The following is a 57,671-nucleotide window of genomic DNA, read 5'->3' on the forward strand; positions in this document are numbered from 1 at the left end:
CGAGGAGATCGCCGCCATCTGCTGAACACCGTTGATCAACCCGGCGACTTCATCACCAAATTCCTTGCGAATTTCTTCGAGCCCGACCCGCTCTTCCCGAACAGCACGGTACAACACCGCAGCCACAAGACTGGCCTGATCAAGATGCAGCTCGGCCAGAACCTGAGCCATCTCTAGGCCGGTGTGAAAACTGTTGGCACCCGGAGCCCACAACCGGTCTTCCCGAAAAGCCTCCAGAGCAATCCTGTCAGCCTTTTCACAGGCTAGGCGGAGCTGTTCCGGGTTCTCCAGAGGGGTCTGCTCCGCAATGCGATGAACCCAACGGCCAATATCCACTTCGCCGTCGCCGGTTACTCCGTAATCTTCCCTAACTTTTACCATAGCAAGGACTTACCTGGTGCTGGCCCGGCGTTTCTGGATCTACCCTGACCTCAGAAAACCGGGCTCTACGAACTTATTTGCGCTTATCGCGCACGAATAAGGCGATCGACTCTACATGCGTAGTGTGCGGGAACATGTCCATCACACCGGCACGCACGAGGCGGTAGCCGTTATTCACCATAACGCCGGCATCTCTGGCCAAGGTTGCCGGATTACAGGAAACATACACAATCTGGTCCGCTCCGAAAGCCGTCAGGTACTTACAAATGTCTTCAGCACCGGACCGGGGCGGATCAATCAAGATTTTATCAAAACCTTCTTTGGCCCAGCTTTGGTCGGTGAAGTCGCCGTGCAAATCCGCCCCGAAAAACTCCACGTTATCCAGGCCATTTAGCTTGGCGTTCTCACGGCCACGCACCACCATAGCATCGTCGCCTTCTACACCCACGACCTGCCCGCCCTTCCGGGCCAAGGGCAAGGTGAAGTTGCCAAGGCCACAGAACAGATCCAGTACCCGCTCACCCGGCTGTATATCGAGCCACTCAACCGCACGATGTACCATTTTGGTGTTGATACCGGCATTCACCTGAGTGAAGTCCATCGGATGGAACTGCATGGTCAGGTCGAACTCATCCATGCGGTAACTCAAGCGCTCATCGTCGCGACCGGAAGACTCCGGCCAAATGCGGTGAACCGTATCCGGGCCTTTCGGCTGCAGGTAAATATGCAGGTCATGCGCCTGACCAAATGCAACCAGCTTTTCCTGATCTTCAGGCACCAGCGCGTCCATATTCCGGAACACCATGGCCGCGTGATCATCACCACAAGCCACTTCGACTTGCGCAATCCGATCAAAGGCCGCCATGCCGTGTAGCAATTCCCGCAACGCCATGATTCGCTCGCCAATGCGAGGATCCAGCACCACACACTCGTCAATATCGGTCAGGAAGCTGTTACGCTTCTCCCGGAAGCCAACCAGAACGGACTCGCGAGCTTTCACGTAACGAACACCCAAACGGGCTTTACGGCGGTAACCAAGCGACTCCGGAGAGCGCATGGGCTCCACCCACTCTTCCGGTTCAATGCCGCCAAAGTGCGCAAAATGCTCGCGCAGGGTATTTTCCTTAAACCGAATCTGAGCGTCGGCGCTCATGTGCTGTAGGCTGCATCCGCCACACAAGTCGGCAAATTTACACGGTGGCTGTTGGCGATCCGGTGCGGCTTCCAACACTTCCAAAGTGCGGAGCTCATCAAACTTGCTGCGACTGCCTACTACTTTTGCCATCACAGTTTCGCCCGGCAAACCGCCATCAACGAACTGAACTTTACCATCGGCACGGGCAATGCCCCGGCCATCGTGGCCCAGGCTTTCAATCTCACAGCGCACGGGTTCTTGCGGCAGAACCTTACGGCGGCGTCTACTCATATTAGATAGTCTCTTGTCAGTTTCCGGCTCAGGCGCTCGGGAATACGCCGGTGGATAAGTAACGGTCTCCGCGATCACAAATAATGGCAACGATTACGGCATTTTCAACCTCTCGAGAGAGCCTGAGCGCGGCCGCAATGGCACCACCGGATGACACCCCACAAAAAATCCCTTCTTCTCTGGCCAGGGCTCGCATGGTGTCTTCCGCTTCCTGCTGGCCGATGTCCAGCACGGAATCCACTCTTGCGGCATCGTAAATTTTTGGCAGATACGCTTCGGGCCAGCGCCGGATACCCGGAATAGAAGCACCTTCTTCCGGCTGCAACCCGACAATCTGAACGTCCGAATTACGCTCTTTCAAGTAACGAGAAACGCCCATGATGGTGCCAGTGGTACCCATGGAACTAACAAAATGAGTCACTCGCCCCTCGGTCTGCTTCCAAATCTCCGGCCCGGTGGTGCGGTAATGAGCCAGCGGGTTGTCCTGATTACTGAACTGATCCAGCACCTTGCCCTTACCTTCGGCTTCCATACGGATAGCCAGATCCCGGGCGCCTTCCATGCCTTCTTCCCGAGTGACATTAATCACCTCGGCCCCGTAGGCCCGCATGGATGCCCGGCGCTCCTCGCTCAGGTTATCGGGCATAATCAATATCATTCGATAGCCCTTGATGGCAGCGGCCATAGCAAGGGCAATTCCGGTATTGCCCGAGGTTGCTTCAATCAAGGTATCACCGGGGCTGATGTCACCACGGCGCTCTGCTTCCTGAATCATGCTAACAGCCGGTCGGTCTTTCACCGAGCCAGCAGGATTGTTGCCCTCCAGTTTCGCCAAAATGACGTTACTGGTATCACCCGGCAAGCGTTGCAAACGCACCAGTGGGGTGTGGCCGACATAATCTTCAATAGTGGGGAAAGTCATATTGAAACCCTGTGATACACTTTCGGGGTCGAATCATACTCGCTATAGCCGTTATGTCCCAATACAGCTTATCGCTATATCCATGACCACTGGCTATAAATGAGTAACGTGCCTTCCCCGGCATCGCCGGGAACTTATGAGAATAACAGGAACAACATATGCGACGGTGGGGCATTCGCAAAAAAGTCTTGGTGGTAACACTCGTTCCCACCCTCGTTACAACCATATTGCTGGGTCTGTTCTTTACCCACAGCTGGATAAACAACATTGAAAGCCTGCTCCATGACCGCGGTGAATCGCTATCACGCCAACTGGCAGCCGGTTCTGAGTATGGCCTGTTTACGGCCAACCGGAGTCTGCTCAGCAACCTCTCCAACGCGTTGCTGGAAGAGCAGGACGTCCGCTCCATTTCATTTTTCACGCCCGAGGGCAAACGTCTATTGCATACCGGCCCAGGCAGTTCCGATGTTATTTCTCCGGACGCCTTTAAACCCGATCAAGAGGTTAAGTTAACGCTCAACCACACCACTCGATTCATCAATCCCGTCCACCTTCAGGATCTGAGCATCGAGACCATGATCGTGCCAGAGGCTCGTTTGACCGCTGCCCGGGCTCAGAACCCACTGGGCTGGGTGATGGTCGAGATGTCCCACACTCGCACCGAAAAAGAAACCTACAAAGCCCTCCTCATCTCTCTCCTGATGATCATCGGTGGCGTCTTCCTCAGTATGGGTATCGCCATGCGCCTCAGCCGGGCCTTCACCGACCCGGTGTTTCAATTAAACGAAGCCGTCGCGCTGCTCAAGGAAGGCAAGCTGGAAACCCGGGTGTATACCGGTGCAGGCCCGGAGTTCGAACAATTGGAATCTGGCCTGAACGACATGGCATCGGAGCTCGGTAAAGCTCAAGCTGAAATGCAACAGAACATTGATCAGGCCACTGAAGACCTGCGCGAAACACTGGAAACCATTGAAATCCAGAACATCGAGCTGGACTTTGCCCGAAAGGAAGCCCTTGAAGCCAGCCGGATAAAATCCGAGTTTCTGGCCAATATGTCCCATGAAATCCGTACGCCGCTGAACGGCATCATCGGCTTCACCGAACTGTTGCTGAAAACCCCGTTGCCAAGACAGCAACGCGATCACCTGAACACCATTCGTAAGTCTTCAGAGATTCTTCTGACCATCATCAACGACATTCTGGACTTCTCGAAGATCGAGGCCGGAAAGTTGTTGCTCGACCGAGTACCCTTCCCGCTCCGGGATATCGTCGAAGAAGTGATGACCATGCTGGCACCGGCGGCACACGCCAAAAACCTCGACCTCGTGCCCTTGGTTTACAACGATGTGCCCGATCACATTGTTGGCGACCCTCTGCGAGTCAAGCAGGTCATTACCAACCTGGTCAACAACGCCATCAAGTTCACCCAAACCGGTGAAGTTGTGTTGCGCGCCAGCCTCGAAGAAGAAGACGCCGAGAACAATCGTGTCACTTTGCGCCTGAGCATTACCGATTCCGGTGTGGGCCTTTCCCGCGCCCAGCAGCAATCTTTATTCAATGCATTCAGTCAGGCGGACGCCTCGACAGCCCGACAATACGGTGGCACTGGCTTGGGACTTGCTATTTCCAAGCGACTCGTAGAAGAAATGGGCGGAGAAATCGGGCTGAAAAGCGAGCTGGGCAAAGGCTCAACCTTCTGGTTCACGCTCACCCCCGAGCTCTCGTCGGCCGCTGACAGCGGGCCATCCAGAGAAGCACTGCGCGGTGAACGAGTCATTTATCTTGAACAGCAGAAAACCACAGGGCTTGCTGTCGAGCACTTGTTACGGGACTGGGGCATGATCGTGGATCGCGTCTCTTCGCCGGCAGCACTTCAGGAGCACGTTGAAGAGGCTCAACTGCATCAGGAAGGGTACGCAGCCGCGATTATCGGCATCACTCGCCACTTACTGAATTCCAACCAGTACGGCAACTTGCTTCGCACACTGGAAGTGGAAAGGGACTGCCGTACCTTGCTTCTAACCCCCACACTGGAAACCCTCGACACGCCGCTTTCCGGCTTATCCAGCGGCCATCTGACCAAGCCGATTTGCCGGGATTCGCTCTACGACGAACTGCTGGCACTCATACACGGCATTCGTTCCGGCCATCGCGAAGACGCTCCAGTGCCGGTAAGGGAGTGTAATCAAGTCAAAGCCCCCCGAATTCTTGCGGTTGACGATAACGACGCCAACTTGAAGCTGGTCATGACGCTGCTGAAAGACTGTAAAATCAACGCCGAAGGCGCTTCAAGCGGCTTTGAGGCTCTGACTAAGGCCCGCAAGCAGCCGTTTGACCTGATCTTCATGGATCTGCAAATGCCGGGAATGGACGGCGTCGAGGCGACCGCGAGAATCCGTGATCTGGACTCCGATTCCCACTACACCCCGATCATCGCTCTCACGGCTCACGCCCTGGCCGATGAACAAGAACGGCTCTCACAGCAAGGTTTCGACGGCTACATGCCCAAGCCGATCAATAGCCGACAGCTCAACGAACTGGTCTGCGAATACACCGGCTACGACTGCAAATCCACCGGCCCATTCTTCAAAATCGCGGAGGTCCGGGATACCCGAAAAGTCCTTCGCCCGTCTAACCGGCGGATACAGCAGGATTGCATGAGCATCGGCGAGAGCATCCAGTTGGCCGCAGGCAAGGCCGATCTGGCAGAAGAGTTGTTCAGCATGTTGCTTGAACAGCTCCATACCGATGCACCCCGGATTCAGAAGCTGTGGGACGAGGGTAATCTAGACGATTTGCTTGAATGTATACACAAGCTGCACGGTGCCACCCGATATTGCGGCGTGCCCGAGCTTCGGGCCGCCGCCAACCGACTTGAAACCGCCATGAAGCGCGAAGCGGCTGATCGTGAAATTATTAAAGATCAGCTGTTGTCTGCGATCGACCGATTGCAGAACTGGAGCGAACAAACCGACTGGCAATCGCTATTTCGTGAACAGCGACGACAGCCGGAAACCTACTAAACGAGTTAGGCCCGCGCGCGATCCAAAATCGCGCGCATATCTTTCACTGCATCTTTCAAACCGGTGAACACAGCGCGAGCAACAATGGCGTGACCAATGTTCAACTCATTGATGCCCGGAATGGCAGCCACTCTTTCAGTGTTGTGGTAATGCAAGCCGTGCCCGGCGTTAACAATCAAGCCTTTCTTGCGGGCATATGCAACAGCGTCTTCCAGAATTTTTATTGAAGCTTCTGCCTGCACTGGCGTTGCCGCTTCGGCATACTCGCCGGTGTGCAGTTCAATGACCGGCGCGCCACAACGGACAGCAGCATCAATCTGGACGGGGTCCGGATCAATAAACAGAGATACCTCGGCTCCAATTTTTGCTAATCGCTCACAGGCGTTTGCCACACGCTCTTCCTGGCCATCGACATCGAGGCCACCTTCGGTGGTCAGCTCCTCGCGCTTTTCCGGCACCAGGCAGACACACTCAGGTTTAACCTGTTCGGCAAACGCCAGCATGGCATCGGTGACGGCCATTTCCAGGTTCATTTTGGTCTGTAAAACGTCCTTAAGCAGCAACACATCGCGATCCTGAATGTGTCGTCGATCTTCCCGAGGATGCACCGTGATGCCATCGGCTCCCGCCTCTTCAGCGACCAAGGCGGCCTGTACCGGGTCGGGATAGCGGGTACCCCGCGCCTCTCGCAAAGTGGCCACATGATCAATGTTTACACCAAGCAACACTCTGGGATTCATAAGGTTCTCTCTGATGAAGAAACGGAATGACTGAATAGACTTCGGCTGTGTAGCGGCTTTCCCTGTAACAAGAAATCGACAAGCACACGCATGACGCGCTTAGCCGTTTTACGCGCCATCTCATCGCTGTAGTCGTCACTAGCCAGCGCAATCAAGGCTTCGCCGGGCAGTCGCCCTAAGCGAACGTCTGCACCACTAGCGGCGACAATACCTTGGGCAGGATCATAACCATAATACTGACCAACCTCTACCGGGCTTCCGGTATCGGTGGTTTGATGCCACGAAAAATCGTACCCCAAAGCGCCTGCGAAGGCCCTCTCGAAACGTCGCAGTATCGGCTCAACATCGCCGTTAGCCTTTACGCCGGACAAAGCCTGAAGGCTTTCGATGTAACTGGCAAACAACTGCGGGTGGGGGTCTGCAGCAGGAAGAATGCGCTGCAGGAGCTCATTGATATACAACCCGCTATACAACGCTCGGGTTTGACTTAAACGGGGCGCCTCTCGCAGCTCTAGTTGCACCAGAGTTTTGAGATCGCTTTTACCGGTCCAGTCGATCAACAGCGGCTGAAACGGTTGGAGCTGCGCCTTCAAAGGGCTTTTAGCGCTATTGCCGCTGCGGGCAACAACGCTCATACGGCCATGATTCAGGGTGAAGACATCCACCTGTAACGCAGTTTCTCGCCATGGCCGCCGATGGATGACATAAGCGGGCTCTTGATGCACCGCCCCTCTCATATCAACCTCAGAGGTCGTTCATGCCCAGACTTTTCAGGGCACGGTCACTGTCGGCCCAGCCACGCTTAACCTTGACCCAAAGCTTGAGCATAACCTTGGTGTCGAACATGCGTTCCATATCGATACGGGCTTCCTGACCAATGCGGCGCAGCCGGTCACCCTTGTCACCAATAATGATCTTTCGCTGGCCTTCACGCTCAACCAGAATCAGTGCGGAAATATGAAGGGTCTTGCCTTGTTGTTTGAACTCTTCGATTTCCACCGCCACGGAATACGGCAACTCAGCTCCCAGTTGGCGGGTGATTTTCTCCCGCACCATTTCTGAGGCCATAAAGCGCTGGCTGCGATCCGTAATCTGATCGTCCGGGTAGAAATGCACACTCTGCGGCAGAAAACGGCCTACGGCTTCTTCCAGAGGGGCCAGGTTGGTCTCACGGAGCGCTGACAAAGGAATAATCTCCGCAAAATCCCGCTTTGCGGCCAAGGTTTCAAGATGCGGCAGCATCAATTCACGCTTTTCCAGCTTATCAACTTTGTTGATGGCCAGTATGACCGGGCACTTAACGCGCTCCAGCTTCTCCAGAACCATCTCGTCAGCGGTGGTCCAATTCAATTGATCAACGACAAACACCACAACGTCGACACCCACTAAAGCGGAAGTCGCCGCCTTATTCATGTACCGGTTGATGGCACGGGGCTCTTCTTCATGCATGCCCGGCGTATCAACGTAGACCGCCTGCACATCCCCTTCGGTTTTGATGCCCAGCACCTGATGCCGGGTGGTCTGGGGCTTGCGCGAAGTAATACTCAGCTTCTGTCCCAGAATGTGGTTCAACAGTGTGGACTTCCCCACATTGGGGCGACCTACAATGGCGACAAATCCGCAACGGCTGTCCGGGTTATCCGGGGTGGTAATATCGATCATCAAGAATTCTCCACGCCCAGTTTCTTTAGGGCACTGCGGGCGGCCTGCTGCTCGGCAATTCGGCGACTGCTGCCGGTGCCAGTGGTTTTACGATCCAATGACGATAAGGTACACGAAACATGGAACGTCTGATTATGAGCCTCTCCGTCCACCGAGATCACTTCATACTGCGGTAACGGGAACTGCCGTGACTGCAGGTATTCCTGCAACCGGGTTTTCGGGTCTTTCTGGGTATCCTGAACGTCCAGGCCCGCCAGTCTTTCTGTAAACCAGCGCAACACCTGCTCACGGCAGGTATAGAAATCGCTGTCCAGATAGATGGCGCCAATAATGGATTCTACAGCATCGGCCAAGATGGACTCGCGGCGGAAACCGCCACTCTTCAACTCCCCCGAGCCCAGTCGCAAGTAATGCCCCAACTGGAACTCACGGCCGATTTCGGCGAGGGTGACCCCCTTCACCATGCGGGCCCTGAGGCGGCTCAACTGGCCCTCGCGAGCTGCTTCAAACTTCAAGAACAGATGTTCGGCAATCACCATATTAACGATAGAATCGCCCAGAAACTCCAGACGTTCGTTGTTCTGGTTGCCATAACTTCTATGGGTAAGCGCCAACAGCAACCGCTCGGGGTCTTTGAACTGATACCCAATGCGGCGCTGAAGCTGATCTAGACCTGGTTTAGAACTCACTTTCCTTTGAACTCATACTCATGCTGGAAGTGAACGATAGTATCCACTCTACCAAATAGGTTGTTGCGAACTTCGTAATCGACGCTAATCAGCACAAGATCACCGTCTTTATCTACGGTGATATTTTTTGCATCAAAACCGCGTACATTGTTCACGCTTAATTGCTTATTGATCACACCGCGCACTTGGGCTGGCCCCATTTTGGACAAACCGTCGATGTTCTCAAGATTTTCAAGAGCTTCCTGAATGGTGAAATCATCGAGATAAGCTGGGCCAACCTTGAGGGCAAACGTCAGCAGGCCAGCAAAAAATAAGGCCACGATCATCATTGTCAGGCCACTGCCCTGCTGATACTTCAGGCCCGAGGGAAATCCATTCTTCATGCGTTTTCGCTCCGCAGTCTTCGAGATCATTCAATGCCACCTACTCGATCAAAAGATGGCAGACTTGTTAGAGATTTCCAGTGCATCCAGATACCGAAGGCCTTGCCGACCACCAGTTCATCTGGAACCGTGCCCCAGAAACGGCTGTCGTTACTGTTATCCCGGTTATCCCCCATGACGAAGTAATGTCCATCAGGAACCGTCCATTCGCCTTCACCAGAGCCAGACACGCGCCCCATGGTCAGGTAAATATCATGATCAACACTACCCATGGTTTCGCGCCAGCGCTCCATCGGAGGCAACCGCGCGACAAAATCCCGAGGTACCGGCTCATCGTTGATAAAGAGCTGCTTGTTACGGTAACGCACGGTGTCTCCCGGCAAACCGATCACTCGCTTGATGTAATTGGTCACGCCATCTTCCGGAAAGCGAAACACCATGACGTCGCCGCGCTCCGGGTCGCCAATCTCGACAACTTTAGTGCCAGCCACCGGCAGCCTCAGACCATAGGCGTACTTGTTCACTAAAATGAAATCGCCAACCTCCAGCGTGGGCAGCATAGACCCGGATGGTATCTGAAAAGGCTCAATCAGGAACGAACGCAGCACCAGAACAACAGCCAACACCGGAAAAAAAGAGCGGCTGATATCGACCAGCCAAGGTTCTTTGGGCTCTTCCGAACCGCCCTTTACCGTTTGCTCACTGGCCTTGGCGAGCCGGCGTTTTCTTAAAAACAACTTGTCCGCAAGCCAAACCACCCCTGTCACAAAGGTGAGAACGACCAATACCAGTGGAAAATCAATATCCATCGGGCGCCTTAGTTTTATTAATTATCAACTTTTAACACGGCAAGAAACGCTTCCTGAGGCACCTCAACATTACCCAGCTGCTTCATGCGTTTTTTGCCTTCCTTCTGCTTCTGAAGCAGCTTCTTCTTACGGCTGACGTCACCACCGTAACACTTAGCCGTTACGTTTTTACGTAACGCTTTGACGGTTACCCGCGATACCACCTGCGTACCAATAGCTGCCTGAATCGCAATATCAAACATCTGCCGCGGGATCAGTTCCTTCATCTTTTCGATCAACTGACGGCCCTTACGGTGTGCCAGATCACGGTGCACGATGATTGCCAGCGCGTCGACGCGTTCTCCGTTGATCAATACGTCTAATCGCACCAGATTCGCTTCCTGGAATCGCACAAAGTGATAATCCAGTGACGCAAAACCACGGCTTGCGGACTTAATTCGATCAAAGAAATCCATCACCACTTCGGCCATCGGCAACTCGTAACTGAGCTGTACCTGCGACGACATGAAGTGCATGTTTTTCTGAACGCCGCGCTTTTCTTCGCACAAAGCGATCACGTTACCCAAGTGCTCTTGCGGCACCAGAATATTGGCCTCAACAATCGGCTCGCGCATTTCTTCAATAGAGCCAATATCCGGAAGCCGGGACGGGTTGTCTACCGACACCGTCTCACCTTGCTTGGTCACCACTTCATAGATAACCGTAGGCGCGGTGGTAATCAGGTCAATATCGTATTCCCGCTCCAGGCGCTCCTGAATAATTTCCATGTGCAGCATGCCCAGGAAACCACAGCGGAAACCAAAGCCCAGCGCATCGGAATTTTCGGGCTCGAAGAACAAAGAAGCGTCGTTCAGGGTCAGCTTTTCAAGCGCATCCCGGAAATCGTCATAGTCATCCGCACTGACCGGGAACAAGCCCGCGTATACCTGCGGCTTAACCTTCTGGAAACCCGGTAGCATCGGAGTTTCCTCGGCGTATTTTTGATGCACGATGGTGTCACCTACCGGCGCACCATGAATATCTTTGATGCCGGCGACCACAAAACCTACGTCGCCCGCTTCAAGAATATTGGTATCGGTCGGCTTGGGGTTAAAAATCCCGACCTTGTCAGCGTTCCAAGCCTTGTTGGTCGACTTGATAACAATCTTGTCGCCCTTGCGCAGAACACCCTCGATGACACGCACCAGCGATACAACGCCCAGATAGTTATCAAACCATGAGTCGATAATCAGAGCCTGCAGAGGCGCACTGCGATCGCCTTTAGGTGGCGGAATCTTCTGGATCAGATCCTCAAGCACGTCTTCTACGCCTAGACCACTCTTGGCACTGCAGCGCACGGCATCCTGAGCCTCAATGCCAATGATGTCCTCAATCTCTGCCGCCACCCGTTCGGGCTCAGCCTGAGGCAAGTCCATTTTGTTCAGTACCGGAACGACTTCCAGGCCCTGCTCGAGTGCGGTATAGCAGTTGGCAACAGACTGAGCCTCTACGCCCTGCCCGGCATCCACAACAAGCAGTGCACCCTCGCAAGCATATAGAGAGCGGGATACTTCATAGGAAAAGTCGACGTGCCCGGGGGTGTCGATAAAGTTCAGCTTGTAAACCTCACCGTCGCGAGCGGTGTAGTTGAGCGTCACACTCTGGGCTTTGATGGTAATGCCCCGCTCTCTCTCGAGATCCATGGAGTCCAGTACCTGAGCGGCCATTTCACGCTCGGTCAAACCGCCACAGCTTTGAATGAAACGATCCGCCAGCGTGGATTTACCGTGGTCGATGTGGGCAATGATGGAAAAGTTACGGATTCGGCTCAGTTCAGTCACAGACAATGATTACTCATATAAGACATAGGATTGAGCCCGGTATAGCCGCTACGGGTCCGGGAACGGCGTGATTTTACCGGTATCCGGCCGCTATTGCCATGATCAGGAAATAAGCGGCTTCTCATACTGGCGAATCAGGAACCCGATCAGGGCATCTTCGTCGAGTGGATAGCTGAACAGGTTACCCTGACTTTGGGCGCAACCGGCCGACTTCAAAAAGGCCAGTTGTTGCATGGTTTCAACACCTTCGGCAACTACAGTCAGATGTAATTTGTGCGCCAGCGCGATGACAGCCGAGGCCACATCGGTTGCGCTGACGTTGTAGGGGATATCACGAATAAATCCATGATCAATCTTGATCACATCCAGCGGAAGCTGTTGCAGCGCGACCAAAGAGCAAGATCCCTTTCCGAAATCGTCCAGAATCAGGCACACGCCCAGATCATTCAGCGCAACCAACAACTCACGCAACATCCGCGGGTCTTCGTTCAGCAATTCTGCCGGCAGCTCCAGCTCTATCCGATCAGCAGCAACGCCGGTCTCGGTAATAACCCTGCGTATCAGATCCAGAAACCCGGTGTCAGTGATTTGGCGGACCGAAAAATTGATTGCCATTTTGAGCGATTCAAAACCCGCACGCTCCAGCGCCTGCACCTGAATACACGCCTGCCTGAACGCCTGCTCGCCGAGCCTGATGATCAAACCCGTTTCATCTGCCAGGTTAATAAACTGCTGAGCAGGAACCAGCCCTTTCTCGGGGTGGTGCCAGCGCAGGAAGGCCTCAACGCCAATCACTTTCTGGCTCACTAAATCCACTTTCGGCTGATAGTGCAGCACGAAGCGGTCATCGCTCAGCGCGGCTGCCAATTCTTCTTGCTGCAACATGCGGCGCGCAGCTTTGATGTTCATAGCCGGAGTGAAGAACTGGTAGTTGTTTCGGCCCATTTCTTTGGCCCGATACATCGCCAAGTCCGCATACTTCATCAGGGCACCCACATCTTCGCTGTCGTGGGGGATCATGGTGATACCAATACTGACTGTCACGCCGACGTCGTGATCGTTCAGCCTGATTCTCTGGCACAATCGCCGCAAAATGGTTTCCGCCACTTTACCAGCCGCTTCCGTACCGCTAACCCGAGAGAGAAGAACGACAAACTCATCGCCTCCCAAGCGAGCGACCGAATCTTCTTCCCGTACACAACCCTGAAGCCATTCAGCTACCTGCCGAAGCAACTCATCACCGGCGTCATGCCCCAAGGTATCGTTTATTCGCTTGAAACCATCCAGATCCAGATACATCAGCGCCGCCGGTTCACCACTGCGACGGGAACGGTGCACAACGTTATTCAGACGGTCACGGAACAACTGCCGGTTGGCCAAACCGGTTAATGGATCGAAAAACGCCAACCGGTGCAATTCAGCTTGAGCCGCTTTCAACTGTGTAAGGTCTCGTAGACTCAAGACCACTCCGGAAACCCCGGGCACACTCAACATGGAAGTAAAAGTCCCTTCCATCTCGCGACAATGACCTTCGGCGTCATTGATACGAGCCCGCACCAGTGGCATCTGTTTGCCCGGAGAAGATACTGCATCTTTGAAAGCCTGCCGCAATCCGGGCCAGTCTTCGGAATTGACCAAAGATTTAAAATCCAGATCCGCGATCCGGTCAGGGTCAAAGCCGAGAATATCCCGACTGGACGGACTGGCATAGATTGGATTGCCCTCCCGACACATCACCAGGGTGACGTTAGCCGCACCCTCGGTAATGGCTCGGTATCGTCCGGCGCTGACCTGAGCGCCCAAACGAGAGCGCACCAGTGACAACACAAACAGATACATCAAAACACTGATCGCTATCCCCGCCCCCAGCACGATGGGCGGACGTGGATCCGAGGCCAGATAATCAAATGCGGGCGTGGAGCGGGTTTGCAGCAGCCACTCCCGGCCACCGTGAGATACAGTCTGGCTAAGCTCAAAACTAAAATCGTTGTCCAGCGATCCTAAGTTGGATCCGTACATGAGCGTACTTCTGGACACGACAGCCGCATCGTAAATACGCACATCCAGAAAAGGGGATATCAGCCCGACAATACCATCAAGCAGGTTATTCATCCGGAAGGCGCTGAACACATAGCCCGCCAGCATCATCCTACGCTCAGTCCTGACACTAGGGATGGCACCACCTTGATACACCGGGTAATACATGAGGAACCCCGCCTGATCTTCGGCCAAGGACTCCTGAACCAACACGACTTTTCCGGTCACCATTGGCTTGGCATCATCTCGAGCCCTCTCCATGGTGAGACGGTGAATAGGGTCACTGAAGGCGTTGTAGCCAAGCGCACTTAGATTTCGTTCCGTACCGGGCTCGAGATACACCATTGGGTAGTAATATGGCCCTGCCCCTAACGGCTTAACCAAATATTTGTAAACGCCTTCGGCCCTAACAGAAGCTATGTGATCAGCCATTTGGCGAACACCAATCCGCTGCACGAAGCCGATCCCCTCAATCCCGGGGTAATAACGATTGATGTCTACTTTTTCAACGTACTCACGCCACTCATCACGACTGACCTCACCCTTCACGGCAAAGAGCCCCGCACTGCCAGCCAGCACCTGCTCATAGTTAATCAGGCGTTCTTCAATCGCGGTTTTAAGTTGCAAGGATTGGGCTCGGAACTTGGCTTCAGCGCGGTCTTCCACCAATCGGATGGATACCTGCCACAACAAGAAGGTAACGCCAACAGAGACGATGAAAACGAGCAACGCCAACCACGAGTTGCGCGGTTTGAGGAGTTCGCGGAGGGATAATTCCTTATTTTTCATATTGTCACCGGGTCCATCCCATGACCTAGAGTTCAAGAATATCCGGCGAGTATAACAAAAGCCCCCGGGCATGTCGTGACACGCCCGGGGGGCCAAAGCACCGTTTCAGGTAGCAGCTTTAACTTAGGGTCTCATCACTAGATAGATTGGCCGCCCTTGGCGCACCACACGCACAGACACCGCCTGGCCTTTTGGCAACTCTTTTACAACCGCTCGGAAAGCTTTCAGCGACGCCACCGGCTTGCGGTTTATTTCTGTGATGATGTCTCGGTTCCGGATGCCCGCTTGAAGCGCTGGCCCCCGCTCAACATTGGTTACCAGCACACCGCTTTCGACACCTGCTGCACGAGCGTTTTCGGGCGTCAGCGATTCAACCGTCAGTCCAAGAGCGCCTGTTGCATCGTTTCGTTGATCATGGCCCTTTGAGCGGCTTGTGCGACCATCCTCAGGCAACTCTCCAATCTCTACATCAAGCTCTATCTCGTCACCACCTCTCAACACAGTCAATCGGGCCGGCTCTCCCACCGGCGTGCGGCCTACTTTCGGGGGCAAATCCGAGGACAACTCAATTTCCTCGCCGTTATACTCCAGAACGATATCGCCCGACTGGAGCCCCCCGGCCTGAGCGGGTGAATTCATCATCACTTCGGCAATCAATGCGCCGCGAGGACGCTTCAAACCAAAAGTCTCAGCGAGATCTCGATTGACCTCCTGTATCAACACACCTAACCAACCGCGGGCGACAGACCCTTCGTCTCGAAGCTGGCGAAACACACTCATGGCATCATCAATCGGAATCGCAAAAGACACACCCATGAATCCGCCAGAACGAGTATAGATTTGGGAGTTGATACCAATGACTTCCCCGTCCAGATTGAAAAGCGGCCCGCCAGAGTTACCCGGATTAATCGCAACATCGGTTTGGATAAAAGGGACGTAGTTTTCCGAAGGCAGCGACCGCCCAAGCGCACTGACGATACCCGCTGTCACCGTGTAATCGAATCCGAAGGGAGAGCCGATTGCAAACACCCACTCCCCCACTTTGAGCTCTTCCGAACTGCCCACTTTCACCACCGGCAGGTCGTCCGCATTTTCGATTTTCAAAACCGCCATATCGGAACGAGGATCGGTGCCCACGATGGTCGCGGCAAACTCTCGGCGGTCATTCAGCCGAACCACCACCTCATCGGCACCCTCGACCACATGGTTATTCGTCAGAACATAGCCGTCTTTTGACACGATAAAGCCCGAGCCCATGGAGCGGGTCGGCTGCTTACCGCCCGGAGCTCCACCGAAGGGGGAGCTGGGGCCGCGGAAAAAATCCTGCAGAAACGGAGGTAACTGATCCAGCTGCCCCTCGTCGAACGGCAGCCCCTGGAAACGGGATCGGCGACCGGCGGGTTCACTGGAGGTACTGATGTTTACCACTGCGCTGGAGTTTTCCTCTACCAGTTCCGTGAAATCCGGCAAACCACGCGCCGCAACACTCTGGCTCCATAATGCCGACACCAAAGCAGCGAAAATCAGCCAGGCTCCAAGAACAAAGCCTGACCGGAACGCATCAGGATAACGAGCGACCCGCGTATTTGTTTTTTGCATGTTGAACCCCCTTTATTTTGGCCGTTGGTCTGCCGTTACAATTTATGGCTGGCCGCCCACTTTTCAACTTAAAAATCGGTAGGTTTTAGAGGCAGGTGACCGACGCAATCCTATTCACTCGAACCATGCGCGGTTGAAACCGATCACCCGACCGCGACTGCCAACGGCGAACCAGCCAGAACCCCGCCCCTAAACCGAAAATCGCACCGACAATCGCCACCAGATCCGTTCCCCCAAACAACCGAAACGCACCAATACTCGTTAGCACCATGAGCAACAGGGGCACCCCGTATACGGCCAAAGAGGCTGTCAGCAACGATTGCTCATCCACACCTATGACCACCTCATCGCCAACTTTCGCATCAGCAGTGTTCAGCACCAATATCTGATTGGCTTTGCCTCCCGAGACCGCCGCCAGTGCACGCTGACCACAACCGGCACGAGCTGAGCAACTCTCGCACGCACTGGTTTGAATGGTTTGTACCCAAGCTTGCGTGCCCTGAAGAGCAATAACTTTCCCTGTTTCAGTGATCACTTGCTACCCACCCTCGAGCCAGCGCATCATCGATCGATACCGCATGCGCGACTTTTCGTGCTGCTTCGGGCGGAATTTCGCCGACAACCACAATCAAAAACGGCCGCTCTGCTACCAACACTTCGTGGATATAGACGGTCGACGCCCCAACCCTCGAGGCGCCTGTTGGCATTTTGAGCCCTTTGACAGGTTCGACAAACACGGAAAACGTCGCCAGGCCATCAGAGAATGCGACTGCTTTGCCGTTGCTGGAACTGGGCGTAGCCGCAGGCATGTAACCCTCTGGCCGCCAATTCAACGTCCAGCCGGTCATTCGGCCGACAGACGATTGTTGAGGCTCAGGAGCGCCGAGATGACGGGTAATCTCACGGCCCTGAGTTTGCACTTCAAATTTTTCGTCAGCGATGTCGTCGGTGATCTCCAGACTGGTGTACTGGAAATGCTCTAGAACGACGTCATCGACATCCCGCACGTGGCTTTTCACCAGAAGCCCTGTTTCTTTTTCAACCCAAAGGCGATGGCTGTATCGGTATTTATCTTTGGCCGTCAGGTCCACCGTCACCACATCGTAGCCAGCCACCCGGTCTTCACCAACCAACTTCGGCTGATACCACTGACTGATCGGCATTAGCTGGCTGGTAAACGCCTCGGCAAACGGCCCCGAAGGGATGACTTCATCCAGACGGATTCGGCCTTGATCCGGCAATACACAGACTACATCCATGCCTTTCCTGACGATCTCACCCGAGCCTCCATCTTGCATAACCAAACGCTCTTCCACCTGCCCGTTCCGGTACCGGTGGGCGATGCGCATAGAATGCACCTGATCACCCCTGGCGTAGACGAACACGCCCTCATAAGAGGTCATATTCAGTGCCGGGCCCAACCGCTCCAGCCAGTCTATGGCTGACTTTGATGGAGCTGTTTCAGCCGCTTCACCTTGCGCATGCGCCCACATGCCCGGTGCAAGGAAAACCAATACCGCTACAATCAGCATTCGAATCATTGAGAGCCTGCTTTTAAGCGGAAATTTCATAACCAGACACCTCGGGCTCAATAGCCACCGTTCGCACTGACCATTCTCGCGTATCCCATCGAACCACGCCCGGCGCCAACGCTGTTATGCTGGGCATGCTCCAGCAAATACTGCCGCACCTGTCGCAGCTGCTGCTCATCCAGCCTCTGCAAGGCCACTTCTTCGGTACTCAGCACTAACTGAGGTGCCCGCTCTTCTGTGCCGGTCACCGCCAGCGAATTGTCTATGTCGCCCGGGGAAGTTCCCCAACCGGCTCCAGCGCCAAACCCGACAACCAGCGCTAGCGCAACCATCGCCGCCACGGGCCAGTGCCAATATCCGCCAGCATGCGCTTTAGCATTCGCAGAGACTTCTGCGGGGGCCTCTTGGTCATCAAGCGCAGCGCGCACCGCGCCTGCCACATCCATACTGTATGAAGCGCTGGGAGCTTCGTGCATCAGGTCACGAACCTGTTGCCATCTCTGCCACTGTTCTCTGACTTCGTTCTGATCGTCGTGCGAAAGCAGTCTGCGCACTGAAAGCTCGTCCGCTTCATCGTCCATCATTGCTGACAGAGTTTCTCTGAGACGCTCATCCATCGGGTGCAACCTCACTTACGTCACTGAATGATTAAGAAGTGGACCAATGTGGCGATCCACTGCATCCCGGGCTCTGAAGATCCGGGAACGTACGGTTCCAATCGGACATTCTAGAATCCGGGCAATGTCTTCATAACTGAGACCGTCATATTCTCTGAGCAAGAAAGCGGATCTTAGTTCCTCGGGCAACGCGGCAATGGCTTCGGCCAACGCTTTTTGCAGCTGATCTTTTTGCAGAATTTTTTCTGGTGAGGCCACGTCCCGCAATCGGCGGCCATCGTCGTAGTTTTCCGCTTCGGAAGAATCTGCTGACCCTTGCGGCCTGCGCCCGCGGGCCTCAAGGTGATTTTTTGCGGTATTCACAGCAATACGGTACAGCCAAGTGTAAAATGCACTGTCGCCACGGAACCGGTCGATGGCCCGAAACGCCTTAATGAACGTTTCTTGCGCTAAATCCATCACCTCGTGGCTGTCGTACACATAACGGCTGATAATGGACGCTACCCGAGACTGATACTTCACCACCAGCAGGTCGAACGCCGCCCGATCTCCATGACGGACCTTGCGCACCAGCTGCAAATCCGTCTGGCTTTCAGTCTGCTCACTCGATTTAGAATCTGTATCGGAAATCATGGACGAAGCAACGGACGGTCCCGCTTGGTTGGCCATCTGAATGGCTTTTAATCGGCTCGCTTGTGTCATTTTGTCATTCCGGTGTTCATACATGAACCCAGGTTGCCGACAGCAACCGGCTCGAGGCATATCCATCGGGCCAAATAGACAGCAAGCACAAAGTTTAGTTCAATACACTTCCACATTATGGCCTGCGACAACGACCCAATGCCACAATCCTACGAATACGATGTTCTTATTATTGGCAGCGGTGCTGCCGGACTGACTGTCGCCTTGAATTTGCCAGAGCACTTGAACGTTTGCGTGATCAGCAAAGCTGACATCAGTTCCGGGGCCACGCTCTGGGCGCAAGGCGGGATTGCAGCGGTTCTCGATGCAACCGACTCGGTCGAAAACCATATTCAGGATACGCTGAATGCAGGAGGCGGCCTGTGCCACGAAGATGCCGTGCGTTTTACCGTAGAGCACGGCAAAGAGAGCATCGACTGGCTCATCGAATCCGGCGTGACGTTCACCCGCAAAGAAGACGATGACCAGTACCACCTGACCCGTGAAGGCGGCCACAGCCATCGCCGCATTATCCACGCAGCCGATGCGACCGGTCAGGCCGTATCCACAACGCTCGCCAGCCAAGCAGCTGCCAAGCGCAACGTTGAGCTCAAGTCTGGCCGGGTCGCGGTTGACCTGATCACCAACCGCAACCTATCGCTTCCCGGAAACCGCTGCATAGGCGCTTACGTCCTCAACCTTGAAGACAACCACGTGGAGCTTTATCGTGCCCGCTTCACAGTAATCGCAACCGGTGGTGCCTCCAAAGCGTACCGTTACACCACCAATCCCGACGGGGCTTCCGGTGACGGCATCGCCATGGCATGGCGGGCCGGCTGCAGAGTCGCCAATATGGAATTCAACCAGTTTCACCCGACGTGCCTGTACCACCCCCACGCCAAATCCTTCTTGATTACCGAAGCGGTTCGCGGTGAAGGCGGCGTACTGAAACTGCCCGATGGCAGCCGTTTCATGGACAAGTTTGACGAGCGTGCCGAGCTGGCACCCCGTGATGTCGTCGCCCGAGCCATCGACCACGAAATGAAGCGTTTAGGTGCTGACCATCTGTACCTGGACATCAGCCACAAGCCCGCAGACTTCATCAAACATCACTTTCCGACAATTTACGAAAAATGCCTAGGCTTCGGCATCGACATCACCAAAGACCCGATTCCCGTCGTGCCGGCTGCCCACTATACGTGCGGTGGCATCATCAGCGACGAGCGCGCCAGAACCGACATTAACCAGCTTTACGTGGTAGGCGAAGCCGCCTTTACTGGCCTGCACGGCGCCAACCGCATGGCCAGCAATTCACTACTGGAATGCCTGGTTTATGGCCGCGCGGCAGCTCAAGACATTGCTCGCCGGGAAGCAGATATCCCGACCGTGCCCTCAGTGCCCGCATGGGACGAAAGTCAGGTTCGGGACTCCGATGAAGACGTAATCATCTCCCACAACTGGGATGAGCTGCGCCACTTCATGTGGGACTATGTCGGCATTGTGCGAACAACCAAGCGACTGCACCGCGCAAAACACCGGGTTGATTTGCTGCAGGGTGAAATCAACGAGTTCTATAGCAACTACCGGGTTACCAACGACCTCATTGAATTACGTAATTTGGTCACCATATCAGACCTGATCATTTGCTCTGCTCTGCAGCGGAAAGAGAGCCGTGGGTTACATTACACTCTGGACTACCCGCAAGCTCAGAGCGAGGCCCGCGACACTGTATTGGTACCAACAACTTATCGAACTCTGGCTCCTTGAGTCAGAGGGCCTTCATCAAACGCCTAAAAACGGAACCCGCTATGTCCGACACCAAAGAATCCAACGCGCACACTGAGTTCCACCGTCTCTGGTGGCACAGCCGTCGCGGCATGCTGGAACTGGACGTTCTGCTCTTACCCTTTTTGGAAGAAGCCTACAGAGATCTCGAACCGGACGACCAGGATCGCTATCGCAAGCTACTGACCTGCGAGGATGCGGATATGTTTGAGTGGTTCATGCAACGCAGCAAACCCGAGGACCCGGATCTTCGTCGCATCGTCGAGATGATTCTAAACCGTGTCCAACCGGATTGAGCTAACACTGTTACCCTCCATTTCCGCTGGGCTCATCGCAACCATCCCTTGGCTTGGGCTAGCGGTCTTCACGGTGGCAGCTGCGCTGGAAACCTCCTATCTTTTGCTGGCACTGATTATCCCAGTGCTTGTTTTGGGCTGGGCATCATTCCAGCGCTTCGGTTTACTAAAAAAACCGGATGCCATCGTCGCTATATCCAATAACACATCGGGACTGGCATGCCAGCTGGCAGACGGCCGCCATGTGCCAGCCTCGGTAACCAACGCCAGTTTTCTGAGCGCCAAATTACTTATTTTGCATTTCAAGCCGAGCGCTTCAAAATCGGGTAGCATGATGACGATCATCACCGGCAACATGGGTTTGCTCAGGTCAAACACCAACGACACTGCCTTCAGGCGCCTGCGTATATTACTTCGAGCCGGTTCACCTGAACCCAAGCACACACCTCCTTCGCCTTAATTCTGGAGACTATCGTGAGTACACAGGATTCTCAGCAACTCGCACATTCCAGCGGCTACGCTCTGTTGAGCGACCGCGTCATGGCCCGCATCAGCGGACCGGGAACCGACAAGTTTGTGCAAGGCCAGTTCACTCAACACGTGGACGAGGTAACCAGCGAGCGATCACTCAGAGCTGCGGCGTGCACCCATAAAGGCCGCGCATACTGCCTGACTCGTCTAGTTCGGGATGACGAGGACCTGTTAATGGACTTTGACGCCAGCCAAGCCGAAGCCACGATGAATCATCTAAAAAAATACCTGATGCTTTTTCGCGGAACGAGTTTGGAAATCCTGCCCACTGCCCGGATCATCGGACTGATCGGCGAAGCCTCAGCAGCCTCGGTTGCCGGCGATAGCGCGCACGCTCTGACTCAACCCGGCCAAACCCTGCAAGTCGGTGACAGCCATCTGATTCGCATTGAAAACACCGCTGACAAGGCGGCCCGCTATGAATGGTGGCAACCTACCGGCGAACATCCCGTTCCCGACGATATTCCTGAATTAGCCGTGGAACAGTGGCTCGCATCGAGCATCTCCGCGGGCGTGCCCTGGCTGACAGAAGCCTCTCAAGAAACCTATGTGCCGCAGATGCTGAACCTTCAACACTTGCAAGGCGTGCATTTCAAGAAAGGTTGCTACACGGGGCAGGAAGTGATTGCTCGCATGCACTTCCTTGGTCAGTTGAAAAAAAGCCTGCACCGACTATCTTTCAACAACACACAGCAGCCGCCTGCGGTCGGCGCAAAGCTACTGGCGGATGGCAAGAACGTCGGTGAAGTGGTTAATGCCGTGATGACCGGCGAACATAAGGGCGAAATGCTTGCGGTCATGCGTCACGACGCCAGCGCCAACGCGCTTTCCATAGACGGGATGGATGAGGCGAGCATAAAACTCGAGCAATTACCGTACGCTGTACCTGAACAGCAACCTTCTGATACATAAGTTGACAGGAAATGCCGCTGTTATTTGCTATAAATGCAGCCATAAACAGAACCCTCTTCGGGGCCCCATTTAAGCGGAAACAGACGGACTATGGCAGACATTATTGACACCATTAAAGCTGACCTGACCAGCGCTATTGAGAACGACAAGCTAATCTTGCCGACCCTTCCCGAAGCGGCCCTTCAAGTCAGAGAGATCGCGGAGTCGGAAGATACCTCGATTGCGGATCTGGTAACGGTGATCAGCAACGACATGGCACTGTCTGCCCGCATCATTCGCGTTTGCAACAGCCCACTGTTCCGCGGCAGCCGTGCCATTGAAAACCTGAACATGGCGGTGAGCCGCCTCGGCATGGCCTACACCAGTAATCTGGCCATGGGCCTGGCAATGGAGCAAATGTTTCAGGCCACTTCAGTCATGGTCGACAAGCGGCTTCGGGCCACCTGGCAAACCAGCACCGAGGTCGCCGGCATCTGTCATGTACTGGCTCAACACTACACCAAAATAAGGCCGGACCAGGCCACTCTGGCAGGGTTGGTACACCTGATTGGTGTCCTCCCCATTCTTCGCTATGTTGAAGATCACAGCCTGGAGCTGAGCGGCATCGTACTGGACGCCGTCATCGAGGAACTGCACCCACGCATTGGCAGCATGATCCTGAAAAAGTGGCAATTCCCGGAAGCGCTGCAGAATGTCCCTATGGAGTATGCGAACTTCCAGCGTGAAGTACCCAAAGCAGATCACGCTGACCTGGTTATGATTGCGAACCTGCAGCTGGTCGCCGGCACCAACCACCGCTGGAACCAGATGGATTTCACGTCCATTTCAGCATTTGGCCGATTGGGATTGGATCCCGAGATGAACCTGGCTGAGGAAGAAGACCTGAGCGCCCAGATGGAAGCCGCCATGGCGCTGCTCGGTTAAGCGGGGCTCAGCTAGAAGTCGAGCCGCTCCTGCTGCGAAGAAGAAGCCAGAGCCCAATCTATCGGGCTCTGGTGGTTTTCAAGCAACCACTGGTTGGCGCGAGAAAAATGCTGACACCCGAAGAATCCGCGGTAGGCACTGAGCGGTGACGGATGCGGCCCTTCCAACACCAGATGGCAACCCCGATCAATGATCTGCCCTTTCTTCTTCGCATAGCTGCCCCAGAGCAGAAATACCACACCTTGGCAGCGCTGATTCACCAACTCAATCACCCGATCGGTAAAAACCTCCCAGCCTTTACCTTGATGAGCACCAGCCTTGCCCTGCTCTACCGTCAACACGGCGTTCAAAAGCAGAACCCCCTGCTCAGCCCATGACTGAAGGCAGCCGTGATCTGGCGCTGCAATACCTAGGTCTTGCTGAATTTCTTTGAAGATATTCACTAAGGAAGGCGGTGTCGGCACACCAGGAGAAACGGAGAAACACAAGCCGTGAGCTTGGCCGGGGCCGTGATAGGGGTCTTGCCCCAGAATGACCACTTTGACCTGATCCAGAGGGGTGCTATTCAAGGCATTGAAAAGCTGTGGTTTCGGCGGGAATAACGTCTTTCCGGCACGCTCTTCAGCAGTCAAAAATTCGGCCAGTTGATGCATATAGGGCTGGCGGAACTCGTCCGCCAGCCACTCGTCCCAGCCGTGCCCGGGCTTCAATTCTTGAGCCAGTGCCTCGACCGGGTGCATGCCTTATTCATCTCCGGAATTTTGCTCTGCTTTGTGCTCCGGGCGCATGGCGGGGAACAGAATCACATCCCGGATAGACGGCGAATCGGTCAGCATCATGGCCAAGCGGTCGATGCCGATACCTTCACCCGCGGTCGGAGGCAAACCGTATTCCAGCGCCATCACGTAGTCGTCGTCGTAGAACATGGCTTCGTCGTCGCCCGCGTCCTTCTCGGCAACCTGGGCCTTGAAGCGCTCGGCCTGATCTTCCGCATCGTTCAGCTCCGAGAAGCCGTTGGCAATTTCACGGCCACCCACGAAGAACTCGAAACGCTCGGTCACAAACGGATCGCTGTCTTTGCAACGAGCCAGCGGCGACACTTCTTTCGGGTACTCGGTAATGAAGGTCGGCTGCATCAAACGGTGCTCGGCGGTCTCTTCGAAGATCTCGATTTGCACCTTACCCAAGCCCCAGATGTCTTTAACCTTGATACCAAGCCCTTTCGCCAGCTCACGTGCCTGAGCTTCGTCAGCCAGCTGCTCGCGAGTAAATTCGGGGTTATAGCGCAAGATTGCGTCCACAACGGTCAAGCGCTCAAATGGCTTACCGAAGTCGTACTCAACCGTTTCTTCAGCGCCGTCTTTCAACACGCGGGTGTTGGTAACCGTGGTCGTGCCCAGCACTTTTTCGGCGATGGTGCGCAGCATGTCTTCGGTCAGGTCCATCAGGTCGTTGTAATCCGCATAGGCCTGATAGAACTCGACCATGGTGAACTCCGGATTGTGACGGGTCGACAGACCTTCGTTACGGAAGTTACGGTTGATTTCAAACACCCGCTCAAAACCGCCCACAACCAAGCGCTTGAGATACAACTCCGGCGCAATCCGCAGGTACATATCAATACCCAGTGCGTTGTGATGAGTCACGAACGGACGGGCGGTAGCGCCACCAGGTATCACCTGCAGCATCGGTGTTTCGACTTCCATGAAGTCACGCTCGGAGAAGTACTGGCGCATTACGTTGATGATTTTCGAGCGCGCATAGAATACGCGGCGGCTGTCTTCGTTCATCATCAGATCAACGTAACGGTGCCGGTAGCGAGCCTCGGTGTCAGTCAGGCCTTTGTGCTTTTCAGGCAGCGGGCGCAGCGACTTGGTAAGCAAGGTGTACTCATCCATCGCCACGTAGAGGTCACCTTTACCAGACTTGCACAGCACGCCGCGCACACCCACGATGTCGCCAAGATCCCAGTGCTTGGTATCTTTCTGAACATCTTTGGTGGCGTAGATCTGAATGCGGCCAGTCATGTCCTGAACCACTTTGAACGCCTTGCGGTCGAGCATCATGCGGCCAGCAATGGCCACTTGAATGCCCATGGATTCCAGCTCTTCTTTGGACTTGTCGCCGTATTTTTCCTGCAGTTCTGCAGCGGTCGCATCGCGGCGGAAATCGTTCGGGAACGCATTACCCTGCTCTCGCAGGTTGGCCAGTTTGGCGCGGCGCTCCGCAATCAGCTTGTTGTCCTCGGGCTGGGTCGCGTTCTGGGTCTGTTCGGTCATGTTAGCTCACTAAGAAGTCGAGAGGGGTCCGGTTCGGGTTAAATGGCGCTGTTTACAGCGCCATCTTCAGACTGGCTTCGATAAACTTGTCGATGTCACCATCGAGCACCGACTGGGTGTTACTGGTTTCCACCTTGGTGCGAAGATCTTTGATACGGCTGTCGTCCAGCACGTATGAGCGGATCTGGCTACCCCAGCCGATATCAGACTTAGAGTCTTCCTGCTTTTGTTTTTCGGCATTGCGCAACTGCATCTCGCGCTCGAACAGCTTGGCTTTCAGCTGTTTCATGGCCTGATCTTTGTTCTGGTGCTGGCTTCGGCCAGCCTGACACGCCACCACTATGCCTGTGGGGTTGTGGGTCAGTCGTACGGCCGATTCGGTTCGGTTAACGTGCTGACCACCGGCACCGGAGGCACGGTATACGTCCACGCGCAGGTCGGCTGGATTAATTTCAATTTCAAAGCTGTCATCCACTTCCGGCGAGATGAACACGGAAGAGAACGAGGTGTGTCGGCGGTTACCGGAATCGAACGGTGATTTACGCACCAGTCGATGAACACCGGTTTCAGTGCGCAGCCAGCCATAGGCGTAGTCGCCCTGAACGTGGATGGTCGCGCTCTTGATGCCGGCGACTTCACCTTCCTGAAGTTCGACGATTTCCGCTTTGAATCCACGACGCTCGGCCCAGCGCAGGTACATGCGCAGTAGCATGTTGCCCCAGTCTTGCGCTTCGGTGCCGCCGGAGCCTGCCTGAATTTCTAGGTAAGCGTTGTTGGCGTCCATTTCACCAGAGAACATGCGGCGGAATTCGAGCTTCTCGAGTTCTTTATCAAGCCCTTCGAGATCGGCCTCGATTTCTTGCACGGTGCCTTCGTCGTCCTCTTCAACGGCCATTTCGAGCAGGCTTTCTGCGTCTGCAAGGCCGGAGGTGAGGTTATCAATGGTTCTGACGATCAATTCGAGGTCAGAACGCTCTTTACCCAGTGACTGGGCGCGCTCCGGATCGTCCCATACGGTTGGGAGTTCAAGTTCGCGTTCTACTTCGACCAGACGTTCGCTTCGCTGATCGTAGTCAAAGATACCCCCTCAGCGCTTCGGTGCGCTCGCGAAGCTCTTTGATCTTCGTCACTATGGGATTAATTTCCATGAAACCTTGTCTCGCTTTGGAAAATGGTGCGATAAAAACTGAGGGCGAATTCTACCGGAATTCGTGCGTTAAATCAGCAGGCGGAATATACGGAGTCATCGAAGTTAGGTGCAAGCAGACTAGGCGGCGGCTCTTCCGGGAGACGCGGTGAATACATCCCTGTACGCTTAGCGAAAACATCCCTGTTTTCGATACTCCCGGAAGAGCCACCACCTAGCCTGCACCGGTCACTGTTCGGGTATTCAACACCAGAAGCGTATCAACGGGCTTGCCGCCCTGGGCTTAGGCCCCACCGAACTATAACGGTTCGAGATAATCCACCATCAACTGCAAGTTGGTCCGCCCACGGAAGGTGTTGGCATCCGGTTTGTAGACCACCCGGGCACCCGAACGGGTGTAGTCCGGAACTTCAGGGCCGGTGTTAAAGGCGATGGCGTCGATAATGCCGCCGCCCTCTGCAGGCTGCAGCACCAGTTTCAGGTGGTTCTCTCCCACGATGCGCTGGCTGACGACGTTGAATTCACCGTCGAACAGTGGCTCGGGGAAGTGTTGCCCCCAAGGGCCGCTGCGTTTTATCAGGTAGGCGGTATCGAGGTTCAGTTCTGCGGGTGCCAATGAGCCGTCGGTTACGATGGCCGCTTCCAGATCTTCCGGTTTCAGCGTATCTCTCACCGCCTCGTCGAAGGCTTTACTGAATGCTTCCAGATCGCCGCGGGCAATGGTCATGCCGGCTGCCATGGCGTGGCCGCCGTATTTTTTCATCAAGCCCGGTGATTTCGCATCCACGACCGCAAGGGCATCGCGGATGTGCAAGCCCGGAATGGAACGGGCCGAGCCTTTGAGGCTAACGCCGTCGTCGTCCGGTGCAAACGCAATCGTCGGGCGATGAGTTTGTTCGCGGATTCTGGCGGCAAGAATGCCGATCACGCCTTGGTGCCAATCCGAATCAAACAGAGCCAAGCCCCAAGGCAAACCGTCGATATCCAACGACATGGAAGCGAGCAGGTCTTGGGCTTGGTTCTTCATGTCTTTTTCGATGGTGCGACGTTCACGGTTGAAGCTGTCCAGCTCCTCCGCCAGCCGCAAGGCTTCATCCGGGCTATCCGCGAGCAGGCAAGCAATGCCGATGCTCATATCATCCAAGCGGCCGGCGGCATTTAGCCGGGGGCCAACGACAAAGCCAAGATCGGTGGAGCTGATTTCAGTGTGGTCCCGGCCAGCCACTTTTAACAGCGCTAGTATGCCAGGGCGCGCCTCGCCTTTGCGGATGCGGCGTATGCCCTGCTCTACAAAAATCCGGTTGTTATGATCCAGCGGCACGACGTCGGCCACCGTGCCCAAGGCTACCAAGTCCAGCAAGGTACCGAGATTGGGCTCGGGATTTGGCAGCAGGTTGCGATCGCGCAGGTGCTTCCGTAACGCGGTCAGCACGTAGAACATGACCCCCACACCAGCGGCGTTCTTGCTCAAGAACGGGCAGCCGGGCTGATTGGGATTTACGATGGCATCTGCATCTGGCAGCTCTTCTGCTGCCAGGTGGTGATCGGTAACAACCACCTTGATCCCAAGATCACGGGCTGCACGCACGCCTTCGATGGCGGAGATTCCGTTATCAACCGTCACTAAGAGGTCGGGCAGCTCACCTTCTTCCTGCAACCGGTGAATAATGCCCGGCGTTAGGCCGTAGCCATCAGAGAATCGGCTTGGCACTCGGAAGTCGACCGATGGTACGCCCAACATAGACAAGCCAAGCATCGCAACCGCGGTACTGGTGGCTCCGTCTGCGTCGAAATCACCCAGAATCATGACGCGCTGCTTCTGAACCACAGCGTCAGCCAGTAACTCAACAGCTCTGTCTATGCCCCGCAACTGCATTGGGGACGCCAAGTGTTTCAGGGTGTACTGGAGTTGATCGTCGGAGTGAACCCCTCGGGCGGCGTATAGCCGACGAAGGATGGGAGGCAGGCTTTGCCCCCAGTCCGAACTATCAGCCGGCTGGGGGCGACGCAGGATCTTTTTAGGAGTCATGCCGGATCAGGCATTTTTCCAGTGCTTGGACAAAAAGCCCTGCACTTCGGCCAGATTATTCTCCAGCACGGTGTAGCGCTCTTCCCGCTCAAACAGATCTGCCATGTGAGGCGGCAACTGCGGCTTCACAGACAATCCGGATTCCACAATGGCATCCGGGAACTTAGCCGGATGAGCCGTGCCCAGAGTGATCATTGGGACACTGGCGTCGCGGCGGCAGTTGCGGGCCGCACGCACACCAATGGCAGTATGCGGATCCAGCAGGTATTCGTTCTGCTCGTAGATTTCACGGATGGTATCGCAAGTCGTCTTATCATCTACCGCATCGCTGTCGAACAGCTTACGGGCAGCCTTCCAACGATAGTCTTCAATACTGACCGGACCTTTCGCGGCATTTTCCAGCAAATCTTTTACCGCTGCGCCATCACGACCGTGCAGATCAAACAACAGGCGCTCGAAGTTACTGGACACCATGATGTCCATGCTCGGCGACAAGGTATGCTCAAGCTGCTGCTGCTCATACCGGTTGCCGCTCATGAAGCGATGCAGGATATCGTTACGGTTGGTGGCGATCACCAGCTGGCTGATCGGCAAGCCCATCTTTTTCGCGAGGTAACCGGCAAAGATGTCACCGAAGTTACCGGTGGGCACTGAGAATGCCATGCTGCGATCAGGACCGCCCAGGGCCAATGACGCCTGGAAGTAGTAAACGATCTGGGCCATGATCCGCGCCCAGTTGATGGAGTTTACCGCCGCCAACTGAGTTTTACCGCCTAGAAACGACTGGTCACCAAAGCTTTCTTTGACCATGCGCTGGCAATCGTCAAAGTTACCCTTCACAGCGATATTGTGGATGTTATCGCCCTGCACCGTCGTCATCTGGCGGCGCTGAACTTCAGATACGCGCTGATACGGGTGCAAAATGAAGATATCCACGTGTTCACAGCGGCGACAGCCTTCGATGGCTGCTGAACCGGTGTCACCTGAGGTCGCCCCCATAATCACCACATGCTGCTTCCGCTTTTCAAGCACATAGTCGAGCAAACGTCCGAGCAATTGCAGCGCGAAGTCCTTGAATGCCAGCGTAGGGCCGCGGAACAGTTCCATCACCCATTCATTGCTGTCGAGTTGCACCAGCGGTGCTACTGACTGATGGGCAAAGCCGCTGTAGATCTCTTCCAACATTTTGCGGAAGTCGTCGGCCGGGATGGCGTCTTCCACAAACGGGTACATGACGTTAAAGGCCAACTCCGCGTAGGGCAGGCCCCGCCAGCTGCGAATTTCTTCCAGACTGAAATGCGGCAGTGACTCCGGTACATAGAGACCACCGTCGGTCGCCAATCCAGTCAGAAGAACGTCTTCAAAGCCTAAAGCGGGTGCTTCGCCCCGTGTGCTGATGTATCTCACGTGCGTACCTGTTAGTTAAAATTTTCTGCGCGGATGCGGACAACGGAGCCGTCTACGTCGACCAGCGATTCCATTTCTTCAATCGCCAGATTCATCTGACGCTCCTGCACCGTATGAGTCAGGATAATGACCGGAATACGGCCGTCCTCAAACTCGGATTCTTTCTGCATGATCGATTCGATGTTGATGCCATGCTCACTCAGAATCGATGCGATCTTGGCCAATACACCTGGACGGTCAAACGCCTGAATGCGCAAGTAGTATGCGGATTGAATCTCTTCCATCGGCAACACGGGCAAGTCTTCCAGCGCATCTGGAGTAAAGCCCAGATACGGCACTTTCTGCCGGCTGTCACTCGCAACCGCTCGGGCAACGTCAACGATATCGGCAATCACCGCAGAAGCCGTAGCTTCGTCACCGGCGCCAGGGCCGTAATACATGGTTTGTCCTACGGCATCGCCATCTACCATCACAGCATTCAACACGCCATCAACCTGAGCAATCAGATGGGTTTTCGGCACCAGCGTTGGGTGAACACGCAATTCAATACCTTCATCACGACGGCGGGCAATACCCAAATGCTTAACCCGATAACCCAGCAACTCAGCGTGAGCAATATCGCTCGGGGTCAACGATGAAATACCTTCTGTGTAGGCTTTTTCGAACTGCAACGGAACACCGATACCGGACGATGCCAAAATCGTGAGCTTGTGTGCCGCATCAATGCCTTCAACGTCGAACGTCGGGTCGGCTTCCGCATAACCCAGTGCCTGCGCCTCTTTCAACACTTCGTCAAACGGACGGCCTGCACGCATCTCGGTCAGAATGAAGTTACCGGTGCCGTTGATGATTCCGGCGATGGTGTCGATGCGGTTTGCCGCCAAACCTTCACGAACGGCTTTGATAACCGGGATGCCACCGGCTACACCGGCTTCGTAAGCCACCACAACACCCGCTTTCTCTGCGGCCTCAAAGATTTCGTTACCGTGAACGGCAATCAGGGCTTTGTTAGCGGTGACCACATGCTTGCCATTGGCGATCGCTGTCAGCACCAGTTCTCTGGCAACGTCGTAGCCACCAATGAGTTCAACGACGACATCAACGGCAGAGTCATTCACCACATCAAAAATGTCGGTGCTGAACGGAATATCACCTAGGTCAAGATCGTCCCGGCGCTTCCGGCTAGCCACTCGGGCAATTCGGATGTTGCAGCCGACACGGCCGGAAATAATCGCCGCGTTGCGAGTCAGGACATTGAATGTACCGCCGCCGACGGTTCCTAATCCGCAAATTCCGACATTAACGTCTTTCAAGCTCTCACCTCTGATCCCGCTCGGGGTGCTAATGGATTGCAATAGGGGGCATAGTATACCGATTCAGGCGCTCCTGAATAAGCCCTGAATCGGTTACGTTTCAAACAGTGGGGAGGCGACCCTCAAACGAGAGCCGGTAAAACTTAAAGCAGACCGAGACCTTCCGCCAGATTGCGGGCCGGGACATAGCCTCGAATCATATTGCCGTCCTCAAGAACAATCGCCGGGGTACCGGTTACCCCAACCTTGCCGCCCAACTGATATTGATCACCGACCGGGTTCTCGCAAGTTTTGCTCGCTACCGACCTGCCCCCCTTGGCGGCATCCATAGCGGCCTGCTGATCATCAGAACACCATACCGACTCGTACTTCAGGAACGAGGGTGTATTGGGGCCGGAACGAGGGAAGGCATAGTAATTAACAGTAATACCGTATTTGTTTAGCTGTGGGACTTCATCGTGCAGTTTTCTGCAGTAAGGACAATCAATATCGGTAAACACATCAATAACGGCTTTCTGCTTACCTTTAGCCGGGTAAGAAATCACCCCATCGTCGCCAAAATCCGCCATCTGCCGCTGGCGCACCTGAGCGCGTGCTTCTTCCGTCACGTTGGCAATACCGTTATCGGTAACTTTCAACATATCGCCAGTCAGCAAGTATACGCCATCTTCCGTGGTGTAAATGGTGTCGCCATTACTGCTCTGCACTTCGTAAAGTCCCGGCGCCTCTGATGCACGCACAGACATTATCCGCAAGCCCGGTACCGCCTGTGACAACCGCTCAGTAATCGTTTCTTCGATCTCACCTGCACTCACCACTGGCGCAGAAACCAACGACACCATCAGACCAGCAATTGCGGCCAAAATTTTCAGCTTCATGAGTTAACACTTACCTTGTTGTTTAAGGAATTCGGGACTCAAGCCCCTCTCACAGGCAGGCACAAACAATAAACCGCCTTCTTGCCTGAGTGCGACACAGAGCGTGAGCAAAAGTTCAATGCCACACCATAACAGATCAACCTCTAGGATGGTGTGCCTGATGAAGATCCTGCAATCGCTGCCGGGCGACGTGAGTATAAATCTGGGTGGTTGAAAGGTCTGAATGACCAAGCAGCATCTGCACCACCCGCAAATCAGCGCCATGATTGAGCAAGTGCGTCGCAAACGCGTGTCGAAGGGTATGGGGGGACAAATGCTTCTGAATTCCAGCTCGGGAAGCATAGAGCTTGATACGGTGCCAAAACGTCTGCCGGGTCATCGCACTGGCGCGATTACCGGGGAAAAGGGCATCACTGCTCTTGCCCTTTAAAAGCTCTCCCCGAGCCTCTCTCATATAGCGAAGCAACCAATCAATGGCCTCTTCCCCCAGCGGCACCAATCGTTCTTTACCACCCTTGCCACTCACACGAACCACACCCTGGCGAAGATTCACCTGATCCACACTCAGACCAGTCAGCTCCGTCACACGCAAACCGCAACCATACAAAATCTCGAGCATGGCACGATCACGCAACTCCAGCGGCAACTCTGGATCAGGCTCTGCCAACAGCCGCTCCACTTCGCTCTCAGTTAAGGTATCCGGCAGCCGCCTGGGCAACCGCGGACTGTCTATTCGCAAGGTCGGGTCTTCAGCAATCAGCCCTTCTCGCAACAAATAGCGGTAAAAGCGCCTTATGCCCGAAAGGCGTCGTGCTGCGGTGCTTGCTTTCAAGCCGTCAGCCATCCCCCGAGACATCCAGGCCAATAAGTCGGTGCGCGACGCCGATCTCAAGCCCGGCGACCCGGGCTGTTGCTGGAGCCACACAGACAACCCCGACAAATCACTGGCATAGGCCATTCGGGTTTTCTCACCCAACCCATCCTCAAGCCAGATGGCATCAGAAAATCTGGCAATCAGCGATTCATCTTCAGCTCTAAGCAAAAGCACCCCCACGGTTACCTCACTACCGAAATTTAAGCACAAAAAAAGCAGCCGCTGGGGCTGCTTTTTTCTGCACTGATCGGTCGAACCGATATCAGCCCAGCTTTTCCTTGATACGAGCCGCCTTACCAGACAGGTCGCGCAGGTAGTAAAGCTTGGCCTGACGTACGTCACCACGACGCTTCACGCTCACGCTGTCTACCAGTGAGGAGTAAGTCTGGAAAGTACGCTCAACGCCCACGCCGTAAGAAATCTTACGAACAGTGAAGGAAGAGTTCATGCCACGGTTGCGCTTACCGATAACCACACCTTCGAACGCCTGCAGACGCTCACGGCTACCTTCTTTAACGCGAACCTGAACAACCACGGTGTCGCCCGGCGCAAATGCTGGGAGTTCCTTGGTCATCTGTTCTGCTTCAAGTTGACTGATGATGTTGTTCTTGCCGCTCATCGTAATGCTCCTGATACCTAATCTTTCAATGCCCTGATGATTCAGAGGCACCCGGTTCGTTCAAAATTTCACCCAGTAGCTGACGCTCTTCTTCCGTAAACACCCGCTCTTCAAGCAGGTCGGGGCGTCGCTCCCGTGTTCGCCTCAACGATTCTTTCAACCGCCAACGCCGGATCTGTTCATGGTGACCGCCCAAAAGAACTTCCGGCACCGCCTGACCTTCGTATACCTCGGGCCGGGTGTAGTGCGGACAATCCAGCAAACCATCAGCAAAGGAATCTTGCTCTGCTGACTGCGCATGACCCAGCGCTCCGGGGATGAGGCGTGTTACCGCATCAATCACAGCCATCGCCGCCAGTTCGCCACCTGAGAGCACAAAGTCACCCAGTGACACTTCCCGGTCGACTTCCGCCGATATCAGACGTTCATCAACGCCCTCGTAACGACCGGCAACGAGAATCAGCTGCTTTTCGGCAGCGAGAGACTCGACTACCGACTGATCCAGCCTTTCACCCTGCGGAGAAAGATAGACCACACAGGCCTTGCCGGGTGCCGATGCCCGCGCCTCATGAATGGCATCCCGGAGCGGCTGAATTTTCATCAGCATTCCCGGACCACCGCCATAGGGTCGGTCATCAACAGTACGGTGACGATCATGCGTAAAATCCCGAGGGTTCCAGCTCTTGAACGTCAAAAGACCTTCTCGAACAGCCCTACCGGTAATTCCGTAATCCGTCACCGAAGAAAACATGTCCGGAAACAGACTGACTGCGCCAATCCACACTCGTCAGAACTCCGGATCCCAATCGACCACCATACGCGAACCACTCAGATCCACACTCATAACTACCTGATCCGGCAGATACGGGATAAGTCGCTCGCGCTGATCAATGGAACCCGCTGTAGCACGCACAACCAACACATCGTTGGCGCCCGTTTCCAGCAGATGATGCACCTTACCCAGGCACTCATCCTCAACCGTGAAGACATCAAGCCCTTCCAACTGAAACCAGTAGTACTCCCCAGCGGGCAGTTCTGGCAGCTCTTCAGTCGGAACCCTGATCTCAGCCCCTGCGTACGTCCGGGCCAATTCACGATCATCAAGTCCTTTCAGCTTGACGACGATCCCCGGCCCTTGGCGGCGACCTTCTTCAAGCTTTGCAGGGATACGCTTGCCGTCCAGAACCAGAGTCCAGTCACGGTAGTTCAGTATCCCTTCTTTGGGATCGGTATCAGAGAAGACCTTAAGCCAACCCTTGACCCCAAACACCGAGGTTACCCGGCCGATCACAGTTTCCTGCGAATTCTGTGTCATGCCTGTCAAACCTCGATATTAAACTGCAATTACTCGGCAGTCTTAAGCAACTGCGCAACGCGATCGCTGGTCTGAGCGCCTTGGCCCACCCAGTAATCAACGCGCTCACGGTTTACACGCAGACGCTCTTCCTGACCGCGGGCAACCGGGTTAAAGAAACCAACACGCTCAATGAAACGGCCGTCGCGAGAATTACGGCTGTCAGTGACTGTCAGATGGTAGAACGGGCGCTTCTTAGAGCCGCCACGAGCCAAACGGATTGTTACCATTTCGACCAATATCCTGTTCTGTTGTACGAACTTTGTACGATTCTCATCAGACTGAAAGCAGCCGACGAGAAGACCCATACTCGAAAGGGGCGCTATTCTATGCGAAAAAAGCGCCAATGAAAATAGGGAAACGCTTGGTTTCCCCATTTTATATGTAAGGCTTTTTACATACGGCCAAACGGAGGCATTCCGCCGCCGCCGCCGCCAGGTGGCATCATACCACCTAGACCGCGCATCATGTTGGCCATTCCGCCTTTCTTGCCAAACTTTTTCATCATCTTCGCCATCTGCTTGTGTTGCTTGAGCAGACGATTCACATCCTGTATCTGGGTACCGGAGCCCGCAGCGATACGACGCTTGCGCGAGTTGTTGATCACATCCGGATAACGACGCTCCTTCGGGGTCATGGAGCAAATAATAGCCTCCATCTGCCCTACCGACTTGTCATTGACCTGCTGCTGGGCCATCTGAGCCATTTGCCCCATGCCCGGCAACTTGTCCAGAAGCCCCCCAATGCCACCCATATTCTTCATCTGCTGAAGCTGGTCGCGAAAATCCTCCAGATCAAAACCTTTACCCTTCTTGATCTTCTTGGTCAGCTTTTCAGCTTTCTTCTTGTCAAGCTTGCGCTCAGCCTCCTCGATAAGCGACAACACATCGCCCATCCCAAGAATGCGCGAAGCTACCCGCTCTGGGTGAAACGGCTCAAGAGCATCCGTTTTCTCGCCAACACCCAGGAACTTGATTGGCTTGCCAGTAATATGACGAACGGAGAGCGCCGCACCACCGCGAGCATCACCATCGGTTTTGGTAAGCACCACACCAGTCAGAGGCAACGCATCGTTAAACGCTTTCGCTGTATTTGCCGCATCCTGACCCGTCATAGAGTCAACCACGAACAGAGTTTCGATAGGCTCGACCGCCTTATGCAAGCGGCCAATCTCGCCCATCATCTGCTCATCGATATGCAAACGGCCCGCGGTATCGAGGATTACGACATCCACGTGCTTACGGCGCGCGGCATCAATGGCACCGTTAGCAATATCAACTGGATCCTGGTCTACGCTACTCGGGAAGAACTCAACCCCAACTTCGGAGGCAAGAGTTTCCAGCTGCTGGATCGCCGCAGGACGATACACGTCCGCACTCACGACCATGACAGATTTTTTCTGACGCTCTTTAAGGAAGCGAGAGAGCTTGGCAACCGTTGTGGTCTTACCCGCACCTTGAAGACCAGCCATCATAATGACCGCAGGCGGACGGGTAGACAGATTGAGGGATTCGTTGCCCTCACCCATAACCCGCTCAAGCTCTTGCTGAACAACTTTGACGAACACCTGCCCCGGCGTCAGGCTCCGCTGTACTTCCTGGCCGATTGCACGCTTGCGCACACTCTCGACAAAGTCTTTGACCACCGGCAACGCCACATCGGCTTCGAGCAGCGCCATGCGCACTTCACGCAGCGTATCTTTGATGTTGTCGTCGGTGAGGCGCGCCTGACCAGAGATCTTGCGCAAGCTACCGGATAGCCGGTCCTGGAGATTCTCAAACATGTTGCTCTTCCGTACCCCGGAGAAATTGTCCACACAAATCAAGAAGCCAGCCCGGGCCGCTTGATTCCTGTTGCATAATCGCGACATTATACCCAGACTTGGGAGCCTCAGAACAACTCCGAGGCCGCTTTAACCCTTAGACCAGCATATAAAGGACGTCATGGGAACGCTGATTATCGCGGTTACCGCACTTTTTTTGTACAGCGTTGGAACTGCCCTGCAAGCACTCCACTTCAGAGGCAAAGTCGAAACCAGCCTTGCCGTTACCACGCTCATCGGCATCCTCTCCCTGACCGGGCACGGCCTGCTCATCGCCCAAACCGTACATTTGGACGGCGGTTTCGATCTCAGTTTTTTCAAAAGCTCAGTCCTGATCTCTTGGCTTATCGTCTTTCTGCTGCTCGGCCTTAACCTGACCAAACCGGTCGGCAGCCTGTTTCTGGGCGCCTACCCGATCGCAGCCGCCACCATTGTGATGGCCCTCGTCGTCCATACCGAATCCCGACTGGTGTCTGAGCAGAGCTATGGAATGCTTTCTCATGTTGCTTTATCGGTCACCGCATACAGCCTGTTCACACTCGCAGCCATCCAGGCGGTCCTGCTTTATATCCAAAACCGGCAACTGAAACACAACTACAACAGCCGCCTGATTCGCAACCTCCCGCCACTGCAAACGATGGAATCTCTTCTCTTCGAGATGGTCTGGGCGGGCGTTGTCTTGCTGGTTCTGGCCATTGTGACCGGCGCAGTCTTTATTGAAGACCTGTTCGCGCAAGATCTGGCCCACAAAACCGTCTTTTCACTCCTATCATTATTGGTGTTTGCAAGCCTCCTCGTTGGCCGTTACACCAAAGGCTGGCGAGGCCTCACCGCAAGCCGGTGGACACTGGCAGGCTGCGCACTGCTGATGATTGCCTTTTACGGCAGCAAGTTCGTGCTCGAACTCCTGTTTCGGTAACGTTTGACCGTGTCCCGCAGCAACGCTTGACAGCGCAAGCTTTGACACCTTATTTTCGCAACTTGTCATCCATAGAAGGGCTCCCCTCTTGAACGAGACATCGCTTACCGCGCTGTTCATTCTCCTTGTCGGTTTAATCATCCTCTCCGCCTTCTTCTCAAGCTCCGAAACCGGGATGATGTCACTTAACCGCTATCGCCTTAAGCATATGGCGAATACCGGCCACAAAGGTGCCAAACGCGCCCAGAGACTGCTGAACAGAACCGATCAACTGATCGGCGTCATCCTGATTGGCAACAACTTCGTCAACATCCTCGCGTCGTCCATCGCTACAGTTATCGCCATTCGCGTATGGGGCGACGCAGGCATCGCCATCGCTACAATATTATTGACCATCGTCATTCTTATTTTTGCGGAAGTCACACCCAAGACCTTGGCGGCACTGTTCCCGGAGAAAATCGCCTTCCCGGCCAGCCATGTGCTCGCGCCGCTACTCAAACTTCTCTACCCGCTGGTTTGGTCGGTCAACCTTTTCACCACCGGCATCCTTCGCTTGATTGGCATCTCGTCAGCTCAAGCGAACGAAGACCATCTTAGCCGTGAGGAGTTGCGCACCGTCGTTAACGAAGCCGGAGCCCTGATCCCCGCCAAACACAAAGACATGCTGGTCGGCATTCTGGACCTCGAAAAAGTGACCGTCACCGACATCATGGTGCCCCGCAACGATGTCGTCGGCATCGACCTAGAAGATGACATTGACGACATCATCAGGCACCTGCGCAACAGCCAGCACACTCGCCTGCCAGTCTTTGAAGGTGATATAAACGACATTCAGGGCATTCTGCACCTGCGAAGCGTTGCCAAACTGCTGCACGAAGACGACATCAACAAAGACATGATCCGGCAACTTTGCCAAGAGCCCTACTTCATTCCGGAAAGCACACCACTGAACACGCAACTGCTCAACTTTCAGAGCTTTAAGCGCCGGTTCGGGATGGTTGTTGATGAGTACGGCGAAGTACTCGGATTAGCCACTCTGGAAGACATACTGGAAGAGATCGTTGGCGAATTCACCACCGACTATGCCTCGACCTCACCCGACATCATTCCCCAAGACGATGGCACGTACATTATTGATGGCAGCACCTCCGTACGAACCATCAACAAAACGCTCGACTGGAAACTATCAACCGATGGCCCCAAGACGCTCAACGGACTTATTACCGAGCGACTGGAAAACATCCCGGACACAAACGTATGCCTTAAAGTTGAAGGGCATCGGGTAGAAGTACTCCAAATTAAAGATAACGTCGTCAAAGCGGCGATCGTGCACCCGAGACAGACTGCCAAACGCCACCGGGCGAGGCCTGTACACAAAATCGAGTAACAGAAAAATAGCAACGGCCTCGTCCAGAACCTTGACCCAGATCCCAGCTTTCGGTTTATTTGTGTTCTTTGTGCAAAAAGTGCGCTAAATTTAAGAAAAACGATAACGTGGAAATAGCTCGGTCATGTATCCGGTTAAGGCGTAGACAGGAGTTGGCCATGAACAAGCAGTCCGGTATACATTACCTTCGTGAGCACAGAGAGGCCGCTAGCCGTGACCCTGTGCCGTCTGAGGTGACTCGCATACGCAATACCGTTGTTGCCGGATTGGGAGATCTGCTGCAAGGCGCTTTTGATGCCGTGGACGATTCTCTCTTTGAACTCGCCAACAACGCCCGAAGCAACAACGAACAGAACCGCTATTTTGAAGCGATGCGCGAAATCCGCATCAAACGCAAAGGCGTGGAGCGCCACTTTCAAGACGCCGTTTCGCAATTTTTTACCACACCACCTCATGCGGGCGCTCAGCAAGAAAACGATGCACCGGCGCCGGCAGATGCATCCAGCCTCACACTGTTAGGCAATGACGACCTGGAAGAACAGGTCGCTCTGAATGCCATGATCAGCAAGGCTAAAACCCACTTTCAGGGGGCCCTTCTTCAACTGCAGGCGCGATTCACACAGGTTTACCCCTCTGCCAGCGACGACCACCCGGTCAACCCGATGGCTCCGGAGCACTTGTGCAGCGCTTTTACTGAAGCCATTCAGGCTCTGGACATACAAATCCGTGAACGCCTTATCCTCCTGAAACAATTCGATCGATACGTTGTATCGAATCTGGGCATGTTGCTGGATGAAGCCAATCGAATATTGATCCAGGCCGGCATCATTCCCAACTTCCGTTATCATGGCAAAAGCCACGCTTCAAAAGCGAAGCCAGCAAGCGGTGAGTCCGCGCAAACACAGACAGAACCCCCTGACAGCAACCCCGAAGCAGATCGCGAAGGCAGCGCGGTGTTTGAGCAAATACGCGAGATGCTCAGCCAACAAAGGCATAACGCGGGCACCATGCCCCGAAGCTCCGACCCGACGCTGCACGTAATTGGAGGCCGCGAACTGGCCAACTTGCTTAGCTCTATTCCCACCCAGCCAACCGCACAAGACTTCGGTGACCTGAGCTCTGGCGAACCGGTTATCGTGGATTTGCGCGAGGTAGTGCAGCAACTGCTGACGCAAACTCAAACCCAGGATGGCCGCAAACCAGCCCTGAACGAAGTCGACGAAGACCTTATTAACCTGGTCTCGATGCTCTTTGAGTTTATTCTGGACGATTACAACCTCTCTGCACCGGTTCAGGTGCTGATCAGCCGCCTTCAGATTCCGATTCTGAAAGTCGTCATCAAAGACAAAAACTTCTTCAGCAAATCCAACCACCCTGCACGCAAGTTACTGAACTCGCTTGCAAAGGCAGGTATCGGTTGGAGCAGCAGCGATGAAAAAGCTCGAGACAAGCTCTACGGACAGATTCACAACGTGGTCCAACGAATTCTGAACGAGTTCGACGGCAACGTGACGCTGTTTGAAACGTTGAACAGCGATTTTGAGCAGTTTCTGGAGCGGGAAAACCGGAAGTCTAATCTGGTCGAACAACGGACCCGCGAATCTGAGCGAGGCCGTATCAAATCTCAGAAAGCCCAGGAAGCCGTCGACAAAATTCTTAAGGAAAAACTGTCCCGCTATAAACTGCCAGAGTCCATTCATGAGATTCTCATCAATGGCTGGAGCCGGGTGATGTTCCTTGCTTATCTCCGTGACGATTCTGAACACCGGTGGCAGGAAACCGTGAAAGTGGTCGACGACCTGATCTGGTGCCTCCATCCTCACGAGGAAGACGAAGAGCGGGATCAGTGGGTACGCGTAGTACCAAGACTCTTGAGAACCCTCAGAAGCGGCCTTGAAGAAGTCTCATACAACGCCACAAAGCTAGATGACATGATGGCGCAGCTAAAACACCAGCTGGCCGAAGCGTTCCGGACCAATGCCACTATTGAGGCGCGCAAAGACGAATCTGTCACTGAAGAAGAAGTTCAGTCGCCCGAAACCCAGACTGCAATCCAGCGACAGCAAGAGCTTGAAGATGCTGCCGTATCGGAATTTGTCATCAAAATTGACCAACTGGAGATCGGCAATTGGGTCGAATTCCGCCTGGTCAATGGCGCAAGCTTCCGGTGCAAACTCTCTGCGATTATCGAAGAAGCAGACTGCTTCGTTTTTGTTAACCGCATGGGGCTGAAGGTAATCGAAAAAAACCGGGTTGAGCTGGCGCACGAATTACGCCGCGGACGCCTGACCATGCTGGAGCAGGGCGCTTTAATCGATCGGGCTTTGAATGCCGTTGTGGGTAGCTTGCGCGCAAAAACCGCCTGATCGTACGTATGTTGCAGCCTGATTCTGGCCCAGCCAAGTCCGTTCCGGACTCTTACCGGATCGGCTTGGCGGTTTCTATTGCCTTAATGTCTCACGTCATCCTTCTTGCCGGGATCCCCTCTCCAATGCTGGAGGCGGCAGATCTTAGCCATCGCCTTGTTTTCACGTTGAGCAGCACAAGCTCTCACGCCAGCACTCCATCTACTTCCGCGCCCAGTTCGCAAGAACCTCTCAGGCACTCTGCATTCAGTGTTGAGCCACCGAAACCATCAGTGACAACACGAAACTCCCAGGCATCGACCACGGTCGAACAAACCAAACCTACCAGCACACCGCAACGACAAGAGGCTCGCCAGCAACCGACCGTCTTGCAACCGCCGAGCCCTGCCGTTACAGCTTCCGCACATTCCGCTCCGAAGGAGACGGTTGAATCTGAGAAACCAGAGCAGATACAGAGAATCACCAAGTCTCCAACTGAGCAAGACCCCTACCTGATCAAGCTAGCGGTACATTTGGCGAAAGAATTGGAAAAGCTGAGAGTGCCGGCGTTGGCGCAACTGGACAGAAGCAAGGAGATGACACTCGAACTGAGGATACTGCCCAACGGCGCACTTACCCGAGCTCGGATCAAAGAATCAACAGGAATGGACAACATTGATCGGGCAGCACATCGGGCAGCACTATCGGCCAGCCCTTACCCGAAACCGAACGGGGAGACATCTGACCGCTTCGACGTGAAGCTTGTGTTCACACCAAAGCGGTCGTCACGATAAATTAGGCCTCAGCCGACTTCACCGCTTCTTTTACCATTTTCTCAAGCTCACCGCTCTCGGACATTTCAAGAACGATATCGCAGCCACCGACCAACTCGCCGCCGATGTACAGCTGAGGATAAGTTGGCCAGCTGGAATAAACCTTTAACGCCTCGCGGAGCTCCTGATTTTCAAGGATATTCACGAATGCGAAACGCTCTCCACACGCCATCAGAGCCTGGACCGTACGGGCGGAGAAACCACACTGAGGGGCTTGCGGGTTACCCTTCATGTACAAAATGACCGGGTTCTCTTCTAACTGGCTTTTGATGGTTTCATTGATATCCATGAACACATACCTCTGGTTGAAATCTGGGGTACCGGCTGCCGGCATATCCGACCATTGTACACGGCTGACCAAGGCCGCACCAAGCCAAGGCCTTTGACCCAGAACAAGCGCCGGTGCGCGAGCGTTGTTTTAACGGGAATGAAGGGCTAGACTTGATTCCCTTTTCAAAACGCAAACCTTACCGCAGTTTCCTTGAAACAGGGGCCATTCATGGCAGTAAGACATTTTCTGACACTCAACGACATGACAACCAGCGAACTGGAACAGTTGCTGGACCATGCTTCACGGCTCCGCAAGGAATGGCGTGAAGGCAAAGTCAGGGACTCCCTGAAAAACCGCGTGCTGGCCATGATTTTCGAAAAGTCATCGACTCGCACAAGAGTTTCCTTCGAGGCAGGCATGACCCAGCTGGGCGGCACAGCCATGTTCCTTTCCCCTCGAGACACGCAACTCGGGCGCGGCGAACCGATTGAAGACTCTGCCATCGTGATTTCCAGCATGGTTGATGCGGTTATGATCCGAACCTTTGCGCACGACACCGTACAAACCTTCGCATCGGCGTCGAGCAAACCGGTCATCAACGCGCTGACCGATGACTTCCATCCCTGTCAGCTGCTAGCCGACATGCAGACTTACCGTGAACATCGCGGCAGCATCCAAGGCGCCACCGTTACCTGGATTGGCGACGGCAACAACATGTGCCACTCGTACATCAATGCTGCCGAAAAATTCGACTTCCATTTGAACGTGGCGTGCCCGGATGGGTACGAGCCCGACCAAACGCTGCTTGAAGCACATAAAGACCGCGTTACGATCTTCAGAGAGCCACAGGAAGCGGCTCGCGGCTCGAACTTGCTGGTCACCGATGTCTGGGCCTCCATGGGGCAAGAAGACGAGCAAAAAGCCCGTGAGGAAGCGTTCCGAAACTATCAGATCAACCCCGAACTGATGGCTTTGGCCGACAAAGACGCTTTGTTCATGCACTGCTTGCCGGCCCATCGCGGAGAGGAAGTTTCCGCCGACATGATGGAACACGCAAGCTCGGTGGTTTGGCACGAAGCTGAAAACCGTCTGCACGCTCAGAAAGCACTGCTTGAATTCCTTATTCTCAACCGCTTGGACTGATCCATGCCAGAACCCAAGGTGCAGCCATCTGACTGGCTTCTAAACGTCAACAACCTGTCTGTGGGTTATGGCGGCGAGGCCGTGGTTAAGAACATCAACTTCGCCCTTAGCCACGGCGATATCGGCTGCCTTCTTGGCCCGAGTGGCTGCGGCAAAAGCACCATACTGAGGGCGCTTGCCGGGTTTCTTCCGATCAGTCAGGGCGAGATCAGCCTGCAATCACAGGTGATCAGCCAGCCCGGCCGCTCGGTACCGCCCGAAAAGCGCAAAATCGGCATGGTATTTCAAGACTACGCACTCTTCCCCCACCTGAGCATCGCAGACAACGTCGGTTTCGGACTGAAGTCCCTGAGCAAAAGTGAGCGCCAACAGAAAGTCACTGAATTACTCAACTTGGTGCACCTGCAGGATCTGGCCAACAATTTCCCACACGAGCTGTCCGGCGGACAGCAACAGCGAGTGGCCTTGGCCCGCGCTTTGGCGCCCGAACCAACACTGATCCTGCTGGACGAACCCTTCTCCAACCTGGATACCGACCTCCGTAGACGCCTGAGCCTGGACGTACGCGAAATTCTGAAAACCCTTGGCATCAGCGCCATCCTGGTCACCCACGACCAGCAAGAAGCCTTTGCCATGTGCGACCAGGTCGCGGTTCTTCGTGACGGACGTATTCAGCAGTGGGATGTCCCCTTCAACCTGTACCATGAACCCGCAAACCGCTTTGTCGCCAGTTTTGTGGGCCAAGGGGGCTTTATCCCCGGCAAGGTACTCGGACCGGATGCCATTGAGTCAGAGCTTGGGGTCATTCACGGCAATCGTGCTTACAACTGGAAAGAAGGCACTTTGGTGGATATTCTGATTCGGCCCGACGACATCGTGCACGACGCAGACTCTGAGCTGAGACCTAAAGTGGTAGAAAAAACCTTCGCAGGCACCTCAACGCTCTATCGCTTCCGTTGCTCGGAAGACACCGAGTTTGAGGCATTATTCAGAAGCCACCTGGACTTCAACTTGGGCGAGCAGGTCCCTGTTCGTGTCGAAGCGGATCACCTGATCGCTTTTGAACGAACGGCTTAGAGCTCACAGACAGGCCGAAATTCAGGCAAAAAAAGGGCTGGTAAAAACCAGCCCCAAAATGACGAATGAAACAAGGAAAGTTCGTAAGAACTACAACCTCTAAAGTCATCCCTTACGACGAGAAGTATTAACCAATCTGCGCGCCCGTTCAGTAGCGGTTCTGTAGTGGTTTGTTACATCCGGTGAGGGCGTGAGACATGCGTCACAAAACAGACTGTTCGGGCTTTCGTCTTGGCCATACCAGACTGAATTTAGCGCCGCCAAGCTGCTCGCTGCGACCGACAAAGGCTTGACCGCCATGCCAATACAAAATGCGTCGCACGATTGATAAGCCCAACCCGTAACCACCTGACGTTCGGGTTCGGCTGTCATCCAGTCGCGCAAAGGCTGTAAACACCTTTTCCCAGTCCGACTCTGGAATACCCTGGCCGTCATCCTCAACGTCAATTCGGCAGTTCTCTTCGTCCAGATGACACACCACCAACACCCGCCCTTCCGCATAGCGTGCGGCGTTGCCTACCAAATTTTGTACGGCGCGATGAATGTACCGAGGCTCAACGTCAGACTGGGACCAACACCCCTCTCCGTCGTCAATGCGGCACTCAATGTCTACGCCTTCCCGAATGATTCGTTGCTCGGCAACAACCTGCTCCACAATTTCCGTCACTGAGTCATCACGCAGGGTGAACACAGGCCCACCTTGCTCCAAGCGAGCGTAGGTGAGTATTTCATCAATGAGCTCATCAAGCTCCTGGATGTCACCGTCGATACCTGTCATCTGTTTTTGAAGCGCTTCTGGCGAAGTGGCAGATTCAATCATCTGAACCCCAAACCGAATCCGGGCGACGGGTGTTCTGAGCTCGTGAGACACCGCATGAATCATCTCCCGCTGCACCTGAACCAATCGCTGGATGTGCTCTGCCATGCCGTTGAATGCAGAGCCCAAGCGTGACACCAAAGTGCCATCCTGTGACTCCACCCGCGCGCCCATCTCACCGCGGGCAATCCGAAGTGCAACCGATTCAACTTTCCGCAAATGCCTGTCCACGAAACGAAGCGCCAAGAACAGGCCTAACGTCAACACACCTCCAACCAATAGCACCAGCAACATGACGATCGGCCACCCCCACGCATTAAATGCCTCGGGCATGTTTACGGCAATCAAATCGCCTTCCGACAAACGCACAACCCCAACGAGCCGGCCGTCCCTGCGGAGCAAGGCCATACCCGACGAGCTCAGCCGATCAAGCACCGTCTGCTCAGGCAAATCCGCTTGATTTTGTAAAGGGCTGATGTGGACGCCAAGCGTTTGCGCAAGATGTCGGGATGCTTCAGCTCGAGCCTCTACAGGAACTGCGTCCAAATGCCAGCGCACAATCAATGCGGTAGCTCGAGCAAGATCTCGATAGGGCTGCTCCAGATTCAAGCTGACCACGCCACCCGACTCAGCAGCCACGTAAAACACGAAGCCTTCACCGGAGGGCTCTGCCACCACCTGACCGTAGCTCAGTCGTTCACTGGTCACTGGCGCCAACTGAAAGTCACGGCTATCGCCAACTTTCAAACCGAATAAGGAGGGCATCCAGTGGTACTGATCGGTGGGATTTGGCACCGCAGCCAACCATTCCATAAGTGGCTGCATTGAGCGCTCATGCCAGTTCTGAGCGCGTACATTGTTTAGCCCGTTAAACAGAATGACACACACCAACACCACGAGAGCGGCGACAGTGACAACCTGAGCATAAGCTTTGAGGAGAAATTTCAGCGACATGGGCGCAACCCGGTTATTGGCACGACGCTCGACAAGCGCCGCGCCAAACGGACGGTCAGGCTTCTTTCACGAAGAGGTAACCTTTGCTCCGAACCGTTTTGATACGCCTCGGATGAATGGGGTCATCACCAATTTTGGGCCGAATGCGAGACACTCGCACATCAATTGAGCGGTCCTGACCGTCGTACTCAATGCCTCGAAGCGCAGTAAAGATCTCTTCCCTGCTCAAAACCCGCCCGGCGTTGCTGGCAAGCAGCCACAGCAAATCAAACTCGGCACTGGTAAGATCAATACTATCATCGCTCAACCATGCTTCCCGCATGGAACGATCAACAATCAGGTCATTGAACTGGAGCCGAACGGCCTCTTCGGCATTGGCTTCCTGGCTGGACGCCTGGTTTGTCTCCGTCCGACGTAACATCGCACGAATTCTCGCCAGCAAAACACGAGGCTGAACAGGCTTGCCAATGTAGTCATCGGCACCCATTTCCAGCCCCAACACCTGATCCAGGTCATCGGTTCTGGCGGTCAACATGATGATCGGTCCGGAATAGTCGGGCCGCACTCGTCGACAAATCGACAAACCATCTTCACCTGGCAACATGAGATCGAGCACCACCAAATCCGGCTGCTCTTTGCGAATCCGTTCAACGGCAGCGCCACCGTGAGTTTCCAAAGATACGGTAAGGCCGTTACTCTCCAAGTACTCGCGGGTGAGATCCGCCAGCCGCTCATCATCTTCAACGATCAGGATTCGCCAACTCTCGTTTGTATGTTCCACGCCGTCCATCTCTGATTATTATCTTTGATTTTAAGGTTATACGTACAACAATACAGGCAACCTACGGTTACAGCAATTTATACATCGCATTCAAAACCGCACGCGCCACAACATATCGTTACAATCTGTGACATACCTCAAATTACAGAGCCACACAGAGTTTATTGCACTAACTGCTTATCACATCAAAGGACGCCCCTGCGCGATTTCATCCTCTGTCGCTTCACGGCGGCCGACGATTTCTAAATCAAAATATAGCGTAAAACCAGCCAAAGGGTGGTTGGCATCCACTTTTACCAAGTTGCCATCAATGCTGACCACTTGAACAATCTGCGCTTGATCACCCGAATTAGTCTGAAACTTCATCCCGACGTCTAGCTTTTCGACACCCTCAAACAACGATCGCGGCACGGTCCGCACCAGATCTTCCCGATGCTCTCCGTAGGCCATTTCAGGAGGTACGGTGACTTCCAGACAATCCCCAGGCGAGCGACCTTTTACTGCTGCCTGAATGCCTTCTATAACATCCGGGCTACCCATCAAAAAGTGCAGCGGCTCACTACCCTCGGAGGTATCTACCAGCTCGCCGATTTGGTTCTTCAGTATGTAATGAACAGTGTAAACTTCCGGTTTGGTTTGCTGCGTATCTGCTTGCATTAGCTTTTCACGCTTCCTGTGTCTGTCGCGGGTTCAAGTTGTTGGAGGCCGTGCATAACCAGCTTTCGATCAAGTTTTTCCCGAAAGCCTGCTGGCTGATTCAGCCCCATACGTTCGAGCAGCGCATGGTAACGACCATCATCGTGAACGCGCATGGCCTGCCAAAGGGTCGAGAGTTTACCACGGGGCGTCGCGGTTGCGGCCTTAAGCGACTTAAGGGCTTTCCCCAACTTCAGCTCGTCATCGGTAAAGTCCCGACCAAACGGGAATGCAGGGAACCAATCTCCTTCGCCCGCCATACTCAAGGTGTCTCGCACCTCCTCGGGAGTGTTGTTCGTCCAATCCTTCGGCAATTTAAAATCGCGGGGGGCTTTACCGGCTGCCTGCGCTTTTTTAAGCAACTCTGCCTGGAAGCGAGAGTCGGCTATCCGTATCAGGCCCAAGAAAACCTCCTCATCAGACTTACCTCGGAGGTCCGCAATCCCGTACTCGGTAATCACAATGTCGCGAAGGTGCCGAGGAATCGTGCAATGCGCGTAGTTAAATACGATGTTCGAAACCGCTCTACCACCGGCTATGCGAGAAGCCCTAAGGGCGAGAATAGATCGACCTCCCGGTAACTCATGGGCCATGGAAACAAAATTATATTGACCGCCCACACCACTGACCACACGGCTATCGGCCAATCCGTCAGAAACTGCCGCGCCATTCAACGTATACATCATTGCGGAGTTGATAAACCGGCCATGCACCCTCTGGGCCGCTTTTAGTTTCTGGTCGCCGTACCGGTGATCGTACAAATGGTTAATGAAATTAACGCTGGTCATGCAGATTTTATCACGCTGCTCTTCAGTCAGATCTCTCAGTTCCTGATAGAACTTTTCGGGACCGACGTAGAAGCCTCCATGCATGACCACCCCACCTGCCAGCTTCTCACCCAGCCCTATCGCCTGCAGCCCCTCACGGGTTTTGGCGTTATCAAGGTCCGCCTCAACGGATGTGGTTTCGTTCAGCCGTAAGCGGCCTCCCTTCAGCTCAACGGTGCTTCGAACAATGCCGTGGTCAATCAGCCATTGCAGATCCCGGCTCCGCAGGGGTGAATCAATCAGCCCTTCGCTGCGAAGCACATCCAAGGTTTTCAGCGAAGGTGTTTCCGAGATTTCGCCTTCGTTAATCAGGTTCTGAAGGCCCGCGTGCTCGAAGACTTCACGTTTCAGTATTCCTTCCTGAATCAGGTATAAAAAGCCATCGACCATCATCTCACTGCAGCCATACAGGCCCTGTTCAAAAGGCTCGGTACCGCCATAATCACGCACTATCGGGAATCGTTCTTCCACGCGGGCATGCTGATACACGGATTTCCAGGCAGCGTTGTGCTTGTGGCGGGCAATCGTACTGTTAACCAGAGCCACCCCCAAAGAACCAATCCCAACCTGCAAGGTGCCGCCATCCTTGAGCAGGCAACTGGCGTAAAAACCAATCATATGATCGGCAGGGCTAACCGCCATCTGTGGCGCGGAGAATAAGGGGTAGTCTGTTGAACGGCCCGATAGAATAATGTCGAATTGGCTGTCGTCCACCACAGCCTGACGACCAAACCAAGGTAGCTTAGGGTTCTGTTCAGCGACCATGGCCACCGGCGTGCCATCAGCCTCTAGCTGTCGCAATAACGGTAGAATATCGAGGGAGAGATCCGGGTTGCAGCTGAAACTCATCTTGCCAGGCTGACCATGAGGCTCGCCTGGCGCCATCAGCTGCCCCACCACATTAACACCCTGCGCCATCAGATCCCGAACAGCATGGGTGTAGTTGGTGCAGATATAGTTGCGCTGTTGGCTCTTATTATTGAGGTAGCTGCCCGCTTTGAAAAAAAACTCTGAAACCCGCACGTTATCGGGAAGTTTATTCGTGCTCACATCCCGAGCGTAGATGAGTTCGGGGATGGCGCCATAAAGCCGCTTAACAAATGGCTCCATAAACCGCCGCTCCAATGACGAATTGCCCTTGGGTGCGAGTAGGGATAACGCCGTCACAATATGCAGGCTGATTTCGGGGTCTTCTTTTGCTCTTTGGTAGAGGGCGTTCACAAAGCGAACGGGCTTTCCTAGCCCCAATGGCAAACCAAGAGTTATTTTTTTTCCTACGCGTTCTATCACTTGATCTACGCAGGCGTTTGCATCATCCAAATAGACTTTATTCTGCCCTGTCATCGCTATCCTCATCATTTAAGAATGATTCATAGCTTTGATCATCACACGGCGGCATCCGTCTGACAATGAGGCAGATCACGAGTTACATCAAGAGGAGAGCTTTAACGTTTACTGGAGGCTGGCTGGATTTGGCGATAAGGCGAGAGAAGAAGAGATTCAGAACATCCAGCGAAGATTCAGACAGGCACCTTCATTCAGCAGAGCGATTCCGTGATCAGGTTGGGCAGGGTCAGATGCGTATGTCTTCCGAGAAGAATTCTTTCGACTAAAGCTAAGGCTCAACAGCCTTGAGCCGATAGCCGCCAGAGCATCGTCGTGACTGTCCTGCTCATCGCCCGACATCCACTCCTGAAGCTCGTACATGTCTTCGGCCGATATCGCTTCCTCACGCTCCGCCAGCATCCGGTCAGAGAGCAAAGGCTCAGATCGGGCAGGCTCTGCGGCTTCAGCGCCTGCCACAAAGGCGGCGCTATTCAAAGCCAGCAAAAGGAGGAAGATACGGATAATCATAACGAATGACGTGCCTCATGGTTTTATTATAATTGCAACTGTCTATGCACTAAAGTCTAACCATTCTACTTGATAATAGTGTGAAATTGCACACAAATGCGTCAGCGCTCCGACCAAAATTGGTCATTTTTTTGTCAACAAATGAGCGCTTTATTTTTCCGTTTGTAACCGCCCCGATTTCCCATCTACCGAAACCGGGGCAGCCCAAAGGCATTAACCGACTGAGGCGATTGCTTTTTTATGGGCAAGGGTAGGTAAACTCGTTATGTATCTCTTCGATTGCCGAGAGAATGTCCGCACTCAGATTGATATCGACCGACCCAATGTTCTCTTTTAGCTGCTCCATAGTCGTCGCCCCAATGATGTTGCTGGTAACAAAATCACGACTGTTCACCCAAGCCAGCGCCATTTGGGCGGGCGATAGTCCATGCTGATGTGCCAACTCTGCATAGGCTCGGGTCGCATCGGCAGCGTGCTCGCCGGTATAACGGGAAAAACGCTCATAAAGGGTTAATCGCGCCTTTTCCGGCCACTTACCTCCGAGGTATTTACCCGTGAGCATGCCAAAAGCCAGAGGCGAATAGGCCAGTAGCCCGGTGCCTTCCCGGTGCGCAAACTCGGCAAGCCCGGCTTCAAATGAACGATTCAACAGGCTGTACGGATTCTGTATGGAAACCGCACGGGGCCAATCATTCTCGCGGGCGTATCTCAGGTACTCCATTACCCCCCAAGGCGTCTCGTTCGATAACCCCACGTGCCGCACCTTGCCTTCTTTCACCAGCTCATTCAGCGCCCCGAGCGTTTCCTCGATGGGTGTCATAACCTCTTTCGGATCGTGCTGGTATCCGAGTTTGCCAAAGAAGTTGGCGTTACGATCCGGCCAATGCACCTGATAAAGGTCGATGTAATCCGTCTGCAATCTCTGAAGACTGCCCTCGCAGGCTTCACGAATTTGCGCCCGGGTCATTCGGGGCCCACCACGCATATAACCAAGGCTGGGGCCAGGACCAACTACTTTGGAGGCGATGACCAGATCATCGCGGCGCCCTCGTCGAGCAAGCCAATTGCCCAAGTACTGTTCTGTCAGGCCCTGAGTTTCGGCCTTGGGAGGCACCGGGTACATCTCAGCGGTATCAATAAAATTAATGCCCGCTTCAACCGCATAATCAAGCTGTTCAAATGCTTCCTGCTCAGTGTTCTGCTCCCCCCAGGTCATGGTGCCCAGGCAAATCAGACTGACATCAATATCAGTGTTTCCAAGTTTTCGCATTCGCATAAAAGCTCCTTAGCGGCTTTCAGAAAAGAGTGAAACAAGCGTAAGAGGAATGTCACGAGGTTGTCGCAGAGTTGTCATGGCCTGCATCCATAGTGGCCACATGACAAAGAAACTTGCGGGATGCACCGTGACTGAGACCAAACGATCAGGCCGGCACAGGCAACAGATTACCATTGTTTCTGAAACCTTTCCGCCGGAAATAAACGGCGTAGCCAACACTCTGCGTTACCTGTGCATGGGCTTGGTTGGCCGCGAACACCAAGTAACCGTGGTGCGCCCAAGACAGCCCCACGAACCCACAGGATTCTACCCTAACACCGGCGGCCAGCTGTTTTCACATGAGCTGGTAGTAGGCGGCCTACCGATACCCGGTTACAACGAATTTCGGTTCGGAATCACCCGGCCCTCTACCCTCGTAACGCTGTGGCAGAACAACCGACCGGACTGCGTTTATGTTGCCACCCAGGGCCCTCTTGGTGTGGCCGCAGTGGCGGCTGCGAAGCGAACCAACATCCCGGTGCTCTCTGGCTTCCACACCAACTTTCACAGTTACTCGCGCTACTACGGGCTAGGTGTCTTCGAACGCCTGCTCAGCACCTATGGTCGGTGGTTTCACAACCGAACCCAAAGGACCCTCGCCCCCACTCGAAAAACCATAGCGGCCGCCCAAACCATGGGCATTACCAATACCGAGCTATGGAGCCGTGGCGTCGACTGCGAGCGCTTTACCCCGAAAAAACGGAGTCAGTCACTGAGGCAGCGCTGGGGCCTGACAGAAAACGATCTCGCCATACTGTATGTCGGTCGCCTGGCGCCGGAGAAAAATCTTCCTTTGGCAGTGGTTTGCTTTGAGCGCATTCGAAAACTGTACCCGAACGCGCGTTTCGTTTTAGTGGGCGATGGCCCCATGAGAACCCATCTGGAGGAGCGGCACCCGGACTTCATCTTTTGCGGCATGCAGCGCGGTGAAGACCTGGCTCAACACTATGCCTCCGGTGATCTGTTCTTGTTCCCGAGCAAAACCGACACCTTTGGCAACGTTGTTCTGGAAGCCATGGCCAGCGGCTTGGGTGTCATCGCTTTTAACGACGCCGCTGCATCGGAACATATCTACAACAATGAAAACGGTATGAAAGCCCCGTTGCACAACGACGACAACTTCGTCCATCACGCTCTGAAGCTGGCCGACCAACCGTCCTTGCTCAGGCGGATTCGCACCAAAGCCCGGCTCGACGCGCTCGACCTCAACTGGAACCATCAAGTAGAACAATTCGAACGCTTGATGTTTAACCCATACGCACAGGCCACGTATCATGCAAATAACAAACAAAGCTTCCCGATTCTTTGAACTGGCAGACCAACGGGAGTTCGCACTGTGTCAGTCCATCAACCGCGCTATAAGATTCCGGCCGATCAAAGGTTACTTCCGCTTGGTCAGCTGGCTGGGGGATGGCTGGCTTTGGTACGCCCTCATTCTAGCGATTCCCTTCATAAACCCTGTTCACGGTCAGCAATTTGCGATTCTGATGGCACTGACAGGCCTGACCTGCACCCTGACCTACAAGGTGCTTAAGCACCGGCTCATCCGGGAGCGGCCATTCATTTCATTTCCGGCCATTAACTGTGCCATGCCTCCACTGGATCGTTACAGTTTTCCTTCCGGGCACACCATGCACGCAGCCTGCTTTCAGGCCATGCTGTTCACCCTATTACCGGCAGTGGCGTGGGCGGTGCTGCCCTTCACGCTATCGGTTGCCGCATCCCGGGTGGTTCTGGGCTTGCACTACCCCAGCGACGTTGTCGCTGGGGCATTGATTGGCGGGTTGATGGGCTGGACATCCGTGCAACTGTTTGCAGATCTGGCCGCTTGATCAGTCAAACAACCGCAACTGAGTCACCGGCGCTTCGTCGTTACGAAAACGAACGCCTACGCCCATCAGGCGGACAGGGCGATCCTCGCGCGTGACCAGCTCATCCAATAGAGGTTGGTAATCGGTCGCTTCAGGTTCGGAAATCTGATCTCTCACGCGCTCCAACGTGTGGGTAGAAAAATCGCTGTAGCGAATTTTGACGAACAACTTATGAATGGGTTTGTCGCGGCTCTTTCGGGCAAGGCGCAGATTCAAATCCGCCACCAGTGACGGCATCACCGATTCACACGCCGCTTTGCCCGCCAGATCCTGAGAAAAGGTCCGCTCAACACTGACCGACTTGGCCACCCGAGACACCACCACCGGCCGCTCATCCCGACCATGGGCCATTTCAAACAAGCGATACCCTTGTTTACCGAACTTTTCGATGAGCACTTCAGCTCCCAGCGCTTGCATATCACCACAAGTGGTGACTCCCAGTGCGTGGAGCTTTCCTGCTGTCACCTGCCCTACCCCGAACAGCTTTTCAACCGGCAGCGCTTGCACGAAAGCATCCACTTCATCGGGCGTAATCACGAACAAGCCATCGGGTTTGCGCCAGTCACTGGCAATCTTGGCGAGAAATTTATTCGGGGCGACGCCCGCGGAAATGGTAATACCCGTCTCCCGCTGGACACGCTCCCGCAGGTGCCGAGCCATCAGCGTAGCACTGCCTTTGTGGTCGGTAATTTCGGAAACATCCAAAAAGGCTTCGTCTAGCGACAAGGGCTCAACCAGATCGGTCATATCGCGCAATATGGCCATCACCTGCTGCGACACCGCCCGATACTTGTTCATATTCGTTGGCACCATCACCAGACCGGGGCACAGGCGCCGAGCCTCACTGCTGGGCATGGCCGAGCGCACACCAAAAGCCCGTGCTTTATAATTGCAGGTGGTCACCACACCTCGACCACCATCACCGCCGACCGCCAGCGGAACATCCCGCAGGGACGGGTCGTCCCGCATTTCGACCGCGGCGTAAAAACAATCGCAATCTACATGGATGATCTTGCGCTGGGACATAATCCGTGGGCTCAGGTTAACAATCTGTACGTTTATACAGCCTTGTATCTTACGGTAACATGCTGAGAATGTCAGGAACTCCACATTCACCCCGTCAACTTACTGCGAGGCATCATGAGCAACCCTATTCCCGAGTCCGAGCGAACAGAAATCGAAGCCGCCGCCTTCAGACGGCTGGTTGACCACTTACGTCAAAACACCGACGTCCAGAACATAGACTTGATGAACTTGGCAGGGTTTTGCCGTAATTGCCTGTCAAAATGGTATCGAGCCGAGGCCCAGGAACGCGGCTTCGAACTATCTGACCCAGATGCCCGCGAAGAAATCTACGGCATGCCCTACGAGCAGTGGAAAGAAAAATACCAGACCGGCCCCAAGCAGGATCACAAATAATGAACATCACTGAAGCCGTCCGCATACATCTGGCATCGCTCCAAGGCGGCCACGCCGATTTCGACGATACCCTCGCCCTGATCGACCAACATTTTGAGTTTGAACCCACCGGATTTGACAACGGCCCGCTCCGCAACGAAGCCGGAGAGAACGCCGGGTCTTGCCGGGTATTCGGCTTAGGGCAGTACTGCAATCTGAATGAAAACGACACGCTCACACTGTTCGCACAGCATTACCAGCAAGTTCTGGGCGACCCGACGGGTACGAGCCATGGTAATATCCGGCAATTCATCAGCACCGGATGGTCAGGCATTCGTTTTGACAGCCAACCGCTGCGGGCCCGAGCCGAATCAACCCAGTAACCCATCAGGGAAACGAGCATTCATGAGCGATACTGCTAACCCCGAAGTAAAACAGAGTTTCCAGCTAAAAAGCGCCAGCATCACGCTGACAGCACTGGAGCTTTACTACTTCGATGAACATGAATTCGAAGTGAACCTGCGGGACAAAATCAGCCAGGCCCCTGGCTTTTTCAAAGACATCCCTCTGGTGATCAGTCTCGACAAGTACGAAGGCATCGACAGCGAGATCGACTTCTTCAAGATCATCGGTACTTGTCGCCGTCACAACATTCAGGTTATCGGTGTTCGGGCTGCCAACGAGAATCAGAGGCGGCTCGCCAAGGGTGCCTCTCTGGCACTGATGCCTGGCGGCTCAGTTCGTGAAAAGACCGTGGCACCAGAGCCTATCGCGGAGGTGGCGGAACCCGTTGCTAAAAGCCCGGCGGTAACGCTTGCACCTGAACCAACACCCGCAAAAATTGTGACCCAACCCGTTCGTTCAGGACAGCAAATCCATGCTCCGGAAGGTGATCTGATTATCCTCGCCCCGGTACAAGCCGGCGCCGAGGTGCTCGCGGCAGGCAACATCCATGTTTATGGCGCACTCCGGGGACGCGCTCTGGCCGGAATACACGGAGCAGAATCCGCACGAATTTTTTGCCAGTCTCTGGAAGCAGAGCTTGTGTCTATTGCCGGACACTATAAAATTCCGGAAGATCTTCAAAACAACGGCTGGAAAAGCGCTGTGCAAATCCAGCTCAAGGATGATGTGCTGGTGGTGTCGCCACTGGACAAAGGCTGATGTTGCAATAACAAACAACATTTGAAGATATGACGAATCCACCGCGAAACAGGAATTGAATCTTGGCTAGAATCATTGTCGTTACCTCAGGAAAAGGCGGCGTTGGTAAAACCACCACCAGCGCTTCAATCAGCACCGGGCTCGCCAAACGGGGCCATAAAACGGTCGTGATCGACTTCGATGTAGGTCTACGCAATCTGGACCTGATCATGAACTGCGAGCGACGGGTCGTGTACGATTTTGTTAACGTCATTCAGGGTGAAGCTACGCTGAACCAGGCCCTGATCAAAGACAAGCGCGTCGACACGCTGTACATTCTTCCGGCCTCACAAACCCGGGAAAAAGAAGCACTCACGAAAGAAGGCGTTGAAAAAGTCATCAACGAGCTTTCCGAAACCTTCGATTACATCATCTGCGACTCCCCGGCCGGCATCGAGCACGGCGCACTGATGGCACTTTATTATGCCGATGAAGCGGTTGTGGTCACCAACCCGGAAGTCTCTTCCGTGCGCGACTCCGATCGCATTCTGGGTATCATGCAAAGCAAGTCCCGCCGCGCCGAAATGGGCCAGGACCCGCTCAAAGAACACCTACTGCTCACCCGCTACAACCCTGAACGGGTAGAACGCGGCGAAATGTTGTCTGTGGAAGACGTTGAAGAAATTCTGGCCATCCCGCTGCTGGGGGTCATTCCAGAAAGCCAGGTTGTCTTGAACGCCTCCAACCAAGGCCTACCCGT

The 57,671-nt window shown here is 54.4% G+C and carries 55 protein-coding genes (2 of these 55 only partly in view); 18 read left to right on the top strand and 37 right to left on the bottom strand.

All coding sequences use genetic code 11. The features are described from left to right. From relA to cysM, 3 genes are all read right to left on the bottom strand, one after another. On the bottom strand, positions 1-381 hold the 5' end (the start) of the coding sequence (gene relA, locus ACNQ6O_RS10630) for a GTP diphosphokinase (RefSeq protein WP_418053188.1). It extends 1,857 nt beyond the left edge of the window; 381 of the gene's 2,238 nt are visible here — the first part of the coding sequence; the start codon lies at positions 379-381; its stop codon lies beyond the left edge, outside the window. Between the two features lie 73 nt (positions 382-454). Further along, positions 455-1,807, bottom strand: coding sequence for a 23S rRNA (uracil(1939)-C(5))-methyltransferase RlmD (rlmD, locus tag ACNQ6O_RS10635; protein WP_418053189.1), 1,353 nt, complete (start codon positions 1,805-1,807; stop codon positions 455-457). Between the two features lie 28 nt (positions 1,808-1,835). Further along, positions 1,836-2,729, bottom strand: a complete 894-nt coding sequence (gene cysM / locus ACNQ6O_RS10640) for a cysteine synthase CysM (RefSeq protein ID WP_418053190.1) — start codon at positions 2,727-2,729, stop codon at positions 1,836-1,838. Positions 2,730-2,887: 158 nt separating this feature from the next. On the opposite strand from cysM, the gene ACNQ6O_RS10645 reads away from it, so the two are divergent. Next, entirely contained in the window at positions 2,888-5,752 is a 2,865-nt protein-coding gene (locus tag ACNQ6O_RS10645; protein WP_418053191.1) for an ATP-binding protein, read from the top strand. Between the two features lie 5 nt (positions 5,753-5,757). Here ACNQ6O_RS10645 and pdxJ read toward each other — a convergent pair whose 3' ends face one another. The 13 genes from pdxJ to rpoE form a co-directional block, all read right to left on the bottom strand. Next, positions 5,758-6,492 (bottom strand): pyridoxine 5'-phosphate synthase, encoded by a 735-nt coding sequence (gene pdxJ / locus ACNQ6O_RS10650; RefSeq protein ID WP_418053192.1) that lies wholly within the window; start codon positions 6,490-6,492, stop codon positions 5,758-5,760. Beyond that, the gene (gene recO, locus ACNQ6O_RS10655; RefSeq protein WP_418053193.1) at positions 6,489-7,229 is read right to left on the bottom strand and encodes a DNA repair protein RecO; all 741 of its coding nucleotides are present in this window, start codon (positions 7,227-7,229) and stop codon (positions 6,489-6,491) included. Before recO ends, pdxJ begins: the two co-directional genes overlap by 4 nt. A gap of 7 nt (positions 7,230-7,236) precedes the next feature. Then, positions 7,237-8,154, bottom strand: a complete 918-nt coding sequence (era, locus tag ACNQ6O_RS10660) for a GTPase Era (RefSeq protein ID WP_418053194.1) — start codon at positions 8,152-8,154, stop codon at positions 7,237-7,239. Next, on the bottom strand, positions 8,154-8,843 hold the full coding sequence (rnc, locus tag ACNQ6O_RS10665; RefSeq protein WP_418053195.1) for a ribonuclease III: 690 nt from the start codon (positions 8,841-8,843) through the stop codon (positions 8,154-8,156). Before rnc ends, era begins: the two co-directional genes overlap by 1 nt. Beyond that, positions 8,840-9,226, bottom strand: a complete 387-nt coding sequence (locus ACNQ6O_RS10670; RefSeq protein ID WP_418053196.1) for a DUF4845 domain-containing protein — start codon at positions 9,224-9,226, stop codon at positions 8,840-8,842. The genes rnc and ACNQ6O_RS10670 overlap by 4 nt, the downstream gene beginning before the upstream one ends. A 26-nt stretch (positions 9,227-9,252) precedes the next feature. After that, complete coding sequence (gene lepB, locus ACNQ6O_RS10675; protein WP_418053197.1) at positions 9,253-10,035, bottom strand: signal peptidase I; 783 nt, start codon at positions 10,033-10,035, stop codon at positions 9,253-9,255. 17 nt (positions 10,036-10,052) lie between these two features. After that, complete coding sequence (gene lepA, locus ACNQ6O_RS10680) at positions 10,053-11,855, bottom strand: translation elongation factor 4 (protein WP_418053198.1); 1,803 nt, start codon at positions 11,853-11,855, stop codon at positions 10,053-10,055. Between the two features lie 102 nt (positions 11,856-11,957). Continuing rightward, positions 11,958-14,681, bottom strand: a complete 2,724-nt coding sequence (locus ACNQ6O_RS10685) for an EAL domain-containing protein (RefSeq protein WP_418053199.1) — start codon at positions 14,679-14,681, stop codon at positions 11,958-11,960. 123 nt (positions 14,682-14,804) lie between these two features. After that, positions 14,805-16,280 (bottom strand): DegQ family serine endoprotease, encoded by a 1,476-nt coding sequence (locus ACNQ6O_RS10690; protein WP_418053200.1) that lies wholly within the window; start codon positions 16,278-16,280, stop codon positions 14,805-14,807. 85 nt (positions 16,281-16,365) lie between these two features. Next, on the bottom strand, positions 16,366-16,815 hold the full coding sequence (locus ACNQ6O_RS10695; RefSeq protein WP_418053201.1) for a SoxR reducing system RseC family protein: 450 nt from the start codon (positions 16,813-16,815) through the stop codon (positions 16,366-16,368). Then, positions 16,805-17,773 (bottom strand): MucB/RseB C-terminal domain-containing protein, encoded by a 969-nt coding sequence (locus ACNQ6O_RS10700; protein ID WP_418053381.1) that lies wholly within the window; start codon positions 17,771-17,773, stop codon positions 16,805-16,807. The genes ACNQ6O_RS10695 and ACNQ6O_RS10700 overlap by 11 nt, the downstream gene beginning before the upstream one ends. 95 nt (positions 17,774-17,868) lie before the next feature. Continuing rightward, positions 17,869-18,429 carry a sigma-E factor negative regulatory protein gene (locus tag ACNQ6O_RS10705; protein ID WP_418053202.1) on the bottom strand — a complete coding sequence of 187 codons (561 nt, stop codon included), beginning with the start codon at positions 18,427-18,429 and terminating at the stop codon, positions 17,869-17,871. A gap of 15 nt (positions 18,430-18,444) precedes the next feature. Then, a complete protein-coding gene (gene rpoE, locus ACNQ6O_RS10710; protein ID WP_418053203.1) occupies positions 18,445-19,131 on the bottom strand; it encodes an RNA polymerase sigma factor RpoE in 687 nt (228 codons plus the stop codon). Positions 19,132-19,269: 138 nt separating this feature from the next. Between rpoE and nadB the strand changes: the two genes are divergently transcribed. The 5 genes from nadB to ACNQ6O_RS10735 all read left to right on the top strand — a co-directional run bounded on the left by nadB (position 19,270) and on the right by ACNQ6O_RS10735 (position 23,558). Beyond that, a complete protein-coding gene (gene nadB, locus ACNQ6O_RS10715) occupies positions 19,270-20,877 on the top strand; it encodes an L-aspartate oxidase (RefSeq protein WP_418053204.1) in 1,608 nt (535 codons plus the stop codon). Positions 20,878-20,918: 41 nt separating this feature from the next. After that, positions 20,919-21,191 (top strand): succinate dehydrogenase assembly factor 2, encoded by a 273-nt coding sequence (locus ACNQ6O_RS10720; protein WP_418053205.1) that lies wholly within the window; start codon positions 20,919-20,921, stop codon positions 21,189-21,191. Positions 21,192-21,264: 73 nt separating this feature from the next. Further along, entirely contained in the window at positions 21,265-21,651 is a 387-nt protein-coding gene (locus ACNQ6O_RS10725) for a hypothetical protein (protein WP_418053206.1), read from the top strand. 14 nt (positions 21,652-21,665) lie between these two features. Further along, on the top strand, positions 21,666-22,634 hold the full coding sequence (locus tag ACNQ6O_RS10730) for a YgfZ/GcvT domain-containing protein (RefSeq protein ID WP_418053207.1): 969 nt from the start codon (positions 21,666-21,668) through the stop codon (positions 22,632-22,634). Between the two features lie 90 nt (positions 22,635-22,724). Beyond that, on the top strand, positions 22,725-23,558 hold the full coding sequence (locus ACNQ6O_RS10735) for an HDOD domain-containing protein (RefSeq protein ID WP_418053208.1): 834 nt from the start codon (positions 22,725-22,727) through the stop codon (positions 23,556-23,558). A gap of 11 nt (positions 23,559-23,569) precedes the next feature. Here ACNQ6O_RS10735 and ung read toward each other — a convergent pair whose 3' ends face one another. The 13 genes from ung to ffh form a co-directional block, all read right to left on the bottom strand. After that, on the bottom strand, positions 23,570-24,298 hold the full coding sequence (gene ung, locus ACNQ6O_RS10740; RefSeq protein WP_418053209.1) for a uracil-DNA glycosylase: 729 nt from the start codon (positions 24,296-24,298) through the stop codon (positions 23,570-23,572). A gap of 3 nt (positions 24,299-24,301) precedes the next feature. Then, positions 24,302-25,837: a lysine--tRNA ligase gene (lysS, locus tag ACNQ6O_RS10745; protein ID WP_418053210.1), complete on the bottom strand. Its 1,536-nt coding sequence runs from the start codon at positions 25,835-25,837 to the stop codon at positions 24,302-24,304. A gap of 52 nt (positions 25,838-25,889) precedes the next feature. Continuing rightward, positions 25,890-26,985, bottom strand: a protein-coding gene (prfB, locus tag ACNQ6O_RS10750; RefSeq protein ID WP_418053211.1) for a peptide chain release factor 2 whose coding sequence is annotated in 2 segments (ribosomal slippage) — positions 25,890-26,912 and positions 26,914-26,985 — 1,095 coding nt in all. Because the reading frame shifts where the segments join, the coding sequence is not laid out codon by codon here. 297 nt (positions 26,986-27,282) lie between these two features. Next, positions 27,283-29,013 carry a single-stranded-DNA-specific exonuclease RecJ gene (recJ, locus tag ACNQ6O_RS10755; RefSeq protein WP_418053212.1) on the bottom strand — a complete coding sequence of 577 codons (1,731 nt, stop codon included), beginning with the start codon at positions 29,011-29,013 and terminating at the stop codon, positions 27,283-27,285. A 6-nt stretch (positions 29,014-29,019) separates the two neighbouring features. Next, positions 29,020-30,420 (bottom strand): threonine synthase, encoded by a 1,401-nt coding sequence (gene thrC / locus ACNQ6O_RS10760; RefSeq protein ID WP_418053213.1) that lies wholly within the window; start codon positions 30,418-30,420, stop codon positions 29,020-29,022. A gap of 11 nt (positions 30,421-30,431) precedes the next feature. Next, complete coding sequence (locus ACNQ6O_RS10765) at positions 30,432-31,733, bottom strand: homoserine dehydrogenase (protein WP_418053214.1); 1,302 nt, start codon at positions 31,731-31,733, stop codon at positions 30,432-30,434. Between the two features lie 143 nt (positions 31,734-31,876). Beyond that, the gene (locus tag ACNQ6O_RS10770; RefSeq protein ID WP_418053215.1) at positions 31,877-32,611 is read right to left on the bottom strand and encodes a DsbC family protein; all 735 of its coding nucleotides are present in this window, start codon (positions 32,609-32,611) and stop codon (positions 31,877-31,879) included. A gap of 136 nt (positions 32,612-32,747) precedes the next feature. Continuing rightward, on the bottom strand, positions 32,748-33,653 hold the full coding sequence (gene xerD, locus ACNQ6O_RS10775; RefSeq protein ID WP_418053216.1) for a site-specific tyrosine recombinase XerD: 906 nt from the start codon (positions 33,651-33,653) through the stop codon (positions 32,748-32,750). A gap of 94 nt (positions 33,654-33,747) precedes the next feature. Then, the gene (gene rplS / locus ACNQ6O_RS10780) at positions 33,748-34,104 is read right to left on the bottom strand and encodes a 50S ribosomal protein L19 (RefSeq protein WP_114333033.1); all 357 of its coding nucleotides are present in this window, start codon (positions 34,102-34,104) and stop codon (positions 33,748-33,750) included. 25 nt (positions 34,105-34,129) lie between these two features. Then, positions 34,130-34,888 (bottom strand): tRNA (guanosine(37)-N1)-methyltransferase TrmD, encoded by a 759-nt coding sequence (trmD, locus tag ACNQ6O_RS10785; protein WP_114333032.1) that lies wholly within the window; start codon positions 34,886-34,888, stop codon positions 34,130-34,132. A gap of 3 nt (positions 34,889-34,891) precedes the next feature. Further along, on the bottom strand, positions 34,892-35,419 hold the full coding sequence (gene rimM, locus ACNQ6O_RS10790; RefSeq protein ID WP_418053217.1) for a ribosome maturation factor RimM: 528 nt from the start codon (positions 35,417-35,419) through the stop codon (positions 34,892-34,894). Between the two features lie 29 nt (positions 35,420-35,448). Beyond that, entirely contained in the window at positions 35,449-35,688 is a 240-nt protein-coding gene (gene rpsP / locus ACNQ6O_RS10795; protein ID WP_114333030.1) for a 30S ribosomal protein S16, read from the bottom strand. Positions 35,689-35,852: 164 nt separating this feature from the next. Continuing rightward, positions 35,853-37,241: a signal recognition particle protein gene (gene ffh / locus ACNQ6O_RS10800; protein ID WP_418053218.1), complete on the bottom strand. Its 1,389-nt coding sequence runs from the start codon at positions 37,239-37,241 to the stop codon at positions 35,853-35,855. A gap of 160 nt (positions 37,242-37,401) precedes the next feature. Here ffh and ACNQ6O_RS10805 point away from each other — a divergent pair, with 160 nt between their 5' ends. From ACNQ6O_RS10805 to ACNQ6O_RS10820, 4 genes are all read left to right on the top strand, one after another. Further along, positions 37,402-38,199: a cytochrome C assembly family protein gene (locus tag ACNQ6O_RS10805; protein ID WP_418053219.1), complete on the top strand. Its 798-nt coding sequence runs from the start codon at positions 37,402-37,404 to the stop codon at positions 38,197-38,199. 88 nt (positions 38,200-38,287) lie between these two features. Then, positions 38,288-39,586: an HlyC/CorC family transporter gene (locus ACNQ6O_RS10810; protein ID WP_418053220.1), complete on the top strand. Its 1,299-nt coding sequence runs from the start codon at positions 38,288-38,290 to the stop codon at positions 39,584-39,586. A 158-nt stretch (positions 39,587-39,744) separates the two neighbouring features. Further along, a complete protein-coding gene (locus ACNQ6O_RS10815; RefSeq protein ID WP_418053221.1) occupies positions 39,745-41,952 on the top strand; it encodes a DUF1631 domain-containing protein in 2,208 nt (735 codons plus the stop codon). Between the two features lie 272 nt (positions 41,953-42,224). Continuing rightward, positions 42,225-42,725: a TonB family protein gene (locus ACNQ6O_RS10820; protein ID WP_418053222.1), complete on the top strand. Its 501-nt coding sequence runs from the start codon at positions 42,225-42,227 to the stop codon at positions 42,723-42,725. Position 42,726: 1 nt separating this feature from the next. On the opposite strand, the gene grxD is transcribed toward ACNQ6O_RS10820, so the two are convergent. Beyond that, positions 42,727-43,053: a Grx4 family monothiol glutaredoxin gene (gene grxD, locus ACNQ6O_RS10825; protein ID WP_418053223.1), complete on the bottom strand. Its 327-nt coding sequence runs from the start codon at positions 43,051-43,053 to the stop codon at positions 42,727-42,729. 210 nt (positions 43,054-43,263) lie between these two features. Between grxD and argF the strand changes: the two genes are divergently transcribed. Continuing rightward, positions 43,264-44,178, top strand: coding sequence for an ornithine carbamoyltransferase (gene argF, locus ACNQ6O_RS10830; protein WP_418053224.1), 915 nt, complete (start codon positions 43,264-43,266; stop codon positions 44,176-44,178). Between the two features lie 3 nt (positions 44,179-44,181). Beyond that, the gene (locus ACNQ6O_RS10835) at positions 44,182-45,255 is read left to right on the top strand and encodes an ABC transporter ATP-binding protein (protein WP_418053225.1); all 1,074 of its coding nucleotides are present in this window, start codon (positions 44,182-44,184) and stop codon (positions 45,253-45,255) included. A gap of 202 nt (positions 45,256-45,457) precedes the next feature. Here ACNQ6O_RS10835 and ACNQ6O_RS10840 read toward each other — a convergent pair whose 3' ends face one another. The 6 genes from ACNQ6O_RS10840 to ACNQ6O_RS10865 form a co-directional block, all read right to left on the bottom strand. Continuing rightward, positions 45,458-47,026, bottom strand: coding sequence for an ATP-binding protein (locus tag ACNQ6O_RS10840; RefSeq protein ID WP_418053226.1), 1,569 nt, complete (start codon positions 47,024-47,026; stop codon positions 45,458-45,460). Positions 47,027-47,081: 55 nt separating this feature from the next. Beyond that, positions 47,082-47,816 (bottom strand): response regulator, encoded by a 735-nt coding sequence (locus ACNQ6O_RS10845; RefSeq protein ID WP_418053227.1) that lies wholly within the window; start codon positions 47,814-47,816, stop codon positions 47,082-47,084. A gap of 171 nt (positions 47,817-47,987) precedes the next feature. Further along, complete coding sequence (locus ACNQ6O_RS10850; RefSeq protein WP_418053228.1) at positions 47,988-48,464, bottom strand: FKBP-type peptidyl-prolyl cis-trans isomerase; 477 nt, start codon at positions 48,462-48,464, stop codon at positions 47,988-47,990. Next, complete coding sequence (locus tag ACNQ6O_RS10855; RefSeq protein WP_418053229.1) at positions 48,464-50,674, bottom strand: acetyl-CoA hydrolase/transferase C-terminal domain-containing protein; 2,211 nt, start codon at positions 50,672-50,674, stop codon at positions 48,464-48,466. Before ACNQ6O_RS10855 ends, ACNQ6O_RS10850 begins: the two co-directional genes overlap by 1 nt. A 156-nt stretch (positions 50,675-50,830) precedes the next feature. Then, on the bottom strand, positions 50,831-51,184 hold the full coding sequence (locus ACNQ6O_RS10860) for a hypothetical protein (protein WP_418053230.1): 354 nt from the start codon (positions 51,182-51,184) through the stop codon (positions 50,831-50,833). Between the two features lie 238 nt (positions 51,185-51,422). Continuing rightward, on the bottom strand, positions 51,423-52,460 hold the full coding sequence (locus ACNQ6O_RS10865; RefSeq protein ID WP_418053231.1) for an NADP(H)-dependent aldo-keto reductase: 1,038 nt from the start codon (positions 52,458-52,460) through the stop codon (positions 51,423-51,425). Between the two features lie 100 nt (positions 52,461-52,560). Here ACNQ6O_RS10865 and ACNQ6O_RS10870 point away from each other — a divergent pair, with 100 nt between their 5' ends. After that, on the top strand, positions 52,561-53,808 hold the full coding sequence (locus tag ACNQ6O_RS10870) for a glycosyltransferase family 4 protein (protein ID WP_418053232.1): 1,248 nt from the start codon (positions 52,561-52,563) through the stop codon (positions 53,806-53,808). Next, on the top strand, positions 53,774-54,331 hold the full coding sequence (locus tag ACNQ6O_RS10875) for a phosphatase PAP2 family protein (protein WP_418053233.1): 558 nt from the start codon (positions 53,774-53,776) through the stop codon (positions 54,329-54,331). The genes ACNQ6O_RS10870 and ACNQ6O_RS10875 overlap by 35 nt, the downstream gene beginning before the upstream one ends. Here the strand turns inward: ACNQ6O_RS10875 and dinB are convergent, their stop codons facing one another. Continuing rightward, on the bottom strand, positions 54,332-55,396 hold the full coding sequence (gene dinB, locus ACNQ6O_RS10880; RefSeq protein WP_418053234.1) for a DNA polymerase IV: 1,065 nt from the start codon (positions 55,394-55,396) through the stop codon (positions 54,332-54,334). It lies immediately after the preceding gene. 114 nt (positions 55,397-55,510) lie between these two features. On the opposite strand from dinB, the gene ACNQ6O_RS10885 reads away from it, so the two are divergent. From ACNQ6O_RS10885 to minD, 4 genes are all read left to right on the top strand, one after another. Further along, positions 55,511-55,789: a DUF1244 domain-containing protein gene (locus ACNQ6O_RS10885; RefSeq protein WP_418053235.1), complete on the top strand. Its 279-nt coding sequence runs from the start codon at positions 55,511-55,513 to the stop codon at positions 55,787-55,789. Beyond that, on the top strand, positions 55,789-56,151 hold the full coding sequence (locus tag ACNQ6O_RS10890; RefSeq protein WP_418053236.1) for a HopJ type III effector protein: 363 nt from the start codon (positions 55,789-55,791) through the stop codon (positions 56,149-56,151). The genes ACNQ6O_RS10885 and ACNQ6O_RS10890 overlap by 1 nt, the downstream gene beginning before the upstream one ends. Positions 56,152-56,173: 22 nt before the next feature. Next, positions 56,174-56,932, top strand: coding sequence for a septum site-determining protein MinC (gene minC, locus ACNQ6O_RS10895; RefSeq protein ID WP_418053237.1), 759 nt, complete (start codon positions 56,174-56,176; stop codon positions 56,930-56,932). Positions 56,933-56,994: 62 nt separating this feature from the next. Continuing rightward, positions 56,995-57,671 carry the 5' portion of a septum site-determining protein MinD gene (gene minD, locus ACNQ6O_RS10900; RefSeq protein WP_418053238.1) on the top strand. It continues 136 nt past the right edge of the window, so 677 of the gene's 813 nt are visible here — the first part of the coding sequence; the start codon lies at positions 56,995-56,997; its stop codon lies beyond the right edge, outside the window.

This window comes from Marinobacter sp. SBS5, assembly GCF_048285575.1.
Classification (GTDB): Bacteria; Pseudomonadota; Gammaproteobacteria; order Pseudomonadales; family Oleiphilaceae; genus Marinobacter.

Coding starts and splice junctions, on each gene's coding strand:
- ACNQ6O_RS10840 (WP_418053226.1), bottom strand. CDS start 47,026: ATGTCGCTGAAATTTCTCCTCAAAGCTTATGCTCAGGTTGTCACTGTC.
- grxD (WP_418053223.1), bottom strand. CDS start 43,053: ATGGATATCAATGAAACCATCAAAAGCCAGTTAGAAGAGAACCCGGTC.
- argF (WP_418053224.1), top strand. CDS start 43,264: ATGGCAGTAAGACATTTTCTGACACTCAACGACATGACAACCAGCGAA.
- ACNQ6O_RS10860 (WP_418053230.1), bottom strand. CDS start 51,184: ATGATTATCCGTATCTTCCTCCTTTTGCTGGCTTTGAATAGCGCCGCC.
- ACNQ6O_RS10890 (WP_418053236.1), top strand. CDS start 55,789: ATGAACATCACTGAAGCCGTCCGCATACATCTGGCATCGCTCCAAGGC.
- rpoE (WP_418053203.1), bottom strand. CDS start 19,131: ATGACACAAGCGAGCCGATTAAAAGCCATTCAGATGGCCAACCAAGCG.
- ffh (WP_418053218.1), bottom strand. CDS start 37,241: ATGTTTGAGAATCTCCAGGACCGGCTATCCGGTAGCTTGCGCAAGATC.
- lepB (WP_418053197.1), bottom strand. CDS start 10,035: ATGGATATTGATTTTCCACTGGTATTGGTCGTTCTCACCTTTGTGACA.
- ACNQ6O_RS10835 (WP_418053225.1), top strand. CDS start 44,182: ATGCCAGAACCCAAGGTGCAGCCATCTGACTGGCTTCTAAACGTCAAC.
- recJ (WP_418053212.1), bottom strand. CDS start 29,013: ATGACTCCTAAAAAGATCCTGCGTCGCCCCCAGCCGGCTGATAGTTCG.
- rplS (WP_114333033.1), bottom strand. CDS start 34,104: ATGAGCGGCAAGAACAACATCATCAGTCAACTTGAAGCAGAACAGATG.
- ACNQ6O_RS10845 (WP_418053227.1), bottom strand. CDS start 47,816: ATGGACGGCGTGGAACATACAAACGAGAGTTGGCGAATCCTGATCGTT.
- ACNQ6O_RS10850 (WP_418053228.1), bottom strand. CDS start 48,464: ATGCAAGCAGATACGCAGCAAACCAAACCGGAAGTTTACACTGTTCAT.
- rpsP (WP_114333030.1), bottom strand. CDS start 35,688: ATGGTAACAATCCGTTTGGCTCGTGGCGGCTCTAAGAAGCGCCCGTTC.
- ACNQ6O_RS10885 (WP_418053235.1), top strand. CDS start 55,511: ATGAGCAACCCTATTCCCGAGTCCGAGCGAACAGAAATCGAAGCCGCC.
- ACNQ6O_RS10645 (WP_418053191.1), top strand. CDS start 2,888: ATGCGACGGTGGGGCATTCGCAAAAAAGTCTTGGTGGTAACACTCGTT.
- rlmD (WP_418053189.1), bottom strand. CDS start 1,807: ATGAGTAGACGCCGCCGTAAGGTTCTGCCGCAAGAACCCGTGCGCTGT.
- pdxJ (WP_418053192.1), bottom strand. CDS start 6,492: ATGAATCCCAGAGTGTTGCTTGGTGTAAACATTGATCATGTGGCCACT.
- recO (WP_418053193.1), bottom strand. CDS start 7,229: ATGAGAGGGGCGGTGCATCAAGAGCCCGCTTATGTCATCCATCGGCGG.
- ACNQ6O_RS10685 (WP_418053199.1), bottom strand. CDS start 14,681: ATGAAAAATAAGGAATTATCCCTCCGCGAACTCCTCAAACCGCGCAAC.
- dinB (WP_418053234.1), bottom strand. CDS start 55,396: ATGTCCCAGCGCAAGATCATCCATGTAGATTGCGATTGTTTTTACGCC.
- ACNQ6O_RS10670 (WP_418053196.1), bottom strand. CDS start 9,226: ATGAAGAATGGATTTCCCTCGGGCCTGAAGTATCAGCAGGGCAGTGGC.
- ACNQ6O_RS10815 (WP_418053221.1), top strand. CDS start 39,745: ATGAACAAGCAGTCCGGTATACATTACCTTCGTGAGCACAGAGAGGCC.
- ACNQ6O_RS10870 (WP_418053232.1), top strand. CDS start 52,561: ATGACAAAGAAACTTGCGGGATGCACCGTGACTGAGACCAAACGATCA.
- ACNQ6O_RS10855 (WP_418053229.1), bottom strand. CDS start 50,674: ATGACAGGGCAGAATAAAGTCTATTTGGATGATGCAAACGCCTGCGTA.
- cysM (WP_418053190.1), bottom strand. CDS start 2,729: ATGACTTTCCCCACTATTGAAGATTATGTCGGCCACACCCCACTGGTG.
- ung (WP_418053209.1), bottom strand. CDS start 24,298: ATGCACCCGGTCGAGGCACTGGCTCAAGAATTGAAGCCCGGGCACGGC.
- ACNQ6O_RS10805 (WP_418053219.1), top strand. CDS start 37,402: ATGGGAACGCTGATTATCGCGGTTACCGCACTTTTTTTGTACAGCGTT.
- ACNQ6O_RS10770 (WP_418053215.1), bottom strand. CDS start 32,611: ATGAAGCTGAAAATTTTGGCCGCAATTGCTGGTCTGATGGTGTCGTTG.
- nadB (WP_418053204.1), top strand. CDS start 19,270: ATGCCACAATCCTACGAATACGATGTTCTTATTATTGGCAGCGGTGCT.
- rimM (WP_418053217.1), bottom strand. CDS start 35,419: ATGACACAGAATTCGCAGGAAACTGTGATCGGCCGGGTAACCTCGGTG.
- ACNQ6O_RS10865 (WP_418053231.1), bottom strand. CDS start 52,460: ATGCGAATGCGAAAACTTGGAAACACTGATATTGATGTCAGTCTGATT.
- ACNQ6O_RS10690 (WP_418053200.1), bottom strand. CDS start 16,280: ATGCAAAAAACAAATACGCGGGTCGCTCGTTATCCTGATGCGTTCCGG.
- ACNQ6O_RS10705 (WP_418053202.1), bottom strand. CDS start 18,429: ATGGATGAGCGTCTCAGAGAAACTCTGTCAGCAATGATGGACGATGAA.
- lysS (WP_418053210.1), bottom strand. CDS start 25,837: ATGACCGAACAGACCCAGAACGCGACCCAGCCCGAGGACAACAAGCTG.
- ACNQ6O_RS10735 (WP_418053208.1), top strand. CDS start 22,725: ATGGCAGACATTATTGACACCATTAAAGCTGACCTGACCAGCGCTATT.
- minC (WP_418053237.1), top strand. CDS start 56,174: ATGAGCGATACTGCTAACCCCGAAGTAAAACAGAGTTTCCAGCTAAAA.
- ACNQ6O_RS10700 (WP_418053381.1), bottom strand. CDS start 17,773: ATGTGGGCGCATGCGCAAGGTGAAGCGGCTGAAACAGCTCCATCAAAG.
- ACNQ6O_RS10720 (WP_418053205.1), top strand. CDS start 20,919: ATGTCCGACACCAAAGAATCCAACGCGCACACTGAGTTCCACCGTCTC.
- era (WP_418053194.1), bottom strand. CDS start 8,154: ATGATCGATATTACCACCCCGGATAACCCGGACAGCCGTTGCGGATTT.
- ACNQ6O_RS10875 (WP_418053233.1), top strand. CDS start 53,774: ATGCAAATAACAAACAAAGCTTCCCGATTCTTTGAACTGGCAGACCAA.